General features: G+C 60.3%; 55 protein-coding genes, 1 tRNA gene and 3 pseudogenes (1 of these 59 running past the window's edge). 30 read left to right on the top strand and 29 right to left on the bottom strand.

Annotated elements, in window-relative coordinates:
• Nucleotides 1-199: 199 nt before the first annotated feature.
• Both iolE and AC04SI_RS13935 read right to left on the bottom strand, forming a co-directional pair.
• Entirely contained in the window at nucleotides 200-1,123 is a 924-nt protein-coding gene (gene iolE / locus AC04SI_RS13930; protein ID WP_488474340.1) for a myo-inosose-2 dehydratase, read from the bottom strand.
• Nucleotides 1,124-1,210: 87 nt separating this feature from the next.
• On the bottom strand, nucleotides 1,211-2,206 hold the full coding sequence (locus tag AC04SI_RS13935; protein WP_184872203.1) for a LacI family DNA-binding transcriptional regulator: 996 nt from the start codon (nucleotides 2,204-2,206) through the stop codon (nucleotides 1,211-1,213).
• Between the two features lie 178 nt (nucleotides 2,207-2,384).
• On the opposite strand from AC04SI_RS13935, the gene AC04SI_RS13940 reads away from it, so the two are divergent.
• The 6 genes from AC04SI_RS13940 (at nucleotide 2,385) to AC04SI_RS13965 (ending at nucleotide 7,460) form a co-directional block, all read left to right on the top strand.
• Nucleotides 2,385-3,335 (top strand): sugar ABC transporter substrate-binding protein, encoded by a 951-nt coding sequence (locus AC04SI_RS13940; RefSeq protein ID WP_488474341.1) that lies wholly within the window; start codon nucleotides 2,385-2,387, stop codon nucleotides 3,333-3,335.
• 105 nt (nucleotides 3,336-3,440) lie between these two features.
• The gene (locus tag AC04SI_RS13945; protein ID WP_488474342.1) at nucleotides 3,441-4,562 is read left to right on the top strand and encodes an ABC transporter permease; all 1,122 of its coding nucleotides are present in this window, start codon (nucleotides 3,441-3,443) and stop codon (nucleotides 4,560-4,562) included.
• Nucleotides 4,562-5,350, top strand: a complete 789-nt coding sequence (locus tag AC04SI_RS13950; protein ID WP_488474343.1) for an ATP-binding cassette domain-containing protein — start codon at nucleotides 4,562-4,564, stop codon at nucleotides 5,348-5,350. Before AC04SI_RS13945 ends, AC04SI_RS13950 begins: the two co-directional genes overlap by 1 nt.
• A gap of 15 nt (nucleotides 5,351-5,365) precedes the next feature.
• Nucleotides 5,366-6,094, top strand: coding sequence for a TIM barrel protein (locus tag AC04SI_RS13955; protein ID WP_488474344.1), 729 nt, complete (start codon nucleotides 5,366-5,368; stop codon nucleotides 6,092-6,094).
• 34 nt (nucleotides 6,095-6,128) lie between these two features.
• Nucleotides 6,129-7,145 carry a Gfo/Idh/MocA family oxidoreductase gene (locus tag AC04SI_RS13960; protein WP_192257354.1) on the top strand — a complete coding sequence of 339 codons (1,017 nt, stop codon included), beginning with the start codon at nucleotides 6,129-6,131 and terminating at the stop codon, nucleotides 7,143-7,145.
• Nucleotides 7,146-7,175: 30 nt separating this feature from the next.
• A complete protein-coding gene (locus AC04SI_RS13965; protein WP_488474345.1) occupies nucleotides 7,176-7,460 on the top strand; it encodes a MurR/RpiR family transcriptional regulator in 285 nt (94 codons plus the stop codon).
• Nucleotides 7,461-7,678: 218 nt separating this feature from the next.
• Here AC04SI_RS13965 and AC04SI_RS13970 read toward each other — a convergent pair whose 3' ends face one another.
• The 3 genes from AC04SI_RS13970 to AC04SI_RS13980 are packed head-to-tail and all read right to left on the bottom strand — an operon-like array spanning nucleotide 7,679 to nucleotide 11,788.
• Nucleotides 7,679-8,734: a lipocalin-like domain-containing protein gene (locus tag AC04SI_RS13970; protein WP_488474346.1), complete on the bottom strand. Its 1,056-nt coding sequence runs from the start codon at nucleotides 8,732-8,734 to the stop codon at nucleotides 7,679-7,681.
• On the bottom strand, nucleotides 8,724-11,132 hold the full coding sequence (locus AC04SI_RS13975; protein WP_488474402.1) for an ABC transporter permease: 2,409 nt from the start codon (nucleotides 11,130-11,132) through the stop codon (nucleotides 8,724-8,726). The genes AC04SI_RS13970 and AC04SI_RS13975 overlap by 11 nt, the downstream gene beginning before the upstream one ends.
• Complete coding sequence (locus tag AC04SI_RS13980) at nucleotides 11,132-11,788, bottom strand: ABC transporter ATP-binding protein (RefSeq protein WP_488474347.1); 657 nt, start codon at nucleotides 11,786-11,788, stop codon at nucleotides 11,132-11,134. The genes AC04SI_RS13975 and AC04SI_RS13980 overlap by 1 nt, the downstream gene beginning before the upstream one ends.
• A gap of 152 nt (nucleotides 11,789-11,940) precedes the next feature.
• On the opposite strand from AC04SI_RS13980, the pseudogene AC04SI_RS13985 reads away from it, so the two are divergent.
• From AC04SI_RS13985 to AC04SI_RS14015, 7 genes and pseudogenes are all read left to right on the top strand, one after another.
• A pseudogene (locus AC04SI_RS13985) lies at nucleotides 11,941-12,114 on the top strand (protein-L-isoaspartate(D-aspartate) O-methyltransferase); the annotation flags it as partial.
• A gap of 284 nt (nucleotides 12,115-12,398) precedes the next feature.
• On the top strand, nucleotides 12,399-12,992 hold the full coding sequence (locus AC04SI_RS13990; RefSeq protein ID WP_488474348.1) for a DUF6130 family protein: 594 nt from the start codon (nucleotides 12,399-12,401) through the stop codon (nucleotides 12,990-12,992).
• Nucleotides 12,993-13,125: 133 nt separating this feature from the next.
• Entirely contained in the window at nucleotides 13,126-13,281 is a 156-nt protein-coding gene (locus tag AC04SI_RS13995; RefSeq protein WP_292576876.1) for a hypothetical protein, read from the top strand.
• Between the two features lie 16 nt (nucleotides 13,282-13,297).
• Nucleotides 13,298-13,693: an Ohr family peroxiredoxin gene (locus tag AC04SI_RS14000; protein ID WP_127205040.1), complete on the top strand. Its 396-nt coding sequence runs from the start codon at nucleotides 13,298-13,300 to the stop codon at nucleotides 13,691-13,693.
• Nucleotides 13,694-14,024: 331 nt separating this feature from the next.
• Nucleotides 14,025-15,263 (top strand): epoxide hydrolase family protein, encoded by a 1,239-nt coding sequence (locus AC04SI_RS14005; protein WP_488474349.1) that lies wholly within the window; start codon nucleotides 14,025-14,027, stop codon nucleotides 15,261-15,263.
• 171 nt (nucleotides 15,264-15,434) lie between these two features.
• A complete protein-coding gene (gene msrB / locus AC04SI_RS14010; RefSeq protein ID WP_258122475.1) occupies nucleotides 15,435-15,920 on the top strand; it encodes a peptide-methionine (R)-S-oxide reductase MsrB in 486 nt (161 codons plus the stop codon).
• Between the two features lie 260 nt (nucleotides 15,921-16,180).
• Nucleotides 16,181-16,421 (top strand): annotated as a pseudogene (locus AC04SI_RS14015) (2Fe-2S iron-sulfur cluster-binding protein); the annotation flags it as partial.
• 12 nt (nucleotides 16,422-16,433) lie between these two features.
• Here the strand turns inward: AC04SI_RS14015 and AC04SI_RS14020 are convergent.
• From AC04SI_RS14020 to AC04SI_RS14040, 5 genes are all read right to left on the bottom strand, one after another.
• Nucleotides 16,434-17,180, bottom strand: a complete 747-nt coding sequence (locus AC04SI_RS14020) for a ferredoxin reductase (RefSeq protein ID WP_488474350.1) — start codon at nucleotides 17,178-17,180, stop codon at nucleotides 16,434-16,436.
• Nucleotides 17,177-17,788: a sulfite oxidase-like oxidoreductase gene (locus tag AC04SI_RS14025; protein WP_488474403.1), complete on the bottom strand. Its 612-nt coding sequence runs from the start codon at nucleotides 17,786-17,788 to the stop codon at nucleotides 17,177-17,179. Before AC04SI_RS14025 ends, AC04SI_RS14020 begins: the two co-directional genes overlap by 4 nt.
• A 451-nt stretch (nucleotides 17,789-18,239) precedes the next feature.
• Entirely contained in the window at nucleotides 18,240-18,662 is a 423-nt protein-coding gene (locus AC04SI_RS14030; RefSeq protein ID WP_488474410.1) for a hypothetical protein, read from the bottom strand.
• A 500-nt stretch (nucleotides 18,663-19,162) separates the two neighbouring features.
• Nucleotides 19,163-19,438 (bottom strand): hypothetical protein, encoded by a 276-nt coding sequence (locus AC04SI_RS14035; RefSeq protein WP_488474351.1) that lies wholly within the window; start codon nucleotides 19,436-19,438, stop codon nucleotides 19,163-19,165.
• Between the two features lie 828 nt (nucleotides 19,439-20,266).
• The gene (locus AC04SI_RS14040) at nucleotides 20,267-20,884 is read right to left on the bottom strand and encodes a response regulator transcription factor (protein WP_488474404.1); all 618 of its coding nucleotides are present in this window, start codon (nucleotides 20,882-20,884) and stop codon (nucleotides 20,267-20,269) included.
• Between the two features lie 549 nt (nucleotides 20,885-21,433).
• Here AC04SI_RS14040 and AC04SI_RS14045 point away from each other — a divergent pair.
• From AC04SI_RS14045 to AC04SI_RS14060, 4 genes and pseudogenes are all read left to right on the top strand, one after another.
• Nucleotides 21,434-22,066, top strand: coding sequence for a response regulator transcription factor (locus tag AC04SI_RS14045; protein WP_488474352.1), 633 nt, complete (start codon nucleotides 21,434-21,436; stop codon nucleotides 22,064-22,066).
• Nucleotides 22,067-22,119: 53 nt separating this feature from the next.
• Nucleotides 22,120-22,536 (top strand): response regulator transcription factor, encoded by a 417-nt coding sequence (locus AC04SI_RS14050; protein ID WP_488474405.1) that lies wholly within the window; start codon nucleotides 22,120-22,122, stop codon nucleotides 22,534-22,536.
• Between the two features lie 266 nt (nucleotides 22,537-22,802).
• Nucleotides 22,803-22,982: pseudogene (locus tag AC04SI_RS14055) on the top strand (VOC family protein); the annotation flags it as partial.
• Between the two features lie 60 nt (nucleotides 22,983-23,042).
• Entirely contained in the window at nucleotides 23,043-24,749 is a 1,707-nt protein-coding gene (locus tag AC04SI_RS14060; RefSeq protein ID WP_488474353.1) for an MASE4 domain-containing protein, read from the top strand.
• Nucleotides 24,750-25,014: 265 nt separating this feature from the next.
• On the opposite strand, the gene AC04SI_RS14065 is transcribed toward AC04SI_RS14060, so the two are convergent.
• Nucleotides 25,015-25,908, bottom strand: a complete 894-nt coding sequence (locus AC04SI_RS14065) for a thermonuclease family protein (RefSeq protein WP_488474354.1) — start codon at nucleotides 25,906-25,908, stop codon at nucleotides 25,015-25,017.
• A gap of 154 nt (nucleotides 25,909-26,062) precedes the next feature.
• On the opposite strand from AC04SI_RS14065, the gene AC04SI_RS14070 reads away from it, so the two are divergent.
• From AC04SI_RS14070 to AC04SI_RS14080, 3 genes are all read left to right on the top strand, one after another.
• On the top strand, nucleotides 26,063-26,191 hold the full coding sequence (locus tag AC04SI_RS14070; protein WP_488474411.1) for a hypothetical protein: 129 nt from the start codon (nucleotides 26,063-26,065) through the stop codon (nucleotides 26,189-26,191).
• 213 nt (nucleotides 26,192-26,404) lie between these two features.
• A complete protein-coding gene (locus AC04SI_RS14075) occupies nucleotides 26,405-26,602 on the top strand; it encodes a hypothetical protein (RefSeq protein WP_488474355.1) in 198 nt (65 codons plus the stop codon).
• Between the two features lie 170 nt (nucleotides 26,603-26,772).
• Nucleotides 26,773-27,024: a DUF2285 domain-containing protein gene (locus AC04SI_RS14080; protein WP_488474356.1), complete on the top strand. Its 252-nt coding sequence runs from the start codon at nucleotides 26,773-26,775 to the stop codon at nucleotides 27,022-27,024.
• Between the two features lie 458 nt (nucleotides 27,025-27,482).
• On the opposite strand, the gene AC04SI_RS14085 is transcribed toward AC04SI_RS14080, so the two are convergent.
• Nucleotides 27,483-28,178 carry a thermonuclease family protein gene (locus AC04SI_RS14085; RefSeq protein ID WP_488474357.1) on the bottom strand — a complete coding sequence of 232 codons (696 nt, stop codon included), beginning with the start codon at nucleotides 28,176-28,178 and terminating at the stop codon, nucleotides 27,483-27,485.
• 938 nt (nucleotides 28,179-29,116) lie between these two features.
• Here AC04SI_RS14085 and AC04SI_RS14090 point away from each other — a divergent pair.
• A complete protein-coding gene (locus tag AC04SI_RS14090; RefSeq protein ID WP_488474358.1) occupies nucleotides 29,117-29,941 on the top strand; it encodes an ATP-dependent DNA ligase in 825 nt (274 codons plus the stop codon).
• 72 nt (nucleotides 29,942-30,013) lie between these two features.
• Nucleotides 30,014-30,379, top strand: coding sequence for a sunset domain-containing protein (locus AC04SI_RS14095; protein WP_488474359.1), 366 nt, complete (start codon nucleotides 30,014-30,016; stop codon nucleotides 30,377-30,379).
• 287 nt (nucleotides 30,380-30,666) lie between these two features.
• Here the strand turns inward: AC04SI_RS14095 and AC04SI_RS14100 are convergent, their stop codons facing one another.
• Complete coding sequence (locus AC04SI_RS14100; protein ID WP_488474360.1) at nucleotides 30,667-31,677, bottom strand: restriction endonuclease; 1,011 nt, start codon at nucleotides 31,675-31,677, stop codon at nucleotides 30,667-30,669.
• Between the two features lie 34 nt (nucleotides 31,678-31,711).
• Here AC04SI_RS14100 and AC04SI_RS14105 point away from each other — a divergent pair, with 34 nt between their 5' ends.
• Nucleotides 31,712-32,068 (top strand): hypothetical protein, encoded by a 357-nt coding sequence (locus AC04SI_RS14105; protein ID WP_488474361.1) that lies wholly within the window; start codon nucleotides 31,712-31,714, stop codon nucleotides 32,066-32,068.
• Here AC04SI_RS14105 and AC04SI_RS14110 read toward each other — a convergent pair.
• The 8 genes from AC04SI_RS14110 to AC04SI_RS14145 all read right to left on the bottom strand — a co-directional run bounded on the left by AC04SI_RS14110 (nucleotide 32,065) and on the right by AC04SI_RS14145 (nucleotide 39,857).
• On the bottom strand, nucleotides 32,065-32,205 hold the full coding sequence (locus tag AC04SI_RS14110; protein WP_488474362.1) for a hypothetical protein: 141 nt from the start codon (nucleotides 32,203-32,205) through the stop codon (nucleotides 32,065-32,067). The two genes, AC04SI_RS14105 and AC04SI_RS14110, sit on opposite strands and share 4 nt — an antisense overlap.
• 7 nt (nucleotides 32,206-32,212) lie before the next feature.
• Entirely contained in the window at nucleotides 32,213-32,386 is a 174-nt protein-coding gene (locus AC04SI_RS14115) for a hypothetical protein (RefSeq protein WP_488474363.1), read from the bottom strand.
• A gap of 17 nt (nucleotides 32,387-32,403) precedes the next feature.
• Nucleotides 32,404-32,802: a hypothetical protein gene (locus AC04SI_RS14120; RefSeq protein ID WP_488474364.1), complete on the bottom strand. Its 399-nt coding sequence runs from the start codon at nucleotides 32,800-32,802 to the stop codon at nucleotides 32,404-32,406.
• Between the two features lie 480 nt (nucleotides 32,803-33,282).
• Entirely contained in the window at nucleotides 33,283-34,509 is a 1,227-nt protein-coding gene (locus tag AC04SI_RS14125) for a PAN domain-containing protein (RefSeq protein ID WP_488474365.1), read from the bottom strand.
• Complete coding sequence (locus tag AC04SI_RS14130; protein ID WP_488474366.1) at nucleotides 34,493-36,160, bottom strand: ABC transporter permease; 1,668 nt, start codon at nucleotides 36,158-36,160, stop codon at nucleotides 34,493-34,495. Before AC04SI_RS14130 ends, AC04SI_RS14125 begins: the two co-directional genes overlap by 17 nt.
• Before the next feature lie 489 nt (nucleotides 36,161-36,649).
• Nucleotides 36,650-37,126: a phage terminase small subunit P27 family gene (locus AC04SI_RS14135; protein ID WP_488474367.1), complete on the bottom strand. Its 477-nt coding sequence runs from the start codon at nucleotides 37,124-37,126 to the stop codon at nucleotides 36,650-36,652.
• 243 nt (nucleotides 37,127-37,369) lie between these two features.
• Nucleotides 37,370-38,611: a site-specific DNA-methyltransferase gene (locus AC04SI_RS14140; protein ID WP_488474406.1), complete on the bottom strand. Its 1,242-nt coding sequence runs from the start codon at nucleotides 38,609-38,611 to the stop codon at nucleotides 37,370-37,372.
• A gap of 460 nt (nucleotides 38,612-39,071) precedes the next feature.
• Nucleotides 39,072-39,857: a hypothetical protein gene (locus AC04SI_RS14145; RefSeq protein WP_488474368.1), complete on the bottom strand. Its 786-nt coding sequence runs from the start codon at nucleotides 39,855-39,857 to the stop codon at nucleotides 39,072-39,074.
• Nucleotides 39,858-40,185: 328 nt separating this feature from the next.
• Between AC04SI_RS14145 and AC04SI_RS14150 the strand changes: the two genes are divergently transcribed.
• The 4 genes from AC04SI_RS14150 to AC04SI_RS14165 all read left to right on the top strand — a co-directional run bounded on the left by AC04SI_RS14150 (nucleotide 40,186) and on the right by AC04SI_RS14165 (nucleotide 43,904).
• Nucleotides 40,186-41,535, top strand: coding sequence for a phage/plasmid primase, P4 family (locus tag AC04SI_RS14150; RefSeq protein ID WP_488474369.1), 1,350 nt, complete (start codon nucleotides 40,186-40,188; stop codon nucleotides 41,533-41,535).
• A 193-nt stretch (nucleotides 41,536-41,728) separates the two neighbouring features.
• A complete protein-coding gene (locus AC04SI_RS14155; RefSeq protein WP_488474370.1) occupies nucleotides 41,729-42,166 on the top strand; it encodes a DUF2924 domain-containing protein in 438 nt (145 codons plus the stop codon).
• 5 nt (nucleotides 42,167-42,171) lie between these two features.
• Complete coding sequence (locus tag AC04SI_RS14160; protein ID WP_488474371.1) at nucleotides 42,172-43,497, top strand: recombinase family protein; 1,326 nt, start codon at nucleotides 42,172-42,174, stop codon at nucleotides 43,495-43,497.
• On the top strand, nucleotides 43,497-43,904 hold the full coding sequence (locus AC04SI_RS14165; RefSeq protein WP_488474372.1) for a hypothetical protein: 408 nt from the start codon (nucleotides 43,497-43,499) through the stop codon (nucleotides 43,902-43,904). The genes AC04SI_RS14160 and AC04SI_RS14165 overlap by 1 nt, the downstream gene beginning before the upstream one ends.
• Before the next feature lie 270 nt (nucleotides 43,905-44,174).
• On the opposite strand, the gene AC04SI_RS14170 is transcribed toward AC04SI_RS14165, so the two are convergent.
• Entirely contained in the window at nucleotides 44,175-44,918 is a 744-nt protein-coding gene (locus AC04SI_RS14170; protein ID WP_488474407.1) for an alpha/beta fold hydrolase, read from the bottom strand.
• Between the two features lie 181 nt (nucleotides 44,919-45,099).
• Between AC04SI_RS14170 and AC04SI_RS14175 the strand changes: the two genes are divergently transcribed.
• Complete coding sequence (locus AC04SI_RS14175) at nucleotides 45,100-45,570, top strand: MarR family winged helix-turn-helix transcriptional regulator (protein WP_006203600.1); 471 nt, start codon at nucleotides 45,100-45,102, stop codon at nucleotides 45,568-45,570.
• 146 nt (nucleotides 45,571-45,716) lie between these two features.
• Here AC04SI_RS14175 and AC04SI_RS14180 read toward each other — a convergent pair whose 3' ends face one another.
• Both AC04SI_RS14180 and AC04SI_RS14185 read right to left on the bottom strand, forming a co-directional pair.
• On the bottom strand, nucleotides 45,717-46,496 hold the full coding sequence (locus tag AC04SI_RS14180; RefSeq protein WP_006203598.1) for an SDR family oxidoreductase: 780 nt from the start codon (nucleotides 46,494-46,496) through the stop codon (nucleotides 45,717-45,719).
• A complete protein-coding gene (locus tag AC04SI_RS14185; RefSeq protein ID WP_006203597.1) occupies nucleotides 46,493-46,822 on the bottom strand; it encodes a nuclear transport factor 2 family protein in 330 nt (109 codons plus the stop codon). Before AC04SI_RS14185 ends, AC04SI_RS14180 begins: the two co-directional genes overlap by 4 nt.
• Before the next feature lie 139 nt (nucleotides 46,823-46,961).
• Here AC04SI_RS14185 and AC04SI_RS14190 point away from each other — a divergent pair, with 139 nt between their 5' ends.
• Complete coding sequence (locus tag AC04SI_RS14190; RefSeq protein ID WP_006203596.1) at nucleotides 46,962-47,858, top strand: LysR family transcriptional regulator; 897 nt, start codon at nucleotides 46,962-46,964, stop codon at nucleotides 47,856-47,858.
• 273 nt (nucleotides 47,859-48,131) lie between these two features.
• Here AC04SI_RS14190 and AC04SI_RS14195 read toward each other — a convergent pair whose 3' ends face one another.
• From AC04SI_RS14195 to AC04SI_RS14210, 4 genes are all read right to left on the bottom strand, one after another.
• Nucleotides 48,132-48,449 (bottom strand): hypothetical protein, encoded by a 318-nt coding sequence (locus AC04SI_RS14195; RefSeq protein ID WP_488474373.1) that lies wholly within the window; start codon nucleotides 48,447-48,449, stop codon nucleotides 48,132-48,134.
• A 517-nt stretch (nucleotides 48,450-48,966) separates the two neighbouring features.
• Nucleotides 48,967-50,472, bottom strand: coding sequence for a DUF5939 domain-containing protein (locus tag AC04SI_RS14200; protein ID WP_488474374.1), 1,506 nt, complete (start codon nucleotides 50,470-50,472; stop codon nucleotides 48,967-48,969).
• Between the two features lie 26 nt (nucleotides 50,473-50,498).
• The gene (locus tag AC04SI_RS14205; RefSeq protein ID WP_192177984.1) at nucleotides 50,499-51,638 is read right to left on the bottom strand and encodes a substrate-binding protein; all 1,140 of its coding nucleotides are present in this window, start codon (nucleotides 51,636-51,638) and stop codon (nucleotides 50,499-50,501) included.
• A gap of 648 nt (nucleotides 51,639-52,286) precedes the next feature.
• Nucleotides 52,287-52,363, bottom strand: a tRNA-Met gene (locus tag AC04SI_RS14210).
• 237 nt (nucleotides 52,364-52,600) lie between these two features.
• On the opposite strand from AC04SI_RS14210, the gene AC04SI_RS14215 reads away from it, so the two are divergent.
• Nucleotides 52,601-53,566, top strand: coding sequence for a Gfo/Idh/MocA family protein (locus tag AC04SI_RS14215; RefSeq protein WP_488474375.1), 966 nt, complete (start codon nucleotides 52,601-52,603; stop codon nucleotides 53,564-53,566).
• Nucleotides 53,567-53,727: 161 nt separating this feature from the next.
• Here the strand turns inward: AC04SI_RS14215 and mnmA are convergent, their stop codons facing one another.
• Nucleotides 53,728-54,821, bottom strand: partial view of a tRNA 2-thiouridine(34) synthase MnmA gene (gene mnmA / locus AC04SI_RS14220; RefSeq protein ID WP_488474376.1) — the 3' portion only. The gene runs 106 nt beyond the window's last position; the window shows 1,094 of its 1,200 coding nt (coding positions 107-1,200); its start codon lies beyond the right edge, outside the window; its stop codon occupies nucleotides 53,728-53,730.

Genomic DNA, 54,821 nt, shown 5'->3' on the forward strand with positions numbered 1-54,821 from the left:
AAAGCAGATTGGGACCTTGTTCGCCGACCCCATCAGGGCCAGCAGCTTCGAACGGCTGCATGAACAGGCCGGACAGAAGACTGCACCCGACCAATGCGCCAGAACAACGAATTACCTCTTGCAATACGGGAGCCATCCACAGAAGACATTGTCCTGCGACTACACTAGAGGTCCTGATAGCGCCAGCACTGAACCTCCACTACGCATCTGGTCGGTCGGCGAAAACATCGCACATATGCTCAAAGGCTCGCGCGACGGCGAGACGGGGTGGGGCGACCGCTGGGTCCTGCTCGGCTTCGACCACGAGCCACCCGCCATAGCCTTGATCCCTGACAAAGCGGGCAATTGGGACGAAGTCTACGATCCCATCTCCCGGCACTGTGAATACTCCCCTGCGCACACCGGCATTGAAGCTCAGATCGCCGGTACGGACTTCTTCCAGAACCGGCCTGCGGATATCCTTGAGGTGGATATGGTTGATACGGTCTCCAAAGCGCTCGATCAGTCGGACGTAGTCAAAGCCGGCTGCCACGGCGTGACCGGTGTCGAGCAGCAAGCCTGTCTCTGGTCCCACTTTGTCGAAGATTCCCGAGATCTCGTCGAATGTCTCGGCAACCATCATCAGATGATGATGGTACGCAAGTTTAAGATCGTACTCCTCGGCAAGACGCTTCGCGAACTCGGTCAACCGCGCAGCATACGCAGCCATGTCTGCCTTCGGCATGATTACTCGCTTTGACATCGGAACATCGAGCGGCGATCCCGGCGTCATCATCGCGACCTCGCCGTAAACCATCACTTTGCAATCCATCGCGTGCAGGAGGCCGGCATGGCTGGCGACCGCTTCCATTTCTTCGCCAACGCCACGTTCAGCTAGTTTTCCCGAATGCCAGCCGGACGCCAGGGCGAGACCATGGCTAGCAAGCAGCGGGCTCAGGGTGTTTGCATCTCGCGGAAACTTTCGCCCGAGCTCCACGCCATGATATCCAGCATCGGCGGCGTCACGCAGGCAGGTTTCCAGCGGTATATCCGCGCCAAGGTCTTCAAGAACGTCGTTCGCCCAGGACAGCGGACTGACGGCTAGTCGCACGTCGGGCGGCAGCAAGATATCAATCTGGGTCATTGCATTCCCTGCATAATGTTCGATTTGAACTGAGAGGCCTCGGCAGGACAACGTTCGCCGTGTCCCCGATTGGCTCTGAGAAGTGGCTCAGGCAGAATTCCTGACGATGAGCTTTCCCGGCAGTGTGACAGTCTCAGGGGGCAGCCGCCCGGTTATCATCTCGATGACAACCTCAACCATTTCGTCCTTCGGCTGCTCGTATGTGGAAAGGCCATAGACCGATGCTCCGCCCAACTCGTAATTGTCGAAGCCGATGACGGCCATGTCCTGCGGCACACGCAAGCCAAACTGCCCGCGGATTTCGTCAAGCGCGCCGATGGCCAGGATGTCGTTCTCGCACATGAGGACGTCGACCCTATCCTTGGCGTCCGTATTCTGAAGGTAGTGGCGAACGGATTCTGCTCCGGCCTGCGCGCTATACCTTTCCGCCGATATCACCGCGGTCTCGTCTACACCCTTCTGTTTCCAGAAATCGATGAAATGATGCCGGCGCCTGAGCGCCGTGGAGAGGGCCGGCGCCCCAGCCATGAAGCCCGGACGCCGGTATCCCTTTTCATAAAGATGATCGACGATCTCCTTCAATGCCAGCTCGGCGTCACAGACAACGGCAGGCACGCCATCGATCTGGCTGTCCCTTGCCAGCACGAACATCGGCGGCATGCTCCGGCCCAGCCGCCTGTCATTCAACGTTTCGCTGCGAAAAGCAGTGCCGAACATGATGATGGCATCGACCTGGCGCTGATCCGCGTTGAGCAGGGCACGCACATGATCGAAGTGATTGTTGATGTTGATCAGCATGGCGACCAGCCCTTCAGCCTGCAGCCGATCGGTCAAAGTCTCCAGGAAGGGCAACTTCTGAGGGTTGGCAAAGTCGTCGACGAAGACCGCCACCTGATGCGTGAGATTGGTGGCCAAGCTGCGGGCGAGGAGGTTCGGCGAGTAGTTAAGCGCCGCTGCAGCCTGCAGAACCCTACGTTTGCTCTCCTCGGTAATCGATGCGCCCGGCGTGAACGCACGGATAACTGTCCATTTTGAGACGCCGGCCGCATCTGCCACGTTCTTCGCCGTTGCCCGCCTTCTCATGAAGCCTCCACAAAATGAAACGTCCATTCCATTTTCTGATTCCGTGAAATGAACGCTTGCTTTTAGCGTATCAAAAGCTATGATGCACGCGTTTGCACCCGGTAGCAAACACTTTTGCACCCGGTAGCATTCGCTTTTTTGCCGCCTCAGGAGGAGACGGCAACGTTAGGAGGAGCAGATGAAATCCATTCTAAAGAGACTCGCAGTCGGTGCCGTCATCCTCGGTGCAGCAGCTTCAGTGGCCATCAGCGCCAGAGCTGAGGATATTTCCATTATCGCGGTCACCCACGGACAGGCGTCAGATCCATTCTGGTCCATCGTGAAGAACGGGATGATGCAGGCCGGGAAGGACAGCAATGTCAAAGTCGACTATCGCGCTCCGGAAACCTTCGACATGGTGGCAATGGGCCAACTGATCGAAGCTGCCGCTAATCAGAAGCCTGCCGGCATCGTCATCTCGGACCCTGACCCGGATGCGCTCGGTCCGGCAATCGAGAAGGCTGTCGCGGCCGGCATTCCGGTGATTTCGATGAATTCAGGCATCTCGGCGGCAGAGAAGCTCGGCATCAAGCTGCATGTTGGCCAGGACGAAGGCCCAGCGGGCATCAAGGTCGGCGAGAAATTGAAATCCCTCGGCCTGAAGCACGTTCTCTGCGTCAACCAGGAAGTGGGCAATGCCGCTCTCGACCAGCGTTGCGCCGGCACCGAAAAGGGTTTTGAGGGCGGCAAGGTGACCGTGCTGCCGACAACGGCCGATCCGGCCGAAATCGAAGCGAAGATCCAGGCCGCACTCACATCCGATCCGTCGATCGACGTGGTGCTCGGTCTCTCGGCCCCGCTCGTCGGCGAGCCTGCGGTCGCAGTCGTCGAGAAGATGGGCGTCGGCGACAAGGTGAAGGTAGCCTCCTATGACCTGTCGGCGGGCTTCCTGAAGGCGGTTGCCGACGGCAAGGCTTTGTTCGCGGTCGATCAGCAGCCCTACCTGCAAGGCTATCTGCCGGTGACGTTCCTCGCACTCTATGCCCGCTACGGTACGATCCCCGCTGGCAATGTGCCCTCCGGTCCGAGCTTCGTCGAGAAGGACACGGCCGCTTCCGTCATTGAGAGATCCTCCCAGGGCATCCGCTAAGGAGAGCCGGGCGGTCCTCGCTTCGGCGGGGACCGCTTAATCTTCGTGCAGGACCGGAAGACCGCATCTGTACGGCTTGAGCTTGATAAAAATCGGGAGGAAACAATGACTCTGACCAAAGAACAGAGCACGGCCACAAGTCACTCCGATGAGCGACTGAAGAAAGTCTCGACGATGACCGCGCTCCTGCGGCGCCCCGAACTCGGCGCTGTTGCAGGCCTGGTGCTCGTGACCATCTTTTTCTTCTTCACCGCAAATCCGGCGATGTTCACGCTGGCCGGCATCATGAATTTCATGGCACCGGCCGCCCAACTCGGCATTCTTGCCACCGGCGCGGCTTTACTGATGATCGGCGGCGAATTTGATCTCTCGATCGGATCGATGGTGGCTTTTGCCGGGCTGGTCTTCGGCACCGCGCTCGTCGTTTGGCATGTGCCGCTCAGCGTTGCGATCCTGGTTGCCGTCGCCTTCGCCGTCTTCATCGGCGTCACCAACGCGCAGATCACGATGCGCACCGGCCTGCCGTCCTTCATCGTCACGCTGGCGTTTCTGTTCATCCTGCGCGGGCTGACCCTGGTCGGCCTAAAATGGGCGAGCGGCGGCTCCACCCAGCTTCGCGGCATGAAGGAGGCTGCCGCCGGCAGCCCGCTGGCGCCGTTCTTTTCGGGCGACGCCTTTTCCAGCCTGTTCTCGTGGCTCGCCGAGAAAGGCACCATCGAGGCATTTCCGAGCGGCGCTCCGAAAGTGCCGGGCATTCCCGTCGAGATTTTGTGGTTCATAGCGATTGCCCTGCTCGCGACGTGGGTCCTGTTGCGGACGCGTTTTGGCAACTGGATTTTTGCAGCCGGCGGCGATCCTCGCGCTGCCCGCAAATCCGCCGTGCCGGTTGCGCGGGTAAAGACGGCGCTCTTCGTGATCACCGCGCTCTGCGCCACGCTGGTTGCCATCCTTACAGTTCTCGATGCTGGCTCGACCGACGCCCGCCGCGGCTTCCAGAAGGAGTTCGAGGCGATCATCGCTGCCGTCATCGGCGGGTGCCTGCTGACCGGCGGCTATGGCTCGGCAATCGGCGCCTTCTTCGGATCGATCGTGTTCGGCATGGTTCTGATCGGACTGACCTACACCTCGATCGACCAGGATTGGTACCTCGTCTTTCTCGGCGGCATGCTGCTGGTCGCGGTGATTTTCAACAATGTCATCCGCAAGCGCGTAACGGGAGAACGCTGATGGCCACGTCCCAAACGCCCCTCATTGAGGTCAAGGACATCGTCAAGCATTTCGGCTCGGTCATTGCGCTGAACGGTGTGTCGATGAGCGTGAATGCGCATGAGGTGCTCTGCTTGCTGGGCGATAACGGCGCCGGCAAGTCGACGCTGATCAACACGCTTGCCGGCGTGCACAAGCCGACGTCCGGACAATTCCTGGTCGAGGGGCAGCCCCGGCTCTTTGCGGGACCGCGCGATGCCCTCGATGCCGGCATTGCCACCGTTTATCAGGACCTCGCCATGATCCCGCTGATGTCGGTGACCCGCAACTTCTTCATGGGGCGCGAGCCCGTGGTCGGTTTCGGGCCTTTCAAACGCATGGACATGGAGCAGGCCGACAACGTCACACGAGACGAGATGCACAGGATCGGCATCGACGTGCGCGACCCTCAGCAGGCCGTTGGAACGCTTTCAGGCGGCGAGCGTCAGTGTGTTGCGATCGCCCGCGCGGTTTATTTCGGCGCCAAGGTCCTCATCCTGGACGAGCCGACTTCCGCTCTTGGCGTTGCCCAGACCTCCATGGTGCTGAAGTACATCGGCCAGGTCCGCAACAAGGGTCTCGGCGTGATCTTCATCACCCACAATGTCCGTCACGCCTATGCCGTCGGCGACCGCTTCACGGTGCTCAATCGCGGCAAGACGCTCGGCACTTATAGGAAAGATCAGATCGGCATCGACGAGCTCCAGAACCTGATGGCAGGCGGCAAGGAGCTGCAGTCGCTCTCAGAGGAACTCGGCGGAACGATCTGATCGAGAGCTTTTCACATGTCGGAATGGCGTGCCTCGCGCCTCAGGGAGATGGGCTTCGGCGTCGGCCTTTGGAATTGGCCGGAGCACGATCTCGCCAAGCTCGAGGCGACCGGAGCGACCTTCACGATCATGAACGGCTACCTTGCGGGCCGTCTGACCGATGATGAAGGTGCGGCCGAACTGATCAGAACGGCCCGCGAGACCGCACAGGTTGGCAAGCGCCTCGGGGTGCAGCGCCTCAACCTGCACGGCACGGGGCTTGGGGACAGGGGCCTCCCAGTTCAGCCCATCGAAGTCGTCACCGGTGCGATGTGGCTGAAGGCGCGTGACACTCTCTGCCGCGTCGGCGACCTAGCCGAGCAGGAAGGTGTCACCTTCACGCTTGAAAATCTCAACCTGCCGGTCGACCACCCAGGCGTGCCCTTTGGCCGTGCCGAGGACACGCTCGCCCTGGTGTCGAGCATCGGCCATGCGCGACTTCGCCTGAACCTCGATCTCTACCACGCCCAGATCGGCGAGGGGAATTTGATCGAACTCTGCCGCAAGTGCCTGCCCTGGATCGGCGAGATCCAGGTGGCGGACGTTCCGGGCCGCTGCGAACCCGGCACCGGCGAGATTAACTGGCGTGGTGTCGCCAAAGCCCTGAAGGCAATGGATTATTCCGGCCCTGTCGGCATGGAAGCCTGGGCCACCGGCGATCCCGACGCCGCGCTCGAAGCCTTCCGCGAGGCCTTCACGGTCTGACTTACCTCTCCAACCCTTTTTTAGGATTGCTCGAATGCCCAAGAATAAGCCTGTCAGTGTCGGACTCATCGGCGCCGGTCGCATCGGTTCTTTCCACGGTGAGACCGTCGCGTGCCGCCTCGTCGGTGCCGATCTCGTTGGTATCGCTGATCCTGCGCCGGATGCGGCGTCCAACCTCGCTGAGAAGCTCGGCGTCGAAAGCGCCTACACGGATACGGCCGATCTCCTCTCTCATCCGGGGCTCGAGGCGGTGATTATAGCCACTCCCGCGCGGTTCCATACGAACGTCCTCGTGCAGGCCGCCGAAGCAGGCAAGGCGATCTTTTGCGAGAAGCCGATGGCATTGACCCTGGAGGATGCCGACCGGGCAATCGCCGCGGCGCGTTCGGCCGGGGTCCCACTTCAGGTGGGCTTCAACCGGCGCTGGGATCAGGCCTTTGCTGAGGGGCGAGCAGCGATTGATGCCGGGAAAGTCGGGACGCCGCAGCTCCTTCGCTCTCTCACGCGCGATCCAGGCCCGTTCGGCGCCGATCCGGCGCGGATCCCACTCTGGACCATCTTCTACGAGACGCTCATCCACGACTTCGACACGCTGTTGTGGCTCAATCCGGGCGCGCAGCCGGTAGAGGTGTCTGCTGTAGCCGACGCTTTAGTGCGGCCGGATTTCAGGGAAAACGGCTTCCTTGACACAGCGGTAGTCACAGTCCGGTTCGACAACGGCTCCGTTGCCGTCGCCGAAGCAAACTTCTCGGCACTCTACGGCTATGACATCCGCGGCGAGGTCTTCGGCTCCGGCGGCATGGTGACCATGGGCGACGTTCGTCGCTCCAGCATGACGCTCTTCGACAAGAACGGCCTGTCGAACGATACCTGGCGCCGCGACACCGACCATTTCGTCCAAGGCTACACGGCGCAGCTCGCCTCGTTCGTTCGAGCCTCTCGTACCTGCAAAGTTGAAGGACCGACGGGCGAGGACGCGCGCAACGCTCTAAAAATTGCGCTTGCCTGCATCGAGTCCGTCTCGAAGAAGCAAGCCATTCCGCTGCGATAGAAGCTTCTGGAGCTACAGAGGAGTGTGGTCATGCACGAGGCCATCAAACGACCAAGCGACGTGAGCGAACTCAAAGGCATGATTGCCTCACGGACGATCACACTTCCGGAGCAGCAGGAACAAGTTGCTCGGATGGCACTGGCGAAGCCAGACGTGATAGCTTTTGGCACCGTCGGCTCGATTGCCGCCGAATGCTCCGTCTCGCCCTCTACGGTGGTGCGCGCCGCTACGGGCCTCGGTTTCGCCGATTTTCGAGACTTCAGGGGTTTTTTTCAGCTGCACCTACGGAAGGCAACAAGCCTGAAGGCTGGTTAGCTCCAACCAATGCAGGGATGGATCGGTCAGCGTCAGTCGTGCAGCATTGAAATTATTGAGGAATTTTGTCCGAGAGCGCTACCAAATTGCGCATAATTTACTATATATTTCAATAGCTTATCTGAATTTTGGTAGAGGGAAAGGCGCTGGAAACTAACCTTCTCCACTTTCGGCAATCGCCAACCGTCGCGATCTCGCGATCGAGCGGCGTCCTCCAGTCACTCATAGCCTGTCATCTCGAGATAGCCGCGCCCAGCATGGGTGCCCTCAAATCGGATCGGGCCTTCCCAATAGGGAAAGCGTGTGTCCATCCAGGCTTGCGGGTTCAGCGCCCGCGTGGTCACATCCACCCCTTTTTCCGGCAATTGCACCCTCCAGCGGATCGGCACGCTACGTCCCGCGACTGCCGCCGTTTCGAGCGGCGTCACTCTTAGCGCGCCGGGGGCCTGCGGCTGCGGCCTGCCGTCGGCCTTGATCCATGTGGCCGATGTAAAGCCCGGCCCTCCGTCGCGCAGGCGAAAGCCCATCATCTTTTCGCCGCTGTCGAAATGCAGCGAGAACCAGTCCCACCCGGTTTGATCCTCAGCCAGCGGCTGCGAGGACCATTCGTGGTCCAACCACGCCTGACCAGTCACCGCAATCGCGCCTGCCGGAAGGATCAGCGTGCCGGTCACGTGGTAGTATGGTTGCGAGTAATAATAGCTCGCCTGCCCCTTCTCGGATTTCACCGAGTAGCCCTGCACTCCCTGCGGCACCAGAGGGCCTTTGGCGTCCAGTGCCAGTTCGTAGGAAAACGCCTGTCCCGCCGCGTGCAGATCGAGCGCCGACAGCGCATCCGCCTCTGGCAGGGCCCGGCCTGCCATCTGCCAGTTGTCAATCCAGGCCGCAAAGGGCGCAGCCGAAACCCCCGCCTGGCCGATGCCGCCCCGTGCCATCCGTTCGGCCACGAATTGGTGCGTTTGCGTCGTCAGCCCCGCATGACCCATCCAAAGCTGCGGACTGGACCAGCCGGACCGCTCCACCGGGGCCAGGGCGGATCGGAAAAGAGTCCATTGCACACCATAGTCCGTTCCATCCGCAGCTTGCAGGTTGGCGGTCAAATACCACCATTCGATCCGGTAACCGGGGTGCGGGCCGTGGTCTGCCGGGAAGTTGAATGCAGTCCCCGGCTGCGGCACTGAAAACCCGTCAGCCTCTGTGCCAAGCCCAGCAAAACCCTGGCCAAAGGCAGGTGCGGCCAAGCACAGATAGATCAGCAATGCCCTAACGCTCATGTGCAAATACGCTCAACAAATCCGATGGCGAAAGACGCGCCAGCCGCCAGGCAGGCACGGCGGCTGCAAGCCCGGCCGCCAGCAGCGCGAGCGCCGCCAGCCGCACCCAGTCACCGGGAAAGAGGTGCATCGGCAGACGCCAACCAAAAGCCTCGACATTTACCACCGCCAGCAGAACAAAGGCGAGCCCGATACCTACAGGCAGAGCGGCCAGCATGGTCAAGGCTGCCAACAACAAGCCGCGCCAAAGCTCCAGCCATACGAGGTGGCGGCGGGGCAGACCCATGGCCCAGACTGGCGCCAGTTGCGGCAGGCGCATCCCCGACAGGGTCATGAGGCTCGCAAACATCGCCAGCCCCGCGACTCCTAGCGTCAGCACATTCAGCGCGGCTGTCACGTTGAATGTGCGCTCAAACACTTTGAGCGAAAAGACCTTGATCCCGGCCTGGTCAATCACGTTCTGCGCGGGCAGCCCGAATTCCGCCCGCAAACCCGCAGCCAGTGCTTCGGCCTTGCCGGGGGGAATCCGAATGGCATAGCGCAGGCGGGAGACGTCAGGATAGTGCTGGAGCAGTGTGTCGATCCCGATGATCACTTGGCCGATCGGGTTGCCATAGTCGGCATAGACGCCGACGATGCTGGCCCGCCAGCCACCGGGCAGCGTGATCTGGTCCCCCAAGCCCAACTCCTGGCGCCGCGCCAGTTGTTCGTTGATCAGGGCGCCGTCGCCTGCGGCGATCCGGTCCCACACCTCCGGCACTGCAGAGAGGATCGGCCAGTTGTCGCGATAGGTGGCATGATCGGCCACGCCGTATATTGCCGCGGGCTGCCCTGCGACCCGGCCCTCAATGCTCCAGATCGGCAGGACCGCGTCGCTGCGCTGGGCCAGCCAGTCGCGTATCGCCGTGGCCTCTGCTTCAGTGCGGGCGGTCACGTAAAGCTCTGAGGCGAGACGCTGATCGAGCCAGCCGGTGAAGGTCAGCCGAAAGCTCGACACCATCGTGCTGACGCCCACATTGACGGCCAGCGCAAGCAGCAGTGCCATTAGCGCCAATGACAGGCCGGGAAGCTGTTGACGCGTGTCGGCCCAAAACCATTCAGCCAATGGTCCATGCGCCAAGCGGCCGCCAAGGTGCAATATCCCCGTCAGCACGAGCGGCAGCGCCAGTGCCGCCCCCAACAGCAATGCCGCCAGAAGCGCAAAACCCGCCTCGAGGCCGGATCCGAACTGTGCAATTCCCGCCGCCGTCAACAGGAGCACCATTGCAGCCACGCCTTGCGCGCGCAGGGCCCGCTCCGAAGCCCGCGCCCAGGCCCGAGGCTGGGCCGGCGCAAGCAGTGGCAGGTGCCATAAGCGCCAGAGGCTCTGTGCGGCCGCTACCAGCGTGCCGATTACCGCGATCGCCAGCCCCGCTGCCCACACTGCGGGGCGGATCGACAGCGTTCCCGGCACATCGGCCCCGTAAAGCCCGCGCAGGGTGGCGGCGACGTCGGGCAAAAGGGCCGAGGCGACTACATAGCCAAGTGCCACGCCCACCAGTCCCGCGAGGAGGGCGAAGATCAGCAGCTCGGCGATCAGCAAAAGGACCAGCACGCGGGCCGGCAAGCCCAGTGCGCGCAGCGTGCGAAATACCTGGCGGCGTTGTTCAAAAGCCAGACCGATGGCGGAATGCACGATGAAGAACCCCACCGCAAAGGCAAGAAAACCGAAAGCCGTCAGGTTCAGGTGAAAACTGTCAGTCAGCCTGGCAAGATCCCCCGTTTCGCTCGGCTCGCGCAGGGTCAGGCCGGGGGCTGTCGCCTCTAGAGGGGCACGGCCAATCGGTTGGTCCGGCCAGAGCAAAAGACGAGAGATCTTGTCCTTTGCCCCAAGCAAGACCTGCGCCTGCCCGATGTCGGTGAGGACTGTGCCAGGCGGCAAACCCTCGGCCACGCGCACGGGAGGTGTTGCTTGCTCGGTTAGTCGTGCCGCGGTTTCCGGAGCTGCATAGAGCACACCGGGCGCCGTGATGAACGGCAATAGCTCATCACCCACCTCAACATCCACCTGCTGCGCCTGCGGCGGCAAAGTCAGTGGGTCAATGCCGAGGACGCGCAACCTCACATCCCCAAACCGCATTTCACCTTCAATCACCGGCGAAGCCAGCCAGCCTGCTCGCCGCAGTCTCACAAACACCTGTTGATCCATCTGGGCACCGTCCTCACGCACCAGTTGCGCGAGCCGGTCCTGCCCAAGGATCGCCGCTGCACGGTCATAGCTCGCCCGCGCCTCACCGTTGATCGCCTGAACCGCTGACCACAGCGCCGTTGCCAGCGATAGCCCCAAAAGCAGCATCGCCAGTTGGACAGGCCGCCTGCGCCAATGCGACAAGAGCGCTGACAACCCGGTCCACACCATCAAGCCAGCCGTCCCGCGTGCAGGTGAACGTGGGCGTTCAGCCGGTTTGCCAGACGGTCGGAATGGGTAACCATTAACAGGGCGGCATCCGTTTCAGCCACCAGCGACAGCATAAGATCGAGTACAGCATCCCCTGTTGCCTCATCGAGATTGCCCGTGGGCTCATCGGCCAAAACCAGCCGGGGCCGAGCGGCTAGGGTCCGCCCAATCGCCACCCGCTGTTGTTGCCCACTCGACAGCTGTTCAGGGTAGCGCGTTAGGACCTTGGCCAGGCCCAGCCGTTCAGCAAGGACCTTCAGCCACGCCGGATCAGGACGGCCGGCAAGTCGAGCCTGAAAGGCAAGGTTGGCTGCCACATCAAGCGAAGGGATCAGGTTGAACTGCTGGAACACAAGTCCGACTGTTCCCCGCCGCAGGGCGGCAAGGGCCGTATCGTTCAGCCCCACAATATTGGTACCGCCAAGGTGGATTTCTCCCGCATCAGGGCTGTCGAGCCCTGCAACGAGGTGCAAAAGCGTGCTCTTGCCGCTGCCCGACTCGCCGGTCAGCGCAAGGCTCTTGCCCGCCTCCAGCGAAAGATCGATCCCGTGCAGAACATGCAACGGCCCCTCGCCAGTGGAGTAGAATTTGTCGATCTGGTGCAGCCTCAGCAGCATGTTACTATGTTACTCCCCCGGAGGACCGCGTGCATCTGACACGGCGGGTGGATCGAGTGAGTGGTCGAACCACGGTGGCGGGCGTTACTGTGACAGACGAACAAGGCATAAAGCTATCTGGCAGCAGACTGGTTGAGGAAAGCCCCACCGTCATGAAGCCGATGAAAGAAGAGCACCTCGCGGTTCTACGCAGGCACATGGTCGAGGTGATTGCAATCCATGCCGACCTTGCAAGCGAAGAAGTCGGCAAGGCGACGCTCGATGAGCGGGTGATGGCAGCGATGCGGCGGGTGCCGCGGCATCGCTTCGTGCCAGCCCCGTTTGCGCTTGGCTATCACTTCGATCTCATTCCAGTGATTGGAGCCGCGAGGGGGCTCGGGACGGGCGCGAACGCGGTAGGGCAACACCGCAGTCGCTCCATTGGTTTCGGCGATGTAAATCATGTAGTTATGGATTGTAAATCCCGCAATTTCTCTTGAGTTTCTGAAAGTTGATTTGCGAGCGAACCAATCCAAAGGTATTGCCGATACCATAGTGCAATAGAGTTAATGTTGCCGACGGTCGATCCTTGTCTCACATCCGAATGATCGGATAGAGATAGGAGGACGTCATGTTAGCAGCATCACTATCGCCCAAACGGCGCGAAACACATGCCGCCACGGCTCACGCCGGGGTCGGCGACTCAATCCGCCCCTTCTGCGTCAACGTTCCCGAGTCGGAACTGACCGAATTGCGCCGGTTTCGGCACAATGCCATGACCCTACTCATCACGACGCTTGCCGCAGTCGCGACAGGAGCCGTGCTCGCTACGAGCGCCTTCGCCCAGAGCGCGAGGGACGTCCGCGGCGCTTCACCGTTCGAAACAATCGAGAACGAACCCGCACCCAAACTGATTGTGGATCCACCACTTCCGGGCCCACTGGCCCAGGGCCTCTTTCAGGCCCAGTACCGGACGGAGAACGTGCACATCGTGCCGGTGTTTGGGGAGGGCGCCCTCAAGGCATCTCCACGCATCGGGCATCTGCATATAACCGTCAACGACCACGAATTCTTGTGGGCGGATTCGGGTAACACCAATACTGTCGACATTGCAGGGTTTTCGCCCGGCGATCACAAGGTGAAGATCGAGTTGGTCGACGCTAACCACAACGTCTTCGCCGGACAATCTGTGACGGTACCGTTCACTGTGCCTCCTGCAAAATAGGGAGACCGGCTTTCCGCTAATGCCCCGGAAACGGTGCCGTCGCGGGAGTGGTTGCTTTTGGGAGTTGGCGTAGTCTCCGGGGTGTCAAACCTCGAATTATCCGGCGTTAGAGCGCCGGACAGGAGACTACGCCATGACAAGGACTCCCATGAATGCGGAGCCATTCATCCTGAGGAAGGCGACGAGCTATCTTCGACAGGGCAAGCCGACCGATACTGGCTGGGGCGCCGGGCCGCGCAGCACCATGTGCCGGGCAGCGGGTCCGTTCATCGGCATGCTGGAACGATAGGAGAAAGGATTTCGATATGACTGAGAAACTTCTCTTCACTGGCAAGACCCACAATACTAGCGGTCGCGATGGCGGAGCCCGCAGCAGCGACGGCCAGCTGGACATCAAGCTGAAGCAGCCGCACCCGGCCGCCGAAAACCTGTTCGGTGCCGCCTGGTCGGCCTGCTACATGGGAGCGCTCGAGGTCGCAGCCTCCCAGAGAAACATCAAGCTTCCGGCGGGTACCGCGGTCGATGCAGAGATCGATTTGAACTCAGACGCCGGCTCCTACTTCCTGCGGGCGCGCCTCAACGTCAGCGTGCCGGGCGTCGACCCTCAGGTTGCGCGCGAGCTGCTCGGTGCGGCACACAGCATTTGTCCGTACTCCAAGGCGACGCACGGCAACATCAACGTTGCGACCAAGCTCCTCTGAACCCGGTCAAGTCTGCCCGGCGGAGACCGCGAAAGCCGGAGCTGTTCACCAATGAACTCAGAATAGCGTCCGGTCGCTGCATTGAGATCCAGTAATTGCGCGGCGCCAAAGTGGCGCCGAACGCATTAGGGCAACACCGCAGTCGCTCCATTGGTTTCACCGATGTAAATCGTGTAGTTATGGATTGTAAATCCCGGAATTTCTGAAAGTACATTTGCGAATCGGGACCAATCCAAAAGTATTGCCGATACCATAGTGCAATAGAGTTAACGTTACCGACGGTCGATCCTTGTCTCGCATCCGAATGATCGGATAGAGATAGGAGGACGTCATGTCAGCAACATCACCATCGCCCAAACGGCGCGAAACACATGCCGCCACGGCTGCCGCCGGGGTCGGCGACTCAATCCGCCCCTTCCGCGTCAACGTTCCCGAGTCGGAACTGACCGAATTGCGCCGGCGCGTCGCCGCCGCGAGGTTGCCGGAGCGTGAAACCGTCACGGACTTTTCGCAGGGCGTGCCGCTCGCAACCACGCAGAAACTCGCGCGCTACTGGGCCACTGAATATGACTGGCGCAAGGTCGAGGCGCGCCTCAATGCCGTGCCGAACTTCATCACCGAAATCGATGGTCTCGATATCCATTTCATCCACGTGCGCTCGAAGCACGAAAATGCCTTGCCTGTGCTCATCTCGCACGGCTGGCCGGGTTCCATCGTCGAGCAGCTCAAGGTCATCGAGCCGCTCACCAGCCCGACGGCACATGGCGGCACTGCCGCCGACGCCTTCCACGTGGTGATCCCGTCCATGCCGGGCTACGGCTTTTCTGGCAAGCCGACCGAGACTGGCTGGGGGGCCGAGCGCATCGCACCTGCGTGGATTGTGCTGATGAAGCGCCTCGGGTACGCGAAATACGTGGCGCAGGGCGGCGACTGGGGTGCGGTCATCGTTGACCTGATGGGCGTGCAGGCACCTCAGGAACTGCTGGCCATCCACACCAACATGCCCGGCGTGGTTCCGCCCGCAATCGACGCCGCGGCTTTCACTGGCGCGCCGGTGCCGGCGGGTCTTTCCGCGGACGAGAAGCATGCCTACGAGCAACTGGCGGCCTTCTACAAGGACGTCTACTACGCCCTGTTCATGGGCACGCGTCCGCAGACCCTGACCGCGTTCGCGGATTCACCGGTCGGTTTGGCCACCTTCATGATCGACCACGATGCGCGCAGCCTCGAGCTCATCTCGCGCTCCTTTGACGGGGTCCCTGAAGGTCTCTCGCGCGACGATGTGCTCGACAACATCACACTGTTCTGGCTGACGAACACGGGGGTTTCCGCGGCTCGTCTCTACTGGGAGAGGAAGCTCGGCTTCTTTACGCCGAAGGGCGTCAAGATCCCCGTGGCCGTAAGCGCCTTTCCGGACGAGCTCTTCCAGGCGCCGCGCAGTTGGGCGGAGCAGGCATATCCCAAGCTCATCCACTACACCAAGCTTCCCAGGGGCGGTCACTTCGCCGCATGGGAACAGCCGGAGATCTTGGTCAATGAACTCAGGACCGCGTTCCGGTCGCTGCATTGAGATCGAGTGATTGGACGGCGCCAAAGTGGCGCCGTCCAAGTCAATAACGGTGATCTAGGTAGTGAGCATCGTCATGATGCAACAATGTGACGTCTGGATGTCGCGTCGGCCCGGCCACCGCCGCCTTTGCGGGTGTCCAGCCGTCGCGGCTGAGCTGTGAGGCGATCGACGATGAACGATATCATCGAAGTGCAATTCGATTTGACACCCCCCACCCAGGAACAGTTGCGGGAGTTGGCGGCAGACCTCAGCGACAAAGAGCGACATTTGCTGCTCGAGCATGGCGAGGAAGCGCCGTTCTGCGGTGTCTTTCTCACTGAGAAGCGGGAGGGGGTATATACCTGCCGCTTGTGCGGACTGCCGTTGTTCAAAGGCGGCGCCAAATTTGAAAGTGGCACCGGCTGGCCGAGCTTTACCGCGCCCTTCGCTGAAGAACATCTGCGTGACATCCGCGACACCAGCTACGGCATGGTCAGAACGGAAATCGTTTGCGCCCGTTGTGGCGCGCACCAAGGCCACGTCTTCCCAGACGGCCCCCCGCCGGCCGGGGAGCGTTTTTGCATAAATTCAGGATCGCTTGAGTTCACTCCCCAAGGGGAATTGCTTCCCGACAAACTCCGCCGAGGCGCTCCCGAAGGTGAACCGTGGCGTAGCTGACTCTACGTTCCAGCCGTCTGTGGCCATAGCGCGGTGATACGGGGTGGGGGCGCCGCGGCCAGGCGGCCGATGGCCGATACCCGCCCGCCGGGGTTTGTCGGCGGCAGGGGCGGGCTGTGGCTTGTGGGACCCCAGGTCGAGGCGCGTGGTTGGCGGGTTCCTACAAATGCACATCCCCAGATTCTTTCGTCCCCGGCCGTCATCCCAAGCAGGCGAATTCCGTGGCGGTTTGCATGCAGGGTTGTGCGTTGCTTGTGGTTGCGCTTTTGGATGTCGACGCCGGTTGCGTTGCCGGGCAGACCGTGCTGCAGACGGCGCGCGCTTCGGGGGTCAGGATTCCCGCGGCCTGCGAATTTGGCCTGTGCGGAACCTGCAAGGTCAAGAAGGTCTCGGGCGACGTCGAGATGACCCACATGCGGCATCCTCGATCACGAGATCGATCACGGCTCTATCCTCGCCTGCTGCTCGAAGCCGCTGTCGGCGCTCGAGATCGAAGCCTGATAGACAAGCCGCTCACACCCCGTAGCGCTCGGTGCGGATGAGGCCGGCCGGGACGTCGGCGTCGATCAGCGCCTGGGCGGCGGCCGAGACGAAGGCGTTCCAGCCGCAGACGATGGCAAGCTTCGGCGGCTCGGGCAGCCGCGACATCGATTGCATCATCATCTGGGCGTCGATCCGCCGCGAATAGTCATCGGGGCGCTGAGCCGGCTCGCGCGTCAGCGTCAGCACCAGGTCGAAGCCGTCGCGGCGGTCGTCGAGCTTGATCAGCTCGTCGCGAAAGATCACCTCGTCCCAGATCCGCGCCGAAAACACCAACGCGACCGGCACGGAGGATTTGCGCGCCGTGCGGTGGCGCACCATCGCCATCAGCGGCACCACGCCAGAACCGCCTCCGACCAGGATGATCGGCCCGCCATCGCTGTCGGACCAGACGAAGTGGCCGCCTAGGGGACCGCGAAGCTCGATCTCGTCGCCGACCGCTGCCACCTCGTGGAAGAAGGGCGAGACCTCGCCGTCTTCGAGCCGTTCGATCGCCAACTCGACCGTCCCGCCGCTCTCGGGTGCGGAGGCGATCGAATAGGAGCGGCGCGCCTGATAGCCGTCCGGCGCCGTCAGCCTGACATCGACATGTTGCCCGGCCTGATGGACGAAAGGCCGCGACAGCTTGAAGAAGAAACTGGTGACGCGCGGCGTGCGCTTTTCGATGCGAATGATCTTCGCCATCTGCCAGGGCGATTGCGTCGCCGCTGCCTCGCTCATGGATCGTCCGTGTAGCGCTGCTCGCGCCACGGGTCGCCATAGATGTGATAGCCACGCAATTCCCAGAAGCCCGGCTCGTCTTGCTCGGTGAACTGCAGCCCGTTCAGCCATTTGGCCGACTTCCAGAAATAGAGATGCGGCACCAGCAGCCGCGCCGGCCCGCCATGGTCCGGCGTGATCGGCTTGCCTTCATAGAGCAGCGCCACCATCGCCTTGCCGGTGACAAGATCCTTCGCCGGCACATTGGTCGAATAGCCGTCGAACGAATGTGCCAGCGTGAAGGCGGTCGGCGGCGCGATGCCGGCATCGGCAAGGATATCGTCGATCAGCACGCCCTGCCATGACGTGTCGAACTTGGTCCATGCCGTCACGCAATGGATGTCACGCGTCATCCTGCTCAGTGGCAGCGCGTTGAACTCGGCCCAGGTCCATTTCTTGAGCGGCCGCGGTCCGTGCTTGAGCGTGAACGACCAGTCCTCGGTGCGCACGCGCGGCGTCGGCCCGGCTGACAGAACCGGAAAGCTCTGTTCGAGATACTGCCCCGGCGGGATGCGGGCATCCGTGTCCGTCGGGGGCTTTCGCCCGGAAGAGAAGCCGCGGGTTACCATCGGGAGCATCCGTTTGCGCTGCGGCCGAAACCGACCGCAGCCAGTGTTCTCGAAGATATCCCGGCGGGCAACAGGAATCTTGGGCGAGGGGACTTTGCCGCCATTGCCTTCTGCCGAGGCGGTCTTCGCATCATCGCTGTTGCGTCCGACAGCGGCGGAAATCTGCATGGCCTTGCCGTTGCGCCAGACATTGAGCGTTTCCCTGGCGCCCGGCGCGACGTCGGCGGCGGCACCCGACAGGTCCTTCGGATCCTTTTTAGCACGCAATTGGATCGGGGGATCCGTTGCGAAATCAGAATCCACGCGGCAGATGGTGTGCCCGTCATTCCCGCCGGCCATCGAACACCAATGAAATATGCCATCGGGACTGTCCTTGATGCGGCTGTCTGCGTAAGTGATCAGTTCGCCCGTCCCCTTGATGACGTAGCCTTCAGGCCGCTGTCCGATCGCATTATTCAGCGACTTCTCGGCAATCGTAGCCGGAGCAACAGGAGAAGGGATAGGACCACCCCTGCGGCTGCGCAGCGGTTGGCACCGCGTCATGCGCCATCGCATCGGATGTCATGAGGAACACCCATACGCCGACCAGTGCAGCGGTGACTAGTGCGGCGGCGACCACGGCCAGCAGCGTCATGCCTGCGAACACGCCGCCGGGTGCGGGCTTGGTGCGGTCGTCAATGACGCAGCTGATATGACAACGGCAGAGCGGCCAGAGGTTACAGTCGACTACACAGCTTCTCGCCCCGACCATGACCGCGCGGCGCGCGTAGGCTGGACCGGGGCCGCGCATGTAGTGGAGCTCGGGCCGGTAGCGAGGTGCTACGAATTCGCGAAAGGCTGACGCCGGCTGCGTGATGAGAGACCACAGTATCATGATGCGAACTCCTGCCACAATCTGCTTATTCGGGTGGAACAGACAGATAAGATCAATTTTTGAGTTCAATCTATTGTACGATGGTGTTGACAATACTTTGGCATCAGTGTGCCAGACGAGTGCTCCGTATGGGATCGCCAGCTCCATGACCTGCAGTGACTTTTGTGCCCTTGCCGATGCCCGATGCCGCCGCTTCAGAGCAAACGAGCGATAAATTCCACTGCCGGCCCTACCGAAGCGCCGGGATCCAACCTTCTTTACGGAGCCGCGCCATGGCGGCAACTGAAGATTGGATATTCTCAGATTTCGAGGGAACATTAATGGACCGATGCCGGCCGGAGCCGCATTCCCGGGGGAGGGACGGGAGAGTTCTCGGCCGACATCGGTCGCCGCCAGTTCGATACGCTTCCTGGCGGGAATGGCGAGCGGTGCTCGCCATCATCTATGCACCTAGAGCTAGAGGGAGGCTTTATTCCTGATTGGGGAGGTTCAGGAGCCGGCTATTTCATTCCGGCCAGTGCATTCACGTTGGCACAGAACTCCGCATAAGGCTTGCTCTGAGCCGCATCCTGGCATTCTCTCATAATCATCATGCGCTGGGCCATCGGCGTGGCCATCAGGGCGACCTTGAGTTCCGGCAACGACTTCAACGTGGTCATGCTACTGTCGGTATAGTACGGCCGGAGGTTGTCCACGACATCGAGTGCGCCGGCGAATGCGGGGCCACCTACAGCGGAAAAAGCAAATGCGCCGAGACAGATAGCTTTGATATTCATATCGAGTTCCTTTCCCTAGGTTGAGCAATCGTCCGTTCGACGACGCGGAAGTGGTCGCTTGATGACTTGGGTTGGCCGGAGTGACTCCGGAGTGATTGTTATCTGATAGAAGATGGGCACAAATCTATTACACAATGGTATCGTCGATACTTTAGCATCGGTCGCCGAGAAAGACGCCGAACGAGGCCCGGTACTCTGCGTTCTTCGGATGTCTCTCGAACTAATTGCGGCTACGGGCCTATTTGTTGTTTAGTTGAACTTCAATCGCATGCCAGCGCCGGCCAGGGATATCTTGCAGCCGTAGCGCCACTGGCAACCAAACCTGGACGACCGACGTGCACAAGCTGCGTCTCTCAGTGAAGTGCCGTTCAGTCAGTTCGGCGACCGCATCAAATACATGTTCGCAGCTGTCGAAAACGAGAAGGATCGGTTTGTCGCCTAGAAGGCGACCAAGCCAGACAACGGATATCGCGCCGCCTAAACCGATCAGTCCAAGCGTTGATGCTAGCGCGCACGCTGGATCTCTCGGCGCCGCTCAACCGAAACTGGCCGAAAGACGCGATCACGTCATGTAAACCGCCCCCTGGACAGGCAATACGCCCTCCTAGCTCACTGTTAATGCCAGGGTGGGCGACGCGCGCACAATGTCACATCGCCGTTCTGGGTCTGTGCAGCTCCCGAAGAAGGCTAAATTCGCAGCAAGGAAATCCTGACTTCTGACCGAGCGGTTGCCGATCGTTGCCGCTGGCGACAATCGCCGGCTCGCTGAAATCAGCCCAATCGCCAGCTTCTTTCTTAGCGGCCGCCTGGCCGACGATATTTGGCTGGTCAGTGCGCGAGGCCGAGCCTCGCGGCCATGTTCACTAGGTCGGGAAGAGATTTCGCTTCCATCTTGCGCATTACCCTGCCCCTGTGGGCCTTCACTGTGATCTCGCTGATGCCCAGCTCAAATCCGACCTGCTTATTCAGCAGCCCGGAGACGACCAACGCCATAACCTCCTGCTCGCGGCAACTCAGCGATTCGTGGTGATCTTTCAGAGCACGCACCTCCAACTCGAACTCGAGCGCGGTTCTGCTGCGCTCCAGCGCCTCCTCGACGGCGGCCAACAGTGCGTCGGTGTGGACTGGTTTCATAAGGAACTCAACAGCGCCTGCTTTCATCGCCTTAACAGTCATAGCCACATCGCCGAATCCCGTGACGAAGACGATTGGCATATCGATCCGCTCGACAGAGACTAGACTTTGCAAATCAAGCCCGCTGATATCCGGAAGATTGACGTCCAGGATCAAGCAGTTCGGAACACTAGGTCGCGGGAGAGAGAAGAATGCCAGAGCGGACTCGAAAACTTGCGGACACCAGCCCGCAGAGTCGATGAGCGATTCCAGCGATTCGCGGACGGAACGGTCGTCGTCGACCACGAACACGATCGGTTTATCTTGCGACATAGATGGCCTAGCGTCAGCAGTTTGCGCCAACTGCATGCCTTGCGAAAAGTTGTTGACAGCCTCCTGCCGGGGCCAGCGGGTCGCCGCCAGGCGCCGACGCAAATCTACAAGGGTCTCTTCTGAAAGGTTGATGCGTAAGGGAGGAATCGCGTTGTTTCCCTGAGTTGCGCCTGACCGGGCGTCGGCGGTGCGTTTGACTGCCTTGGGAGCAGGGCCGAAAGCGCTGGCGGCTCGCCTATTCGCGAGGACGTTTCGCCGCCTAGGTTCGGAAAGGCTATCCACTGCGAGGCTCCTTAGTTCGGCGTTCGGCAACCTGGCGGGTGGATCAAAGGTTGACGAAGTTGCAGCCCCTGGCCGCAGAGCTGCCGCAACGCCGAGTTGCAGTTCACTAGTAATTCAATAGCCGTCTTCAAGTGCTGGTATCCTAAGTTTCTGTGCCGGATTGGCTATCCAACGCTCGGAAGGGCATGCTCATATCAACGTATGAGTTGGATAATACAGATCACCGCTTTCTGTTGATGCACGCTCAGAGTTCTGGCATGCTTAGCGATGCCGCTCCCCTCGGACGAGAAATCCATTGTTCACGTGGTCGACGATGACGCGTCGATGCGAGAAGCGTTGCAGGACCTGTTCCTTTCGATAGGGCTCGAAACGCGGACTTATGCAACCGCACAGGATTTCCTCGACACGCCCGTTCCGGATTCTCCGGGCTGTCTTATCATCGATATCCGTTTGCCTGACATGAATGGGCTCGATTTTCAGGCGCAGCTGTCACGGACGGGTGTTCATCTGCCGGTCGTGATGATGACCGGATATGGCGACATTCCCATGTCAGTTCGCGCCATGAAGCGCGGTGCAGTAGACTTTCTCCCAAAGCCATTCAAGGATCAGGACATGCTCGATGCCGTGTTCGCTGCCATAGAGCGCGGGCGGCAGCAGCGCGCCGTCGATGGTGATGTTTCGAAAGTGCGGGAGCGATTTGAAACACTGTCGGCACGACAGAAGCAGGTAATGCTACTGGTCACAGAGGGAAAGATGAACAAGCAGGTGGCCGGCGACCTCGGAATCAGCGAGATCACCGCCAAAATTCATCGTGGCGCGGCCATGCGGAAGATGGGCGCGAGGACCTTGGCGGACCTGGTCCGGATCGCGGACGTGATCAACCCCAGGCGCCGGCCGTAGGCGCGGAGTAACACTCCCGTATAGGTTGCTTATAGCGGCATCACATGCCAGAAATGGCGATCCTACTATTCTCCTTAGCTCAAATCCGTGGACAGGACGATGTGTCAAGAGAGTTCCTAATCGCGGTAGTCGATGATGACGAATCATTCCGCATGGCTCTCGTAGATAGCCTTATTTCGCTCGGATATGGGGCATGCGGATTTGCATCCGCGGAGGACTTCATCGCCCGGGAAGCGGGCGCGTCCTATAGCTGCGCCATTGTTGACATTCACATGCCTGGCATGAGCGGACTTGATCTTGCCCGGCTGCTCACAGGGCGGCGACGCGGTGTGCCGGTGGTTATGGTCACCGCACGTTCAAACCTAGGCATCGACGATCAGGCGGCAGCAAACGGCGCAACATGCCTGCTCCGAAAGCCGTTCAAAACGGAGGCGTTGATCGACTGTGTCGAAAAGGCTCTCAAAGTCTGAGGAGTCCTGCGCGGCCGGCAAGCTCGCAAAATATAGGCCCGATCCCTACGGACTGGCTTGTCAACCTTCAATACCTCCCGCGTTCTCAATCAGTCGACTATTCGCTATCCGGACCCTGACTCCAATGACGGAAAGCAGGTAACCAGTGTTTGCACTGGCCTCGCGCATCCCTATTCGCCTCCGCCCAAAGACGGCCGCGATGGCTCTAGCGCGTCCTCTGCGCGCCTTCTGTCGTCAACGTCAGTCAAAAGGCAGTACCAACGGCCGGTCGCGTGGACGCCGACACGTTCAACTCGTCGCATGAGCTTAGAGCCGCGTTGTGGCGTGCGGCGGTCGCGCATGGCGAACACGAGAAGCGAACCGGCGGACTGAGGGACGAGAACTGGCCCGACTGGTACGCCGAATACATGGTGGCGGAGCAGTCCGCCAGGCCGCTGCCGTTTTGAATAGTAGCTATGGTGTTCCTAGCAATTGGGGCGCAGTGTGCAATGGCAAACGAGTGCGTTTTGGGCAACAAAGAATCTGCCCTCGTGCGCCCCGTGGACTGGGCGCGCGACATGTGCGCGGCGGTAACGCCCCTAATGGGGTCATCCATGTCATTGTCTACGGCGATTGTCTGTGTCCGTCCCCCCACCCCCCGTCAGCGGCGCACGGCGCGCGCTTTCCTACTGGCCCTGCTCGTCATCCTTCTCGGCACATTGCCGTTTGCGGCCTTCAAGCTGCCGGAAATCAACGCGATTGTACCGACTCTTGCCGCCGCCCTGTTCGTCAGCGGCTGCGTCACCGCAGCTTTTCTGTTTGCCCAGTTCTCCATTTTGCGCCAGTGGGCACTTCTGGTGATTGCGAGCGGTTACCTGTTCAGTGCTCTGATCGTGGTTGCCCATGCGCTGACTTTCCCGGGTGCGTTCACGCCCACCGGCGTCCTGGGCTCGGGAATGCAGTCCGCCGTTTGGCTCTACTGGTTTTGGCATTCAGGGCTGCCCATTGCCATCATCGGCTATGCCCTGCTCAAAAACACGGATCGTGTGGCGGACGTTCGCTTCACGCGACATGCCATCAGCTTGAGCGTCGTGGGCGTTCTTGCCCTCGTCATTGGATTGTTCTGGCTCGTTACGCAGCATAAAGATCTGCTGCCAATAACCTATGTAGACGTTCATTCTGTCAGTCTGTTTCGTCGCATCATCGGCGGGATGGTGGTCCTGGCGCTGGGTGGCATTGCTCTTTCGTTGCTATGGCTGCGCCAGCGGTCCTTGCTCGACCTGTGGCTTGTCGTCGCTTTGTGCGCGCTCCTGCTTGAAGTAAGCTTGGCCTCCGTCTTGAGCGCTCGCTACAATCTTACGTGGTATGCCGGCCATTTTTATCAGCTTGTGACAGCCACCATCGTGATGGTGGTATTGGTTGCAGAGATGGCGCGACTGTATGACGGCCTCGCTCGTTCGAACACCATGCTGCAACAAGAGCGAATGAGGCTGCAGCGCGCTATTGATGCGCAAAGCCGCGAGCGCGATGCCCGACTGATGACCGGTGACGCCGTTGCCGCCACGATTGCACACGAGGTTAAGCAGCCCCTTGCTGCTATGATAACGAGATCCGACACCGGTTTACGCTGGCTCGATCGCGCGGTTCCCGATCTAGATAAGGCGAGAACGGAGTTTACGAAGATCGCAGCTGACGGGCATCGCGCGGCCGCGGTGATCGAGAGCATCCGGGCGACCTTCCGGAAGGATGACCGCGTCAGAGCTTCATTCGACGTCGACAAACTCATTGATGAAGCCATCGCATTGCTTCAGGACGATCTGAAAAGTCACCGGATATTGGTCAAGGTTGAGCGAAGCGCGCGGCCGCTGCGGGTGATGGGAGATCGAATTCAGGTGCAGCAGGTGGTCCTCAATCTGATCACCAATGCGATTGAGGCAATGACCACCGTGGATGGTCCACGCGATCTCACCGTTAGTTCAAATCCTCGCGACGATGGGGGTGTAGTGATTTCGGTGGCTGACACCGGCATGGGGATCGACCCGCAGGACCTGCAGAGGATATTCGATCCGCTCTTCACCACCAAATCTCGCGGAATGGGAATGGGCCTATCGATCTGTCGTTCAATCATCCAAGCGCACGACGGCATGCTCTGGGTAACGCCCAACGCACCACGGGGCTCAAAGTTTCAATTCGTTTTGGGCGCCAATATCGCGTCCTCCGTCGGCATGGAGTGAGCCCTTGGAAGTCGAGACCACACACCGTCTGTTTCCGCCCTCCAATGCAGTCCGATGCGTCTCGCGTTTCAAAGTCGATCGTCACCAGTAGCAACGGGACGTCCTCTTTTGCGCGGATGCGCCGGTACGACGATAGAGGTTCCTTGCCGAACAACTGGACGAACCATTCACAACGCGGGATCGTGATTTCTTCGGCCGATAGATCGTCGGCTGACCAACTGCCCGAGCTGCCGAAAGCCAGGAGCGGTTGCCAGGCAAACGCGTTTCACTGTCTCGCCTTCCTCCAGCCTGCGGCGCGCGCCTCGGCCTCTGAACAAAACCACCGCTCTCCTTTGCTCGGCGTGATCACAGTCTGGTCGTAATACTCTTGGCCGGGAAGATGGTAGATATGCTCACCCGAGTTCACGCTGATGTTGCCCTTGATGTTGCAGCCCGAGCCACCGAGAAGGCCGACGCCAGTCGATTGCTCGCTGACCGCCTCAACCTTTTCGGCATTCGCTGCACGCCAATCCCAAGGCTGATCGAATCTGCCTTGCCAAACGCCCCGATGGGCTGCCTTGGCGGTGCCTTGCTCGGCGGCGAATGTCCCATTCGAATAGCGCGGCCAGTCGAGGGCCAGACCCTGCTCGACAAGCCAGCGTTGGACGCTGCGACCGTCGTCGCGCTCGCAGTTGCCGACAAGCCGGTCGTACCGATCGCGATCAACAAAGACACAATGCATCGGCCGCGAAGCTGCCAGGAACTCATCCAGTGCTTGGGCAGCCCGGCGCCCGCACGGATATTCGAAGCCTTTGGCGTCGTCGCAATACTGCCGGCTCTCTGGGGCGTCGATGCCGTTGAAGCGGATGCGCTGGCCAGCAATCTCGACCGTGTCGCCGTCGATAACGGTGGCGCGGCCTTGCATCGGCTCAGGCAGCGGTTCCGTCCAATTTGTTATGGTGCTTTGGAGGCCAATGATCTCTTGGAGACCAGAGGTGTTCTGTTGGCCGGCGGTGCTATGGATAGCGAATTGGGTGACTGCTGCGGCAAGCGTGCCAACGCCCAGCAAAAGAAGCCCCAAGAGCGGTCGCGGCAGTCGCTGTGACAACCTTCTCCTGCCGGCGCGCTTTCGCCACCGGTCAGCCTGATTGGCACCTTGATGACGCTGGACCTTGCCCACGCCCCTCTTTCCCCAAGGGGAGAATGCTTCCAATCAACGGTTGAGTCCATACGTGACAGATCGCTAATCTGATCGAAGCGGGAGCGGTTCAATGCGGCATGTCCGTTGAAGTTCGCAAGGACACGGCGCTGTCGTCTTCAGCCACGCGGAGAACTTGGAAGCCCCGTTCCCGCGCGGCCTGGCGCTCGCCGCCGCCTTCCTGATCGGCGTATTGGCTATGTGGATCTCCGATATCCTGTTCGAATTCATCCTGCGGAAGTTCAAGCCCGTAGTCGAAAAGTAGCGCTGCCAATCTAGTACTTTGTCCTTACTTGACCGTGACGGTCTAGAGGGGTGTGCTCACGAAGCCGCGGGCGCACAAACAGGAAAGGAGGATAAAATGGCGGAACCCACCGTAGTTGGACCAGGACGAATTCTCGCAGCGGGTCAAGTCATGGATAAAGGCGCGCATATGATCCTTAGCAAAGGCGCTGCGTTTGACTTCGCAAAATGACGATTGAGTTTCCCAAACAAGCAGCGCGACAAATTTGTGGTATTGTTGACTGATGTGACGAGGAACACCTTCAATACGTCAACAACCATCGCCGTCGATTGGGAGATCGAGTGGGTGGTGCTGAAAAACAAGGCAATGGACACCGGCGACCGTCTTATGTCGGCGGACAATTTTAACTTCGCCATTGTGACTATCGACTAAGCAGGGCCGGGGGGGCACATATAGCCTGCGCCTGCGGGGGTGCCCCCGGTCTCACTTCAAGCGACTTAGAATTTCGCATGCGCCACCAGCATCCTTGCCGACATGGCCAAGGCGGACGTGCTCAACGGTCATCCTTTACGTCAGCAACCAACTGCCGCTAGCATGTGGCAATGCGTGCCCCTCTCCTTGACCCTGATGTCGCCGACGAGGCGCCCACGTCTTCTGTTATGACAGGATACGACGAAGAGCGTCTAACCTACATCCGACTGCTCGATGCTGCGGCCGAAGATGCCGACTGGAGAGAGGTCGCGAAGATCGTCCTGCATATCGGTCCAGAGAAGGAGCCGGAACGGGCGTTCCGAGCGTGGGAAACCCATCTTGCTCGAGCATCTTGCTCGAGCCCAGGTGGCGCGCTGCTCTGAGTCCTAGACCTCTTGGCACCACGCCTACTCGGCGCGCCAAATCTCGCAGTGCGACTGTTTGCCAGCGACCGATTGATAGAAGCTATCGGCCGATACCTTGCGCAACCCCTTGGCCTTTGCAGCCGCTCGATCCCTGTTTGCTGCGGCAGAGTCACCTACAATGACATACCACTCTGTAGGCTTTGGAGCTTTTGCCAATCCGATCCTTGCTGTGCCCGCCGTAGGTGACTTGGAGGCGGGGCCTGAGCGCGGCATGCGACAAGAAATCGATACCGGCATCAGCCCGGCTTGTTGCGCGCGTTTCAGTCCGAGAACGTTGGAGTCGGATCCTTGGTAGGGCTTTCCTTCAACGAGGAAAAATCCGGGTTGGGCGACACATGCTGAGAGCATACAAGCAGCTAGGCAGACATAAGCCGTCCTCAAAGTCATTCTTCCTTGTCCATCATCACACCGCTCCTCTAGCACAGGCTTTCACAAGGAATACCATCCTTGTCGCGGTCGAGTTTGCCGCCCCAAGAGCAGTTGGCCAAATACCAGTTCGCCTCGTAGCAGGAACTGATCTGTGGGCAGGTCCGCCGTGGCTGGCAGGAGAAACTTTGTGCCACTTGCCTGTTGATGATCCCGAGAGACTCGCTGATCGCCGGTTGCTGATTGTCCGCATGCTCGGCACGCCATTCCCAGGGCGCCTGAAGCGTTCCGACCCACACGCCGACCTTTGCCGCCTTGGCCTTCACCTGCTGCTCTGCGTAGCTGCCGTGGCTGTAGCGGGGCCAGTCGAGCGCCTGACCGTGCTCGACCATCCAGGCGGCAACGCTGGCACCATCGGCGCGCCGGCAGTCGCCCACGAAGCGCCCGTATCGATCCCAAGTCACGAATGCGCATTGGACTGGCCTCGAGGCCGCCAGGAAGACGTCCAGCATTTCCGCCGCTCGGCGCCCGCACGGATATTCGAAGCCCTTGGCGTCCTCGCAATACTGCCGGCTCTCGGGCGCATCGATGCCGTTGAAACGGATGCGCTGCCCGTGGATTTCGATTGTATCGCCGTCGATGACTGAGGCGACACCGGCGATCGGCGCGGGCTTCGGGCCGATCAAATTCGACAGATTGATCTCGGGCAAACGGTCGCTGTGCTTCATGACGCTTTGCGCGGCCAAGGCGCCCGCCGCAGCGACAGTCACCACGACCAGACGGCCCGGCACGCTCGCCCAACGCAACGCCCGTAAGCGCTTGGCCCCAGTGCGCTTTCGCCACTGGTTGGACCGATTGTCGTGCCGTGATCTGTCCACGGGCCCGCCTACGCCGACCAGCCCGGCCAAGTGGCGTCGATCATGGGCGCGCCGGCGCAATAGTAGTCGTCAACGAACCGGCCTGTCGCCCTATCTCGGCAGCGCCAGATCACGCTGTAATTCTGGCCGTAGAACTGGTCCCACGCGACCCCATAGACCTGAGGCCGTGGAACGTAGTATCCCCCGCCGCCATTGTTAGCGGCAACTCCAACCGCCGCGCCACCTACAGCCGCGACAGCTATTCCAGTCGCTACAGCATTGTCAGTTTGTATGAGCCTGATGCACTTCTCTGCCGTTGCACCCCGGCGAACTAGAAGGGCTGCCACTCGGCTCCGATATTGCTCGTCTGTGCTGCTAGCCAGAACATGACAGAGCGTCACCGTATTCATTGCGGTGAGATCGCTGTTGGAAACTTTGGCGCTTGTTGAGCAGCCGCTAATAAATACGGCTAAGCTCGCGAGAAAGGCTTTCGCTCTCATTGATTTGTCCCCCCGTTGAATAGTGAGACAAATCTGGCTTATGAGTCTACAAATTTGTTTTTAGTAGTATTGGATTCCACCGCTAGCGGTGTCGCCGGGCGCTGCCTTAGAAGTCACTTTCTGGCAGGCAGGAAAGTACCCCTAGATTATCCCTTTGGTTAAGAACCGGAGCAAATCACCGCGCAAGTCGCGTTTCAAGCCAGCCATCAATTAGAGACAGCTAACGGAACGCTTGCGGCCGTGCGATATTGAACAAATTCGATGTTGCGTGGGGTTCCGATGTGTAAGCCTCCCGGCGGGGACCGGTTGTCGTTCATTGAGCCGCTAATGCCGACCCTGGTGGAAAAGCCACCCGAAGGGGACGACTGGTTTCACGAAGTCAAATTCGACGGCTACCGCTCGCAAATCATCAAGGATGCTGGCGGCGTGCGCATCTTCACCCGCCGCGGGCTCGACTGGACGTCGAAGTATCTCGCCAGAGCCGCGGGCGAGCTCGACGCCGAAAGCGCCATCATCGACGGCGAGATCATCGTGCTCAATGAGGCCGGCCTGTCGGATTTCGCGGCTTTGCGTAAGGCCATCACGCGGCGCCAGCACGACCTCTATTTCGTCGCCTTCGATCTGCTGCACCTCAACGGCCACGACCTGCGCGACATGGCGCTGCAAGAGCGCCGCGATATCCTCGCCAGCATCATCCCGCCTGACATCCGCATCCAGTTCAGCCAGACGCTGCCGGGCGACGCCGCGGCGATCTATCACCTGGTCGACCAGGCCGGCCTTGAGGGAATGGTGTCTAATCGTCGAGACAGCAAGTATCGCAGCGGGCCTTCGACCAACTGGCTGAAGACGAAATGCTACACAGTCGGGGAGTTTGAACTGCTCGGCGTCGAGCGTGAGGCTGGCAAGCCTGCCTTTGCCCTGTTGGCCGACCGAGGCACAGGCCGCTATGTTGGCTCGGCGTTCATCACCTTGAACCGGGAAATGCGGGAACGGCTCTGGGAGCGCGTCCAAGAGCACGCTGGCACGGCACCCAAGGGCATGAAGCGGCCGGCGACGCAATGGGTCAAGCAGGGGCTGATCGGCCGTGTGAAGCACCTACGGGGCGAGGAAGACTTACGGCATGCGTCGCTGCAGGATTTCCGGGAGGAGTAGTCCCTAGATCGACCCAGGCACCGGGTGGACTCCCGCCAGCAACGGACGCATTCTGCCCTTGGGGAAGGGATCATGGGCAACATCGTTCATGCTGGGCGGACAAGGAGGCGAAGGCCTTGGTGGCGTTCGCTTCTACGCTATCGTCTCATGACAGTTCTGGCGATGCTTGGGATCACCTCCGCAGCCTATTTTGCTGTCGACGCTCGGGACGATCTGCCGCGCGTTCACCGTGGCGGCGGTTCGGCGACCAGCAACAACGCCGTCCACAAAGCGGGCTGCGATATCAAGGGCAACATCAACGAGCGGGGCGAGCATATCTACCATATGCCGGGGCAGGAATATTACTCGGCTACGCGCGTCAACCCAGCGCGCGGCGAGCGCTGGTTCTGCTCGCAATGGGATGCGTGGTGGGCCGGCTGGCGGAAAGCGAAAGTCTGAGGCGGGTGCTCCCTCCGGATGTTTTTTAGCGGCAGCTAACGGAACAGAAACCGCTCCTGCGATATTGAATCAAATTCGAGTCGCGAGCATCATCAGGGTTCGCGCTCTTTCCGACACTGACATGCCGGACGTTGATCTGCAGACCGAGATCGCCAATGAGGCCGCCATTCAGAGCCGACCTATCCTATTTGACCGCTTTCCCAAGAACTTGAAAATCACCCACAAGGCATGACTATCGAGCCAATTGACGGCTGGGCCCGATCGGAATGACGGAGCCGCCCGGCACGTTATGGACTGGGCGATGACCGGAAGGCGTCAGCAGGAAGACCAGGTCGGACGGGATCGGCGTCTTCAGGCGCCACGTGCGGATCGAGTTGGGCGTATTCAGTCGGCACGACGAACCCGCCAAGATCGATTATCTCCATATGCACCTCGTTTTCCTTCACCGGGCTTGGCGATAGGGAATCGAGATCCGGATGGGAATCTATGACCGTGCCCCCGGTACCGAACTTGACATCCTTATAGATCAGCTTGGTCTCGTCGGGCGTCGGGGCAAGCCGGACTCTCTGCCGTAGCCAGTCATAAAGACCCGACGTGGCATCGATTTCGACCTGCTGGGCGATCCATTGACCGGTGAGAGTGAACCTCACCGCGATCTCGGTCATGAACGCCGAACTAGACCCGTGCTGAATAAGTACAGCCGGTCTGAATTTGAAGCGAAGTTGGTGGGCCCCCTTCACCACACGATTGCGAGTCACGAATAGGACGACCCGGTGTTGCAGCCATGCGAACACCGAGGCGCCTTGAAATGTTATCGCCTCCACGTCGTCCCTAGGCGCAACGCCACCCGGCACGACCTTTATGTCTATATCGGCCTTCATGGTCAGATTAACCCGTCGAGTGTAGATCTCGTCGAAGACCTTGTATCGAATGCGAGGGTCGGCCTCTTTCAGTACCCCAATTAAACCGATGCCAACCCGGCGTGCCTTCCGCATTGCCTCCTTCGAAAAGCCGGCATTGCTGCAAATAAGAGTGAGATCGACCCCAAGATCTCGACGCTTCGAATCCGTCGCATCGACGACGCCGATACCTATTCGTCGCTTACGGGAATCATAGTCCTTGCATTCGATCAGGACCCGCCTGGTCACGCCGTCGACGGTGCCGGTGATCAAAACGTCGATCTCTCGAAGGCCATCAGGCCCTTCCACCCACTCGCCGACCTTCACCTCGGCGGAGGGATCGAACTGCTTTGCTACATCGCCGACGACTTGTTCATAGGGTCGACCAAGCTTGGTCATAGCATTTTCCCACTACAAAGAGCTTCCATCACGAATGGCATCGTCAAATGACGTTGGCAATCAGCGATATCAGGAATATAATCCTTTCCGTTGCGGCGACCCCATCAACGGAGATCGCCATGCCCGCAAGACCCTCGCCGACACCTTGGCCGCCCGCAAAACCGTTTATGTCAATTGCGGGCATCCAATGTGCTGCAAATCGACGAAGCTCGATATCGCAGCGCTGATCCACAGGCTCGGACCCGATCACGGGTCGATGCATCAGGATATGGTCGGGATCTTCGGCTGCTCGAAATGCAAGGCCGAGGGCCGCGGCCGCCGCCCGGTATTCTTCACATTCATTCCCGACTACGAACGCCAGCAGCGGGAGCGGATCCGCGACTGGCGCTAACGAAACAGAACGGAGACGCCCATGCCAGCCATCAGCAGGCAAGCCGACATGCCGATCATGTCGCGCTGCCTGTAGCGCCAGACCGCGCCTGCGAGCATCGATGCGGTGATGGCAGCGATGTAGAGAGCTACTGCCAAAGCCGCGTCACAACGCGCCAGATGCTAGCTGTCTGATTATCAACCCAAGAGCGAGTGTTATTGAGCCGAACCCGAACGCACAGACGGAAAGGATCTCGTGAATTACGGTCTTGGCTACACCAAGTGTCACAAAGCCCGCCAGCATCTCCAGCACACCTAAGACAATAATAACAACGCCCATTTGCCCTCCGACACCTATCAATAATTTTCGATGCTGCCGTCTTGGTAGACAACCCGTCTCACGGTCACGTCCGTCTTTGCTGTGCCCGCTGATACGGGACCGACAAGCTTGCTGAATTCGTCGTCGTTCATGAACTCGTTGTCGTCCCAAAAAAAGAAGCTGGGGCTGACATCGCTCCCGCCGGGTCTGATGTTGAGGTCTAGCTTTCCTTCGGTAGTGAGGATCGTGTCACCAAACGCGTCCTTTATGGTGATCACTAGCGCAACCGCCTTCACTCTTTTCGAAGAGGAGTTTGCAAAGGACAGGTGAAGCTCGATCCTCGGATTATAGATGCTGCGCCGCATATCCGCTCGCGCGATGGTCGCAATGCGATCGGCGGCGCTTTCAAGCTCTTCGGCGAAGGAGCGGCGGGTCATTGTCGGCTGTGGCGCCCTTCTCTGCGCTGTTTTGCCTTTTCCAACTCGGCGGCGACGAAGGAGGCAGCGTGTTCTGTCGCTCGTCTCGCCTTCTCGCGCTGCCGTTCCAACACCTCTGGTGGGTAGTAGACCTCGAGGCTCCACGTGGAGCTAGCAACGGCCGTCGGCAAGTGGCTCCAGTCCTCAACCGCACTAGCGGATCTAGGGGCCAATCTATCTCTGACTATTTGCCAAACGTGCCGCACGCTCATCGACTGAGGATTGCCAAAACCCTGGACATGCGCAAGTGGGCCGCCATCAGCCAGACGCCATGATCTGCCATCTCGTCCGGTCCGATACGTCGAGTGGTCTCCCAATTGTCCGATGATCGATCCCCCGCGCTTTGAGAAATATCGAACGGACTGTTGCTATGCTTTTAGCGTTCGTCGGCTCAGTCCCCGCAGTGGATGGCTCGGCACGTGATGTCGGACCAGTGCCAATTCAACTGCGGGTGGCTTTAACGCCGGACGTCACGCCCTTGAAGGGAGACGATGATGTCACGTTGTCGAGCATGGCGCACATCTTGTTCGGACCGTCAAAATTGAAACCCAGACATCTCTGATCGGCGGCGCAGGCCAATATGCAGTCGGCATAGTTGCTCCGCACGTTCGCGTAAGCGCCCCCAACGACTACCGTGTCCTTGGCGAAAACGAGGCTAGAGTACTGGAGATTCGCCTTGATGGCTCCCTTCGCCGCCATCACTGCGTCAGGACTCCTAACCAGAATCGACCCATTATCCTTCATGAAACAGGCGGCGTGCTTCTTATCGTAGGTGAGTGCTAAGCAGCGGCTATCTGCTTCGCATTGGGCCTGACACTGTTCAAGCGAGACATTCCAAGCGGGCATACCCGGCAAATCGTTTCCGATCGCATCCCATCCGTCCTGCTGCACAGACAGTTCTTCGGCCGCGGCAGCTGCTTCTTTCCGCTCATGGTCCATGTCGAAATCGCTTGGCGCGAAACTGGCCTCGTCGAGCCAGAGGCAACGGCTGGCGAGTTCTCGCGCCGAATTGTCGTCAAGGCCCACCGATGCGAGTGTCTCGATCGACGACACCGGTGCCTGCGGCTTCGATGTAGGTGAGAGTCTGTTGACAAGCCTTACCTGAACCTCGACTCCGGTGTTTGCCAGCTTCCGCGTATAACACCAAGCGGTGTCCCAAGTTGGATCTTTCTCACTGTCAAAATGATGACCGGACTCGAGTTGCCAAGTGCTGCCGGCGTAAGTCACTTGGCGATTGGCGAACTTTACGAAATCGAACGTATCTGGATTGGCTGGGCCTGCGGGCGGCAGCGTTGGCTTCTCGATTGGCGGCGACTTCAGCTTGTCTGTCTTTCCCTCTTCGGCGATTGTCTCGCCACCCGGAATTCTGTCTTCTGATTTCTTCGTCTCTTTTAGCTGGTTCTCGTTCGGATTTGACGGTTTGTTTTGGGCGACCGGCGGCTCCGGTTGGATCACCGTTGGGTCGCGATCAAAGACCAGCCATACACCCACACCGATCCCAATAGCGGCCATGGCGATGGCAGCGCCGCTAGCCATTCGCCGAAATGCATTGGCACGAGCGATCTTGTCGTGCGCAGCTGCTTCTGCCTGCAGAGTTGGAATAGCCGACCGTTTGATCTGCAGATCGATCGCTTGTTCGAGAAGCTTGGTGTTATGTCGTACGAGCACGTCTACTACCCCGTTTCGCACCCGTTGTCGGCTCGTCAAAATCTAATTGCAGTTCACCTTCGAGGGCTTTCCCTATTCGGTCGTATTGGCCTTTTGCTGAAACCTTCACCAGATCGACCACTTCCGGAGGCAGTTCCCGATCCAACGCCCGGCGTAGCGCTTCCGGGTCGTCAGTAAGGACAGGAACATAGAGGATCTCTTTGACGACCTTCTCGACTTCGACAGGAACCTCGACGCGCCTTTCGACCTCTCTGTCAACCGGCACCTGCACGGTTACCTTCCGGACACGGCGCCACCGCCAGCGTAGCAGCATTCGACGTAGCAATCGCGAGAGTTTGCTTTCGCGCTGAACGTCCGCCTGTGCGCCGATGCGCTGCAAGGCCAGCGCGACCATCGCTGTGATCGGCCCCGCTAATGCGGCGATGAATGCAAGTGAGGCGAACCAGATCGTCGATACCGTGCCGGCTTGAGGTTCTGTAACGTCTTCTGGCTTCACCCCATACCAGCGAGCTGCCAGCCTACGGATCTGATCGTTGCGAGCGACCGGGAGGCGCTCTGTTTCCAGGCGGTTCAGTTCCGTTGCGATGGCCTCTTGCCGCTGCTGGTTGGTGGCGAGCGCCTCTGACTTGCGAGTTGCGGCTTCCTGAGCGGCCGCTAGAGCAGTACGAGCCTCGTTAAGCTTACGATCCCAATCGGCAGTGGTGCCGTCGTAGAGTTTCTCCAGATCGTTGCGCCTAGCCTCAAGGCGCTGTTTGTCTTGGAGGGTCATTGGAGGACTATCTTTTCGCAGCGTCTCATATTCAGCGCGGGCCGCGGCGACTGCGGGCTCCAATTCGGCCAATTTCGGCGCGAACTCGGCCTCCTTTTTGAGCCGCGGGTTAGTCAGCTTGTTCAGCCCTTCTTCGTTGCGCTGCACCGATGCAAGGTCGCCTGTTTCGCGTGCACTCTTTATGCGATCAACGTAGCTATCCCGCTGTCGCTCGAACTGCTCCACGGCGTCCTTGATCTCTCGATCGCGCCGTTCTACGAGCGCGCTCAGCGCTGCTTGTTTCTCCTCGAGGTGCTCCTTGGCTCGCGCCGCTGCTGGTGAAAGGGTGGTTGCGGCCTGCAGCTCTTCGTCAACCTCTGTTATCCGTGCACGCAATTTGTCGCGCTCGGTGTCAGCCAATCCACTGAGCTGCTCCAGATCGCTTCGGGCCTTTGCCTCGCCGTCAGTGTTTCGCAAGCTTTCGGCAGCCGCCTTGAGATTTTCGCTCTCTTGCTGGAGTCCTTTGGCTCGGTTGGCGAAGTTGGCATACTGCACCTCGCGCATTGTGCTGGCACGCTCCAATCCGAGAAGGACTGTCTCAAAAGTGATGCCGGCCAATACGAGCAGAAACGCTAGGATAACAGGTTTCCAAAACCATGAGGCGCCGAACAGAAGCGTGGCGATTGGGATTTTCGTCAGCTCAGCAATCGCGATCATAAAGAACGGGGCACTTGCAAGGACAAGGTCCATTGAGTCCGCCGCCTCATTGGCAACAAAGCCGCGGTAACTCAGGGCGACGCCGGTTGCTAGACCGATGATCGCCGCAACGATTTCAAGTGCCCACGCACCGCGATACGTCCACTGGCCATAGCTCGCCAGTTTCTGGCTCATTGCCGTGTACATATGCAAATCCCCACCCTTTACCCAACCCATCTTGACATGTGACGCTGGCGTTTGCAGCAAAATTTACCGCTGGATACAGCGTAACTTGGAACAGGGTGAATAACCGGCGAGCCGGCGACAAAGTTGTTGCGTCTGCTAGCCTGATTTATTTCGGATGGCGCGTTGTCTCGGCAAGCGCTTCGTTACTCCAGCCAGCGGCCCAGGCGAATACGCCTAGTCCTCAGCCAGGGCTGCCGCTTTTGAGGACGCGTGTTTTGATTGTTCGAAGCTGAGGCCAACGGTGGCGCCGTGGCTGCGGCAGTCGCTGTCAGCCTCAGGGCAGCGACGTTCTTGCCGAACTGCGCCTCGAGGTCCCGCCAGGTTGATTCCGGCCAACGGTCGGCACCGATGATCCAAGCGGCGGCGCGGGCATAGACGCCGCAGTCGAGGGCTTCATTGCGTTCGCGAAGCTTCTGCGATTCAAGGCGCGAAGCCGTATCACGGGTTGTCTCATGAAAAGAATTCGTCGTCTTCCTCGTTGCCGGTAAACTCCCAAGGCTTCGGACCCATATCGCGGGTGGTCGAGACCCGGCTTCGTGACACGGGCGAAAGTCCAAGCTCGCTCATGAACTTGTGCATCAGTTCGACATTCTTGTTCGAGATCGCCAGCCAGGGGGAGGGCTGCACGTAACCGGCTGGGGTTCGAAGCAGGGTAGGGGTCTCCTTCAGCTTCTTCTCGGCTTCCACCCAGCGGCCATAGGCCTGGCAGTAAGCGGCAAGAGCAGCACGATCCAATTCACTGATCACACCAAGACGGTGGAGGTAGCGGGCGAGCCGTTTCCACTCTGCCTTCGCCGTCGGCATCAGATGCGCAGGGCAGGTTGGCATTGCGGTGACCGGCTTCGGCTCGAGCTTGTTGAGCGGTCGCTTCCCGGGGTTGCCCATGACGATCTTGAGTGCTGTCGGAGTTGGCTTGCGTCCACGCATTGTGTTGCTCTTTCAGTCCGTCGCAATGACGTGGTGGGCTCTGGAGTTTGTCTACCGTTTCGAGGCTGCGATCATGCCTTCGAGAGGTGGAAAGCCCGGTATTTAGCCATCTCAGTTCGAGCCATACCGCGGCGACCCCCCTGCCAATTTCGCGGTTATTCAAAGAAAGGGGGGGGCACCGGTCGCATTCCAAAAAGGATGTGGATATTTGACCGCCCCCCCCCCGGGGTGCCCTGGTCCGTGTCATTGCCTACTGGCCAACCGTTGGGCTGGAAGGTCGGCGAAGCTCTGGCCACTGCCTACCAGAATTGCCCTCTCGCCAGTGAAGTCCTGCCAGCGGGTGATGGCCAGATCGACATAGGCGGGGTTGAGCTCGACGGCATGGCAGCAACGGCCGGTCATCTCGGCGGCAATGATCGTGGTGCCGGATCCGCAGAACGGCTCGTAGATGGCATGACCAGGCGAGGAGTTGTTCTCAATCGGGCGGCGCATGCATTCGACGGGCTTCTCGGTGCCGTGCCCCGTGGGCGATTTCTTGTGCGGGATGGCCCAGACGGTGGTCTGCTTGCGATCGCCCGCCCAGTGGCCCTTCTTGCCCTTCCTGACGGCGTACCAGGCCGGTTCGTGCTGCCAGTGATAGTCGCCGCGGCCGATGACGAGCCGGGTCTTGTCCCAGATGATCTGGGAACGAACGGCAAAGCCGCTGGCTTCTAGGCTTGCGGCCACCGTGGCAGCATGAAGAGCGCCGTGCCAGACATAGGCAACGTCTCCCGGAAACAGCGCCCAGGCCTCACGCCAATCGGCACGGTCGTCGTTCAACACCGTTCCCTTGGCCAGGTTGGCTCCGGCACCTAACCGCTCGCGCCAGGCCGGATCATAGCCGACGCCGTAGGGCGGATCTGTCACCAGCAAGTGGGGCTTGACCCCGGCGAGGACCCGCTCGACGTCATTGGCATTGGTGCTGTCGCCACAGATCAGCCGGTGATTGCCGAGCAACCAGACATCGCCGATCATGCTGGCAGGTTTCTCGGGCAGATCAGGGATGTTGTCGGGATCGGTGAGCCCCGGTGTGCCGCGGCTGGTCAGCGCCAAGACCTCCAGTTCGCTGAAGCCGGCCAGCGACAGATCGAAGCCGAGGCTCTCCAACTCGCCCAGCTCAAGTCCGAGCAGTTGGTCGTCCCAGCCGGCGTTCAGCGCCAGCTTGTTGTCGGCGATCACCAGCGCGCGTTTCTGAGCGTCCGTTAGGCCGGCAAGCTCGATGACCGGCACAGTAACCATGCCGAGCTTGCGCGCCGCCAGCAGTCGCCCGTGCCCGGCAATGATGCCGTTGTCGCCATCAACCAGGATCGGGTTCGTCCAGCCGAACTCGCGGATCGACGCCGCGATCTGCGCTGTCTGCGCATCGCTATGCGTGCGGGCGTTCCTCGCGTAAGGGATCAGAGCTTCGGCAGAACGGTATTCCACTGCCAAACGATTGGCGTCCATCCGAAGCTCGCCACCCATTTTGGACGATGGCTGGCGAGCAGAGCGCAGCTGCGGCGAACGGGCAGAGGAGGAATGTCCTTCGTCATCAATCACGTCCCGACGCATCTGATGAGCCCCTGCCATCCCGCGACGACGTCCATTTGCCCGCAAGGGATTGTACAAGATCGGCTATATCATTGAAACGATGACATTTATCGCCACGACTGCGCAGCATTGAGCAGGAGACGACAGCGGCGGAACCGCGACGCAAGGGGAAGGGAATCGAAGCTTCAGTGACGGGACTGACGCTTGTTCCCAACTCTGAGCCAGAAAGGGGTTAGTTAGCCTCCAGTTCATAGTAAGGGAGGCGCGTCATAAGCGTCACTTGCGTCATCGCCACACCCTCGCCGCCGGTGCCGCTCGCCTTTCTTGGTGGCTCGCGGCTCGGCGGCTCGCCATCGGCGCACTTCCGATGCCATGCTTACTTGGAGGCCCTGCGACCCTTCCGTGTCCAACTTTCCGGGGCCAGTTCCCGTCGCAGGCTTTCGACAGCACGTTTCGGCACGGCGCCATCGAATTTGACCTTGGCCTCCTTGTAGTCGTCCTCCCTGGAAGGCCGTCTGCCTGTCTGGTCGCAATCAGAAATCCGTTCGATGTACCACGTGCGAAGTGCTGCCGGGGAATACCGTTTGCGTGTGAGTTCAAGGCTTCGAGGCTCAGCCGCGCCAGGCTCGCGTATGAGGATTTGCGTTACTTCGATTCCCGGACCGGAAGCAGTGGACTCCTTGACGTCGAGTTGAAGGTCGCGCCAACGCTCTTTAGCTATGGGGCGGCGCGGAGCATCAAGCGGCGCCTGGTTGCTGAAGCCATATGCCACGAGCTTCCCCCGCAGCAACTTTCCCCAAAGCGCTCCCCCCAGATTGATAAGGCGAAGCCGGTGGCGACCGTGTAGACTCTCGAACTCACGGCGTTCGTCAGGCCATGAAAGCGGGTCGAGGTTGCTCAAATCCCCATAACCACCGAGATCAAGCTCGAAAAGCTCTGCTGCCTGGCTGCGGTCCACGAAATGGAAAAGAGCCTCCCATGTCGGCAATCCCGCCTTCGGATCGAGCTTTTCCCAGGACGGCCGTGAATCATAGTCGAAATCGCCTTCGGCAAGGTCATCATCTTCGAGGCCAAATAGCCACGGTGGTCTTTGGCGGTGTGCCATCGGCCCAAGGTAGAACGGAACGCCTAGCGTGACCGCAAACGTGTCGTTCTTCCCCAAATTTCAGCAGCTTAGGTAAACCGATCGCAAACAAATCGGCCACTCATGGCCGGTTTTTGCATTTCTGACATTTGGCGGCAGGCTCTGCGCAGGAAAGGCAATGGAAGGCGGAGCAAGGCGTGCAGCAACACCTGAACGAAGCCGCTCTCGCGGCACGCTGGCGAGTCAGCAGGCGAACCCTGCAACGCTGGCGGCAGAACGGAACCGGAGCAGCCTACCTCCGCCTGGGTGGGAGGATAGCCTACGTTCTCAACGACGTGCTCGAATACGAACAGGCCTCCCGCGTTGATCCTTTGACACCGCTCTCGTCCGGACGGAGCAAAGACTGATGGCTGGTCGAAAGAAGGTGGCTTCTCTCTCGCGCGGTTCTCCATCGCTGAGCGACGACGCATTGGCTCTCGAGTTCGCCGAAACCAACGAGAGCTATGTGCGGCTGTCAATTGCCACGGGGAACTGGATGATCTGGGACGGAGCGCGCTGGCGTTCTGATCGTTCCACAATCCGGGAGTCAATCCGGCGTATTTGCCGAAGCACGGCAATGGCGACAGATGATCGCGCCGCCGCGCTTCGCCTTGCGTCCGCAGCCAAGGTAATGGCCGTGGAGGTACTCGCCCGATCCGACGCTCGCCTCGCATTCGATGATGAAGGATGGGACGCAAACCCATGGCTGCTGAACACGCCCTGCGGAGTCGCCGATCTCGCGACCGGCGAAATCAGCGCGCACGACCCCGACCTTTCCATGACCAGGATGGCGGCGGCTTGGGTCGAGGGGACCGCGCCGCGGTGGCAGAAATTCCTGGAGAGCATCTGCGCGGGGGACGCCGATCTGCAGAGTTACTTGCAGAGAGTTGCCGGCTACTGCCTTACCGGTTCCACGCGCGAGCACGCCATGTTCTTCCTGATGGGTTCGGGCGGCAACGGCAAATCCGTCTTCACCAACGTCCTGCGCACCATTCTCGGCGACTACGCGGCAGCAGCGGCGTCGGACCTTCTTACCGCCACGAACGTTGCTCGGCATCCGACCGAGCTGGCCGGGCTTAAGGGCGTCAGGCTTGTTCTCGTGCCGGAAGTCGAACGGCGAGCCCGTTTCGCTGAAAGCCGCATGAAGTCGCTGACGGGGGGCGATCAGGTGGCAGCCCGGCTGATGCGGCAGGACTTCTTCACCTTCACGCCGCAGTTCAAACTGATGATAACCGGCAACCAGATGCCTGCCCTCGATGGCGTAGACGAGGCGGTCCGGCGGCGCCTCCAGATAATTCCCTTCCGGAAAACAGTACCGGCTGCCGAACGCGACTCGTCGCTGACAGAGCGCCTCCTGGCCGAGAGGAATGGGATTCTAGCCTGGGCGGTGCAAGGCTGCTTGTCCTGGCAACTGGTCGGCCTCAGTCCACCTGCGCCGGTGAGAAAGCTGTCGGACCTCTATCTGGACAACCAGGACCTCGTCGGAGGGTTCATCGCCAACTGTTGCGAAATCGACCCTGCATCCTCGATCGGAAGCACCGAATTGTTTCGCCTCTGGGCCAGTTGGGCACGCGACCGGGCGGAGGAGGCGGGATCGCAACGTGCATTCGTTCAGGAATTACAGGCCCGTGGTTATCCGGCCGGCCGAACAGCACAGAGACGTGCAATCCAAGGTCTCAGGCTGAAAGCCGCAGTCACCTCGGGACGGAGGGTATGAACCCACTCTCTCCCGATCGGTTGAAGGCCGCTGAGCGTCTCGCCGAAGTTGCAAGAATCTTGGCGGCCGGCCTGATGGGTCTTCGTGCGCGACAGTCAAGCGGACTATCTGCGGAGTTGGAGAATAGTTTTGTCGACTTCGTTCCCAACCAGAGCGGTGGTGCCGTCGAAACTTCATCGACGGAGAAGCGCCAATGACCGACAATGTGCTGGCCCGCCTTGCTGAGCTGAAGACGACCGACATCGTTGCCCTGAAGGCCAGATGGCGCGACCTCTTCGCCTCGGAGCCGCCCCCCTACAACAGGAAGTTCCTCGAGAGCCGCCTAGCCTATCGCATCCAGGAACTGGCCTACGGCGGATTGAAGCCCGAGACCGTGAAACGGCTCGCGGAATTGGCCGAGCAGTTGGAGCCTCGGCGCTCTGGCACCAGAAAAGACAACATGCCGGTTACGGGCACGCGGCTGCTGCGTGAATGGCAGGGTGAGCAGCACATCGCCACGGTGCTGACCGGCGGCTTCGAATATCAGGGTCGCCCCTACAAATCGCTCTCTGCGATTGCGCGCACAATCACGGGCACGCGCTGGAATGGCTGGCTGTTCTTCGGCTTGCGAACCCAGAAGGGCAACGGGTGACGACGATGGCAGTCACTCCGCAGAAGCAAATCATCAGAAAACTCCGCTGCGCGGTTTACACGCGCAAGTCCTCGGAAGAGGGCCTCGGTATGGAATTCAACTCCCTCGACGCCCAGAGGGAGGCCTGCGAGGCGTACGTGGCCAGCCAGCGGGCCGAGGGATGGGTTCTCGTGCCTGACCGCTATGACGACGGTGGCATCTCCGGTGGAACGCTTGAGCGGCCGGCGCTAAGGCGCCTGTTGAAGGATATCGAGTCCGGTTTGATCGACGTGGTCGTCGTCTACAAGATCGATCGGCTCTCGCGTTCGCTGTCCGATTTCTCGAAACTGGTCGAGGTCTTCGAGGCAAATGACGTCACGTTCGTGTCGATCACACAGTCGTTCAACACAACGACCTCGATGGGACGGCTCACACTCAACATCCTGCTCTCATTCGCTCAGTTCGAGCGGGAGGTAATTGGCGAGCGCATTCGCGACAAATTCGCTGCGTCTCGCCGCAAGGGCATGTGGATGGGAGGGAACGTCCCGCTGGGCTACCGCGTAGAAAACCGCAAGCTGATTATCCAGGATGACGAGGCCGCAACCGTCCGCATGATCTTCGAGCGGTTTCTCTCTGTCGGTTCGGCGACGACTCTTTCACGAACCCTCAACGCCGAGGGCATCACCAGCCGCGGCGGGAGACCCATTGATAAGGGATATCTCTACAAGCTGCTTAGCAACCGGGTGTACGTCGGTGAGGCCGTCCACAAGGGCACTGCCTATCCCGGCGAACACCAGGCAATAATCAGCCGGGATCTGTGGGACAAGGTGCGCTCGATCATTGCCGAGGACCCGCGAAAGCGGGCAGGGCATTGTCGCCGGCAGAACCCGGCATTGCTCAGGGGACTGATCTTCGCACCCAACGGCTACGCCATGACCCCTGCCCATACCAGGAAGAAGGGGCGGCTCTACCGTTACTACGTCACTACCAGCGTGCAGAAGCTCGGGCCGGAAACCTGCTCGGTACGGCGCCTGCCTGCCGGCGAGATCGAGGCCGCAGTCATCGATCAGGTCCGCATCCTGCTGCGCTCGCCAGAGATGATTGTGAAGACCTGGGCGGTCGCGCGCGAGCACGGCGACGAGATCAGCGAGACCGAGGTGCGCGACGCACTGGTTCAGTTCGATAGTCTTTGGGGAGAACTCTTTCCCGCCGAGCAGGCGCGCATTATCCAGCTATTGGTCGAGCGCATCGACGTCGATGTAGACGGCATCTCCATCCGCCTTCGGACCGAAGGCATCGCCAGTGTCATAGCGGAGCTTCGGGAACGACCAAACCTGGATAGGGCCGCCTGATGAACAACCGCGAGATCAGCCGCGACGGCAGTTTGCTAACGGTCTCCATCCCGATGGCGATCCGCAAGCGTGGCGGTCGCAAACTTGTCGTGTCCCCGGCTGGAGCAGAGCCTTGGGGCCCGTCGCGACCGCGCATCGACAACACGCTACTGAGAGCCCTTGTCCAGGCATTCCACTGGCAGCATGAGCTGGAATCAGGGCAACACGCGACGATCAGCGAACTCGCTGCGGCTGAGAAACTCGACCGGTCGTTCGTGTCCCACATGCTTCGACTAACGCTCTTGGCGCCGGATGTGGTCGAGGCAATCCTCGACGGGCGACAGCCTCCGACGATGCAATTGCAGCCGCTGGTGCGCGGGTTTCCCGTTGAGTGGGAGCGCCAACGGCGCGATGGCTGCTGCTTGTGAAGGTCTGGTTTTAACCCAAGCAGGCTTTCGCAGGTGAAGGCGCGCATGACTGCTTTGCGCCTCAAACCGGTCACATCGGCCGAAGCTGCGCATCCCGAAAGCAGACGTCGGTAATTGTAAGGTCCAGTGGCGGATTGCATAACTGGCGAATTGTGCTGACTGGTCCGACGGCGCCCCGCGCGATGATGCGTGAGGTATCGGATACAGGGGACAGATCCTAGCGAGCTAGCAGACGGTTTTTCGCCGTCTGCCCATTGTTTGCGCCCGGTTTCACTGGGCGGCTTGCGTCGTGCTCTTCGCGGCCTCATCGATGACATCAGCGATCACGGCCGGCTGCGTGAAGAACAGCGCATGGCTGGCGTCGACCTCAGTCACCTTTGCGCCAATGCGCTTGGCCATGTCCTGCAGCATGCGCTGATCGAAAGCCTTGTCCTGACGAGCGATGACCGCCCAGCTCGGCGTGGTGTGCCATGCGGCATTCTTGAGCTTGATGCCGAACGACGACAGGTTGATCGGCACCTGGGAGTTCTCCAGGAAGGCAGCGTCTTCGTCGGTCGTATCGGCTGCAAAGCCCGCCTTGAATGTGCCAGCCTTTAGGATGCCGAAACCATCAGCCGTCGGTTCGATCACGAACTCTGGCGGCGTCGTATAGCCCTCATATTGCTGCGCGGTCGTTTCGCCGGCATCGGGCGACAGTGCGGAGACATAGACGAGGCCGGTGACCTTGGGATCGATGCCCGCTTCGGTGATCATGACGCCACCCCAGGAATGACCGACGAGAATGGTGGGGCCGTCCTGACGTTCAATTGCTCGTTTCGTGGCGGCGACATCGTCGGCCAGTGAGGTCAGCGGATTCTGCACGATGGTGACCTTGTAGCCACGCTGAGTGAGATTGTCATAGACGCCGCGCCATCCGGAGCCATCGGCAAACGCGCCGTGGACGAGGACAACGTTCCTGACGACCTGGGTGTCAGGAATCTTTTCAGCGGAGTGGGCAACGGTTGCGATGCCGATCGCTGCGGTGGTGGCGATGATGGTGCTGGCTTTCACTGTCTCTCTCCTTTTGTTGTCGCGATATTAATTATCGCGATAATTGCCTTCTAGCTGTCTCCTCGATGAATGTCAATCATAATTGTTATCGCGATATATCTTTCCACGAAAACATTAGCTATAAGCCAAGCGGAAGGAGACCCTCATGGCCAAACAGAAATCGAACGATCCCGTGCCCCTCGACCATCAGGTCTGCTACGCCATCTACTCGGCGGGCATGGCCATCCAGCGGCTGTACAAGCCCTGGCTGGATCAACTCGGCCTGACCTATCCGCAATACCTCGTGCTGAACGTGCTGTGGCAGGAGGACGAGCAGACGGTTGGCCATATCGGCGAGAAACTCGCCCTTGAATCGAGTACCCTGACGCCCCTGCTCAAGCGTCTGGAAAGCGCAGGGCTGCTGCGGCGGACTCGCAATCCCGACAATGAGCGGCAGGTGGTCATCGGTTTGACCGATCAGGGCCGCGCGCTCCGGTCGCGGGCGGGCTGTTTGGGCGATGCGCTTCTGGACAGCTCCGGCCACACGCCATATCAACTCGGTTCGCTCAATCATCAGGTCAGGCAATTGCGTGATGATATCTACGCGAAACTGGGCAGCTGGGCTGCGCCTTCGTGAGCCGATATGTCGGGGTCGGGTTCTATCGGTGAACGGAGCCGCGGCAGTTTATCCCAACCGCAGCGGCCACGGGCATTATCTAGCTAGGCCTTGCCGATCCCTCCCAGCACATGAAGGTCGCGATGAGCCGGCACACCGTCTTTTGCTCAAGCGGTCGGAACAGTCCCACCGTCGATCACATGCTCTGTCCCGGTAATGGACGCTGCTCGATCGGATGCAAGGAACGCGATCAGGTCGGCGACCTCCTCCGGCTTCGCCGGTCGTCCCAGCGGTATGCCGCCGAGCGAGTTCATGATCACCTGCACTGCGGCGTCGTAGTCAATGCCGGCTTCCTCGGCTATGCGCAGGGCCAGACCGTTGGCCCCCGGATCGGCAATCCAGCCGGGAGAAACCCGCACCACCCGCACGCCCTTCGGAGAAACCTCCTTGGAGATGCTCTTGCTGTACGTGTTGAGGGCTGCCTTGGCCGAGGCATAGCCGGTTGTCGCCTCGGGTAACGGAAGATTTCTCTGGATCGAGGTCACGTGGATAACGACGCCTCTCCCCTGAGCGACCATGCCGGGGATGAGAGCATGATCAAGCCGGACCGCCGGAAAGAAGTTGAGATTGAACTCCCTGTCCCACTCCTCATCCGTGAGCGCAGCAAAGCCGCCTGAAGGGGCGGAAGAGCCGCCTAGCACGTTCACGAGGATATCGAGCCCACCAAGATCACGATGCACCGCGTCGACGACGGTTTGGACCCCCGCCTTGGTGGTCAGGTCGGCTTCGACAAATGCCGCACCGGAGAAGTTCGCCGGCTTGGTGCGAGCGGTGGTGAGCACCCGGGCGCCAAGCTCCTGGAAGAGCGCCACGGTTGCGGCGCCGGCGCCCGAAGTACCGCCGGTGATCAGGGCCCGACGCCCCTGCAGCGTGAGGAAGGGTGTCATACCGTAATCTCCAGTTCTGCGACCTTGTCACCCACCAGGACGAAGAGGAATCGCAGATCAATCGGGCTTCCGGGGAAGGTGCCGACGGCATGGGCCGTCACCTCGGTCTTCCCGTTCTCAGTGGCGATCAAGAAGGGCTCGACCGTGTAGCTGTATTGCTTGCTTTCATCAGCCATCCACTTGCGAATGGCATCACGACCCTTATGGGTCTTGCCCTTATCCTTCACGCTGCCGTTTTCGGTAAAGGCGGCTGCGACAGCATCGGGCCTGCCATCTCGGTCGGCGTCGAAATAGCCTTCGATGCCTTTGGGTAGTTTGATCGTCATCCTGGTCTTCCAATCATGTTTCCAGCCTGTGCCGGCCGTGGGCCGCGACCCTCTGAAGGTCGACCAGGACAATCTAAGGCTGGACGATTGACTTAATAACTGGGACAAATCAGGATGAGGAATTACGAAAAGAGGGACAATGACTCGATCTCTACTGGTCGATCTGGACGCCGTTCTCAGCATCGCCCGCCTTAGCTCGTTTCGGGCGGCCGCGCTCGAGCTTGGCATGTCGACGACGGCACTCAGCAATGCCATCGCAAAGCTTGAGCAGCGCCTAGCCGTTCGTCTGTTCAACCGCACAACGCGAAGCGTCTCGCTAACAGACGCGGGAAAGACATTTGTCGAGCGCGTTGGGCCGGCGATGTCGGACATCCACGATGCAATGCTTACGGTCCAATCTCTTCAGGAAACTCCGACAGGCACATTGCGCATCAATGCCTTTGCAACAGCGGCCCGAGAGGTAATCGAACCGCTCATCCTGTCGTTCATGCGGCGCTATCCTCAGGTGCATATCGATCTGGTCACGGAGGGACGGATCGTCGACATCGTTGCGGCAGGCTTCGACTTGGGCCTGAGGCCGGCCGATCTGGTGCCGACTGACATGATTGCCGTGCCACTCGGCCTGAAACGCAGCAATGCCGTCGTGGCATCACCCGACTTCCTGCGCACTTATGGCAGGCCCACCGTACCAGCCGACCTATACCGGTTTCGCTGCATCCGTGCGCGTCTCCCCAACAACGCCTTGTTTCGGTGGAAATTCGAGAAGGACGGGAACGCTGTTCAGATCGATGTGCAAGGCTCGATGACCCTCGATGAATCAAGCCTTGTCAGGATAGCCGCTCAGAATGGAGTCGGGCTCGGATACGTCATGGAAGCAGATGTGCGCGATGACATTGCCGCGGGGCGACTGGTGCGCGTTCTCGAGGACTGGACGCCCTCTCTGGCCCCACTCGCGCTCTATTACCCTGGCAGGAAGAATCCGCCAGCTGCCTTTACAGCATTCATTCAGGCGGCCCGCGATTTTGCGAATGGGTAACGCTCCGGTGCACAGATCAATGCTTAAAGGAGACGGTTCCAGCGCAGCTCGACGCCAGAAGGGATTCGAACGCTAGACCTCAATCGCGACGGCAGCAACGCGCCTCGTGTCGGTCAATAAAGTTAGCTGTGCCACTGCCTAAAGCGGACACTACCGGTGATGTCCTAGGTCCGAGTGATCGCGGTTCTATCACCGGGCAAAGGAAAGGCCCACGCCGTCGCGCAAAGGCCCCCTTCAACCGCGCCTTGAGTTGGAGTCGTGCGCGCGGCGAAGCTAATGCAAAACTGAGTCTAAGAAACGTATCAAAACCGGGCAATAGGTTGTTTCCTGTTTTTGCGTAAGAGGTCTTGCTAATCGCTCTGCTCGGACCTCGTCAATAATATATGCGAAGTCGGGATGTACTTCGATAATGCCGTCTAGCATCGCGCTAGCCGCCGCCTTCTTTTCGGCCGGCACGCTGCACGTGTCGCCTAGAATTGGCACGTCAGCCAGCATAGCGACTGTGAACTTAATCCTGCCCATATCAGTATCGGCATGCACCCCAGTGGCAAACGAGGTCGAGATGAGAAGGGAGATCAGGAAAGATTTCATTTGGGTTATCCCTCCAACGGCCACGTTGAGGTTTACGTTTCTCGCGCGCGTTGTCAAAGCGCCACAGCGGCCTGTCATGGAGGCCGATCAGACAGAGCACGCCGAAGAGCAGGCAGTAGATTGCGATGAGCCGGTGGAACCAGGTGAGGCTGAGTTCCGCCATCGAAGGCTCGTAGGCGCGCTCGTTGATCCGGCCGTTGCTCACAGCACGAGCTATGATCCATGACGACGGCCACCTGCAAGGTCTGCTTTCAGAGCCGTCACTTCCTGCCATGAACGACCGAGATGGGGTCCGGGAGCCGAATGGCTGCTTTTGCCGACTGGATGCTCGAAAGCTGCCGATCTGCTTCCGGCCCAAAACGCGACGTCCGAGTGGTGGCTTGGCGATGTCCGTAGTTGGCGCAAGCCGGACCTTGCGAGCGATGGCTTAGTTGTGGTCTTTTTTGACAGGCGAGCGAACCGCAAAACTGCCCTCAGCAATCTGGGGGAAGCTCCATCCTCCACCTTAGCATCGCGGTCATGTCTGCGTCGGCATGATCGCTATGCGATGGACTTCCATCTTTTGGCCGATGCCCCTGAGGTTCTCGTAGTTGCGCGACACCGGACGTGATTGGACGATGTCAGCGACGCCCGGCACCTCCATCACCGCTGCACTGATGCAAACTTCGTTCACGTCGGCTAGGCCTTGCACTCGTGCCGCGATATTCACGTCGTGTCCGAAATAGTCGATGCGGTCGTTTAGCGTCACTGCAATCGCCCGCCCCCTGTGGACACCAACCTTGAGGCCGAGTGGACGCGAAGCGGTCCGGTTGAATTGCGACAGTTCTTCGATCATCTCGATGGAGGCGCGGACGGCGTCCTGGGGGCGCTCGAAACCGGCCATGACCGCGTCGCCGATCGTCTTGACGATGGTGCCGGATCGTTCCCGAATGATTTTGTTCAGTATCTCGAAGTGCTGGCGAACAAGGAAATATGCGTTCACGTCGCCCGCGGCTTCATACAAGGGAGTCGACTGCTTTAGATCGGTGAAAAGAAAAGTCACGTCGGAGACTTGAAGGCTCTCGCCTTCGTCCACAAGCTGCGCCTTGTAGAGTTCACTGAAGCTTGGGGTGAGCAGCAACCGCTTGCCGGTGAGAAGCGGTTCATACTCGACCAGATGAGGCTCGAAACCGAAGGGATACTGGACGAACCAGAAGCGACCGCGATCATCGGTCCGGTTCTCGATCTGGATTGTGTGCTTACCTGGACTGAGATCGGCTGTCTGCCGAAACGAGAATCTTCCGTCACCGAGAATCATGTCTCTTGGTGCTGTGGGCCGGTCAGGCAGGAGGAAGCGGCCCGACTCGAGCTGGACCGTTGTCCGTTGCGGATCCGCCGGCTCCCCGTCTGCGAAGAAGACCAGAAGGAGTTTGTGGCTCAGATCCAGTACCTCGAAACGGCCTGCTGTGACGTCGAAGTCGAAGCTTCGGTCCTCGTGGGGCTCTATATCGGCGAAACCCCGCGAGAGCGCGGCGACCAATTGCTGGTGCGTCATCCCATGCGGCGCGATGAAGCCCTTGGAAAAGTTGTAGCGGAGGTAAAAATCCTCGACAGACAGCACTTCGGGATGCCGGAACCTGATGTCCCGCACGCCGCTCGAGATCGTAAAGGTGACCTGAATGTAGTCGTCCAGCGCGACATCGTTGATCGCGTTGCAAAACGCGCACTGAAAGCGCGGATGGACCTGGTCAAGTTCGCGAAAGCTCCCGGCGACTTGTGGGCAATATGCGCAGATGAGGAGCCAGTCCATCTCGAACAGGCCCACCTTGGCGGCATGCACGAACAACTCTATTGCGTCCGCCTCGGAAAGGTCGACAGCGCTGCCGTATTGGATTGGGTTGACGCGAAAGAGATCATAATCATCGGCAGTGCGGATGAAGCGTTCGAGCTCCGGTAGAACGTTTGGTACCCAGTCTCTTGCCGATCGGAGTGCGCCGAGGCGCTCGCTCAGGACACTATCGTTCACCGGAGACAGGACACTCATCTCATGCACCCTACCTGACGGACTGACTACGCTATCGGCCCCCGGCCGAAATCCGCGGCGGACGGTACCATCGCCTCGTCCGGGTCGATGGCCCCCAGGCTCTCGACGATCTCGAAACGGCCGTTCTGCGCCTGGGCGATATACATGTTCATACGGACGTGGTGCTGGCCAGGAACCATTTCTGCGGGACCGCCCGGCCCTTCGACGATCCTTGCGTGATCGAGGGCTGCGATGACGTCCTCCTGGCGGAGCGAGTTGGCCTCGTTCACGGCCGCCGCCCAAAGCTTCATCCCTCTGTAGAGGCCCGAGCAAGCGCTGCCGCCCGTGAATTGCTCGTTGCCGCGATAGCGCTCGTCGTACGCGCGAAGCAGCGTCTTGCTGAAGGGATCGCTGACGTTCTGGTAGTAGTCGAGGCAGCCGTAGAGGCCTTCCACATGCGGCGGCGGCAGCAGGCCGAGCAGATTCTCGTCGAAATACGTGCAGATTAGCCGCCCGCCGCGGTTCTGGAAGCCAGCGTCATGGAGTTGCGCGAAAAATGGCACGACCCCAGGCGGAACGATGGTATTGAACACCACCTCCGCTCCGCTGGACATGATCCTCTCAACCGTTTCGCCGTATTCCATGTGATCGAGCGGATAGTATTCCTCGCCGACGATGCTGCCACCTTCGGCGTTGACGAGCTGGCGGACCCTCTCGTTCATCACGTGCGGCCAGATGTAGTCTGCGGACGGGAGGTAGAATGTCTTGGCCCCGGTCTTGCGCATCAGCCAGGGAATGAGCGGGTCGAGCTGCTGCGCCGGCACTGGGCCGGTGCAGAAAATCAGTGGGTCGCATTCCTGGCCTTCGTATTGCTCGGGGTAGATGTAAAGCGTCCTGCCCTTCACGACGGCTGGGCCTTTGATGGCCTGCCGCGTGGAGCTGTAGATGCCGCCGAAGATCACATCCACCTTGTCCTGCGCCACAAGCTTGGCCGCCTTGGCCTCCGCGACAGTGTCGGTCGTTGCGCCGTCCTCGAGATAGAGCTCGATCTTCCGCCCCAGCAGTCCGCCGTCGGTGTTGATCTCGTCAACCACCATCCTTGCCACGTTGGCGTTGGCGCGGCCCATGAACGAAAGTGCTCCTGTCTCTTCCGCGATCATGCCGACTTTGATGGACGCTTGCGCCATAGCAGATACCTCTCATCCGCCCACATCGAAACTCATGAGCCGGCTGTAGCCGACCACACCGGCAGCGAGGATGGCGGTCAAACGACGCTGCACTGCCTCCTCCGTCATTTCGGGTGACCCCCTCTGATGGGTAACGGCCCTGTCTGGAGTCGAACTCGCACACAATAGCAGGGTCGGAGTTTGGAGCAATCGAGGGCTGGACATGGTTCATGCTGCCTTCGTCCGCGCCAACGGAGTTACGATGCGTATCCGGAAAACCGCTTTGGGTTCAGCATTTGCCCGTGCTCAGGCCCTAAGGAAGTCGGCAGGGTCGAGACGCGACATGCGCGGACATGACATAATTGGCAAGGTCCGGTCCTGGCGCAAGCCGGACCTAGGGAGCGATGGCATAGTTGTGGTCTTGTTTGGCAGGCGAGCGAACCGCAAAACTGCCCGCAGCATGGCCGGCGCTAAAGCATTGATATTGCTGTCGTCAAAACCTAGGGATTTTTTGGGGCTACTCCCCAGCTTCGGAGAATGATGGGCATTCGGAGAACAGTTTGGGGGAAAACGTGGTCTTCGCACTCCCCAGCTTTCGACCCAAACGGCGCAAATGCTGGGCTTTGTCGACCCTGCAAACGAGCCAGAGAATTGTTCGGAATTTGAGGGTGGTAGCGGGAGAGGGACTTGAACCCCCGACCCCAGGATTATGATTCCCGTGCTCTAACCAACTGAGCTACCCCGCCAGGGCGGCGAAAGGCTCGAAATCCGCCTTAAATTGCAAGGCATGTCGAGGCGTTCACCAAGGTCGCGCGGATATAAGGTTGGGAGGGCAAGCCTGTCAAGCTTCGAAGCGGCCTGCGTGCCGGCATAATCTCGCCATCGAAAAGCATTGCCGGGCAGGCAATCGAAAAGGGGTGCGGGGTTGAGTTCGACCCGGCACGTCGCTATGTCTCGGCCACGATTTTTAGAGTTTGAAAACAATGAAGCCGCGCATTGCAGTCCTTGGTTGCGGATACTGGGGCAGCAACCACATCCGCACCCTCAAGGGGCTGGGCGCCTTGCACGCGGTTTCGGACGACAATCGCGCCCGCGCGGAAGGCTTTGCCAGCGAGCAGGATTGCCTGGCGATCGAGCCGGAGCAGTTGTTCGTTCGCGACGACATCGACGCCATCGTCATGGCGCTGCCGCCGCAGTTCCACGCCGACATGGCGGTGCGCGCCGTCGAGGGCGGCAAGGACGTGCTGGTGGAGAAGCCGATCGCGCTGACGGTTGACGATGCCGAGCGCGCGGTGCAGGCAGCGAAGGACAATGGCCGCGTCTTCATGGTCGGCCATGTGCTGCGCTTCCACCCGGCTTTCGAGACGCTGAAGGCGCTGATCGACAAGGGCGAGCTCGGTGAAGTCCGCTACATCCACTCGCATCGCCTCGGGCTCGGTAAGTTCCATACCGAGAACGACGCGCTGTGGGACCTGGCGCCGCACGATCTGTCGATGATCCTGGCGATCACCGGCACCGAGCCGATCGAGGTCAGGGGCGAGGGTGCCGCACTCCTCGACAATCTCAGCGACTTCGCGCATCTGCACATGCGCTTCCCCAACGGCCTGCGCGGCCATCTCTTCGCCTCGCGGCTCAATCCCTATCGCGAGCGGCGGCTGACCGTGGTCGGCACCAAGGCGATGGCGGTCTTCGATGATGTCGAGCCATGGGAGCGCAAGCTTGCCGTTTACCGCCACGCGGTATGGCAGGACAGCGGCCAGTGGGCCTTCACCGCCAACGAGCCGTCCTATGTGGCGGTCGGCGAAGGCATGCCGCTGACCAGGGAGCTGGCGCATTTCATCCAGTGCATCGAGACGCGGGCCGAACCGCGCACCAGCGGCGAGGAAGCTATCAGGGTTCTGCGCATCCTGACGGCGGGCACCATCACCCACAGCAAATCCAGTTCCTGAGAGACCGTTTGGAAGCTCTACTCCGGCGGTCATCTGATGGCGTTTTCTGCGCTTCCGGTGCTCACGGACCCAAATGTCCGCTGCGCTCCGGTTCTCGAAACCACCACCATATGACTCGCCAGAGCGAGTTTCGAAACAGTCTCTGAGAGAAAAAGCCGCCCTTATTCGGCGGGGATATGTGCCGGGCGGGCGGCAAGCCGGCTCAGCATGGCCTCGGCCTCGGCGCCGCGCTCGGAGCGCTCGATGAAGCCGCCGCCGAACACGCGGGCCTCGTTGCCGTCGTCGGAATAGAGCACGCAGGCCTGGCCGGGCGCGATGCCGGACTCGCCGTCGACCAGCTCCACGGAGGTGACGCCGTCGCGGTGATGCAGTACGGCCGGGCGTGGCGGGCGCGTCGAGCGGACCTTGGCGAACAGCTCAAGGCCGCCGACGGGAACGTCGGACAGCGGCCCATCGCCCAGCCAGTTCATGTTGCGCAGATAGATCTTGTGCGTCTCCAGCGCCTCGCGCGGACCGACGACGACGCGCGCCCGGTCGGCATCGAGATGCACGACATAGAGCGGCTCGCCCGAGGCGATGCCGATGCCGCGGCGCTGGCCGATCGTGTAGCGCAAGATGCCTTCATGGCGGCCGAGTACGCGGCCGTCGATATGGACGATGTCGCCAGGGTTGGCGGCAGCCGGCTTCAACTTGGCGATGATGTCGGAATATTTGCCCTGCGGCACGAAGCAGATGTCCTGGCTGTCCTGCTTGGCGGCGACTGTCAGCCCCATCTCCTCGGCAATGGCGCGAACCTCGGGCTTGGAAAGCCCGCCGAGCGGGAAGCGCAGATAGTCGATCTGCGCCTGCGTGGTGGCGAACAGGAAGTAGCTCTGGTCGCGGTCGGCGTCTACCGGCCTGTAGAGCGCGCGGTGCGCGCCGTTGGCGCCGTTGGCGCCGGAGCGGATGTAGTGGCCGGTGGCCAGCGCGTCGGCGCCAAGCTCCTTGGCGGTCGCCAAAAGGTCGGCGAACTTCACCGTCTGATTGCAGGACACGCAAGGGATCGGAGTCTCGCCGGCGACATACGAGTCGGCGAAGGGGTCGATGACCGCCTTGCGGAAGCGCTCCTCGTAGTCGAGCACGTAGTGGGGAATGCCGAGCGTCTCGGAGACGCGGCGGGCATCGTCGATATCCTGGCCGGCGCAGCAGGAACCGGCCCGGTGTGTTGCCGCGCCATGGTCGTAGAGCTGCAGTGTGACGCCGACGACGTCATAGC

It is taken from the genome of Mesorhizobium sp. CNPSo 4689 (genome assembly GCF_057784325.1).

Excerpts from the sequence above, each read along its gene's own strand:
- iolE (WP_488474340.1), bottom strand. The coding sequence starts at position 1,123 with ATGACCCAGATTGATATCTTGCTGCCGCCCGACGTGCGACTAGCCGTC.
- AC04SI_RS13935 (WP_184872203.1), bottom strand. The coding sequence starts at position 2,206 with ATGAGAAGGCGGGCAACGGCGAAGAACGTGGCAGATGCGGCCGGCGTC.
- AC04SI_RS13940 (WP_488474341.1), top strand. The coding sequence starts at position 2,385 with ATGAAATCCATTCTAAAGAGACTCGCAGTCGGTGCCGTCATCCTCGGT.
- AC04SI_RS13945 (WP_488474342.1), top strand. The coding sequence starts at position 3,441 with ATGACTCTGACCAAAGAACAGAGCACGGCCACAAGTCACTCCGATGAG.
- AC04SI_RS13950 (WP_488474343.1), top strand. The coding sequence starts at position 4,562 with ATGGCCACGTCCCAAACGCCCCTCATTGAGGTCAAGGACATCGTCAAG.
- AC04SI_RS13955 (WP_488474344.1), top strand. The coding sequence starts at position 5,366 with ATGTCGGAATGGCGTGCCTCGCGCCTCAGGGAGATGGGCTTCGGCGTC.
- AC04SI_RS13960 (WP_192257354.1), top strand. The coding sequence starts at position 6,129 with ATGCCCAAGAATAAGCCTGTCAGTGTCGGACTCATCGGCGCCGGTCGC.
- AC04SI_RS13965 (WP_488474345.1), top strand. The coding sequence starts at position 7,176 with ATGCACGAGGCCATCAAACGACCAAGCGACGTGAGCGAACTCAAAGGC.
- AC04SI_RS13970 (WP_488474346.1), bottom strand. The coding sequence starts at position 8,734 with ATGAGCGTTAGGGCATTGCTGATCTATCTGTGCTTGGCCGCACCTGCC.
- AC04SI_RS13975 (WP_488474402.1), bottom strand. The coding sequence starts at position 11,132 with ATGGTGTGGACCGGGTTGTCAGCGCTCTTGTCGCATTGGCGCAGGCGG.
- AC04SI_RS13980 (WP_488474347.1), bottom strand. The coding sequence starts at position 11,788 with ATGCTGCTGAGGCTGCACCAGATCGACAAATTCTACTCCACTGGCGAG.
- AC04SI_RS13990 (WP_488474348.1), top strand. The coding sequence starts at position 12,399 with ATGTTAGCAGCATCACTATCGCCCAAACGGCGCGAAACACATGCCGCC.
- AC04SI_RS13995 (WP_292576876.1), top strand. The coding sequence starts at position 13,126 with ATGACAAGGACTCCCATGAATGCGGAGCCATTCATCCTGAGGAAGGCG.
- AC04SI_RS14000 (WP_127205040.1), top strand. The coding sequence starts at position 13,298 with ATGACTGAGAAACTTCTCTTCACTGGCAAGACCCACAATACTAGCGGT.
- AC04SI_RS14005 (WP_488474349.1), top strand. The coding sequence starts at position 14,025 with ATGTCAGCAACATCACCATCGCCCAAACGGCGCGAAACACATGCCGCC.
- msrB (WP_258122475.1), top strand. The coding sequence starts at position 15,435 with ATGAACGATATCATCGAAGTGCAATTCGATTTGACACCCCCCACCCAG.
- AC04SI_RS14020 (WP_488474350.1), bottom strand. The coding sequence starts at position 17,180 with ATGAGCGAGGCAGCGGCGACGCAATCGCCCTGGCAGATGGCGAAGATC.
- AC04SI_RS14025 (WP_488474403.1), bottom strand. The coding sequence starts at position 17,788 with ATGGTAACCCGCGGCTTCTCTTCCGGGCGAAAGCCCCCGACGGACACG.
- AC04SI_RS14030 (WP_488474410.1), bottom strand. The coding sequence starts at position 18,662 with ATGATACTGTGGTCTCTCATCACGCAGCCGGCGTCAGCCTTTCGCGAA.
- AC04SI_RS14035 (WP_488474351.1), bottom strand. The coding sequence starts at position 19,438 with ATGAATATCAAAGCTATCTGTCTCGGCGCATTTGCTTTTTCCGCTGTA.
- AC04SI_RS14040 (WP_488474404.1), bottom strand. The coding sequence starts at position 20,884 with ATGTCGCAAGATAAACCGATCGTGTTCGTGGTCGACGACGACCGTTCC.
- AC04SI_RS14045 (WP_488474352.1), top strand. The coding sequence starts at position 21,434 with ATGCCGCTCCCCTCGGACGAGAAATCCATTGTTCACGTGGTCGACGAT.
- AC04SI_RS14050 (WP_488474405.1), top strand. The coding sequence starts at position 22,120 with ATGGCGATCCTACTATTCTCCTTAGCTCAAATCCGTGGACAGGACGAT.
- AC04SI_RS14080 (WP_488474356.1), top strand. The coding sequence starts at position 26,773 with ATGCGTGCCCCTCTCCTTGACCCTGATGTCGCCGACGAGGCGCCCACG.
- AC04SI_RS14090 (WP_488474358.1), top strand. The coding sequence starts at position 29,117 with ATGCCGACCCTGGTGGAAAAGCCACCCGAAGGGGACGACTGGTTTCAC.
- AC04SI_RS14095 (WP_488474359.1), top strand. The coding sequence starts at position 30,014 with ATGGGCAACATCGTTCATGCTGGGCGGACAAGGAGGCGAAGGCCTTGG.
- AC04SI_RS14100 (WP_488474360.1), bottom strand. The coding sequence starts at position 31,677 with ATGACCAAGCTTGGTCGACCCTATGAACAAGTCGTCGGCGATGTAGCA.
- AC04SI_RS14105 (WP_488474361.1), top strand. The coding sequence starts at position 31,712 with ATGGCATCGTCAAATGACGTTGGCAATCAGCGATATCAGGAATATAAT.
- AC04SI_RS14115 (WP_488474363.1), bottom strand. The coding sequence starts at position 32,386 with ATGGGCGTTGTTATTATTGTCTTAGGTGTGCTGGAGATGCTGGCGGGC.
- AC04SI_RS14120 (WP_488474364.1), bottom strand. The coding sequence starts at position 32,802 with ATGACCCGCCGCTCCTTCGCCGAAGAGCTTGAAAGCGCCGCCGATCGC.
- AC04SI_RS14130 (WP_488474366.1), bottom strand. The coding sequence starts at position 36,160 with ATGTACACGGCAATGAGCCAGAAACTGGCGAGCTATGGCCAGTGGACG.
- AC04SI_RS14135 (WP_488474367.1), bottom strand. The coding sequence starts at position 37,126 with ATGCGTGGACGCAAGCCAACTCCGACAGCACTCAAGATCGTCATGGGC.
- AC04SI_RS14140 (WP_488474406.1), bottom strand. The coding sequence starts at position 38,611 with ATGGACGCCAATCGTTTGGCAGTGGAATACCGTTCTGCCGAAGCTCTG.
- AC04SI_RS14150 (WP_488474369.1), top strand. The coding sequence starts at position 40,186 with ATGGCTGGTCGAAAGAAGGTGGCTTCTCTCTCGCGCGGTTCTCCATCG.
- AC04SI_RS14155 (WP_488474370.1), top strand. The coding sequence starts at position 41,729 with ATGACCGACAATGTGCTGGCCCGCCTTGCTGAGCTGAAGACGACCGAC.
- AC04SI_RS14160 (WP_488474371.1), top strand. The coding sequence starts at position 42,172 with ATGGCAGTCACTCCGCAGAAGCAAATCATCAGAAAACTCCGCTGCGCG.
- AC04SI_RS14165 (WP_488474372.1), top strand. The coding sequence starts at position 43,497 with ATGAACAACCGCGAGATCAGCCGCGACGGCAGTTTGCTAACGGTCTCC.
- AC04SI_RS14175 (WP_006203600.1), top strand. The coding sequence starts at position 45,100 with ATGGCCAAACAGAAATCGAACGATCCCGTGCCCCTCGACCATCAGGTC.
- AC04SI_RS14180 (WP_006203598.1), bottom strand. The coding sequence starts at position 46,496 with ATGACACCCTTCCTCACGCTGCAGGGGCGTCGGGCCCTGATCACCGGC.
- AC04SI_RS14185 (WP_006203597.1), bottom strand. The coding sequence starts at position 46,822 with ATGACGATCAAACTACCCAAAGGCATCGAAGGCTATTTCGACGCCGAC.
- AC04SI_RS14190 (WP_006203596.1), top strand. The coding sequence starts at position 46,962 with ATGACTCGATCTCTACTGGTCGATCTGGACGCCGTTCTCAGCATCGCC.
- AC04SI_RS14195 (WP_488474373.1), bottom strand. The coding sequence starts at position 48,449 with ATGAAATCTTTCCTGATCTCCCTTCTCATCTCGACCTCGTTTGCCACT.
- AC04SI_RS14200 (WP_488474374.1), bottom strand. The coding sequence starts at position 50,472 with ATGAGTGTCCTGTCTCCGGTGAACGATAGTGTCCTGAGCGAGCGCCTC.
- AC04SI_RS14205 (WP_192177984.1), bottom strand. The coding sequence starts at position 51,638 with ATGGCGCAAGCGTCCATCAAAGTCGGCATGATCGCGGAAGAGACAGGA.
- AC04SI_RS14215 (WP_488474375.1), top strand. The coding sequence starts at position 52,601 with ATGAAGCCGCGCATTGCAGTCCTTGGTTGCGGATACTGGGGCAGCAAC.